The sequence below is a fragment of the Streptomyces sp. NPDC000229 genome (genome assembly GCF_040300825.1).
Lineage (GTDB): Bacteria > Actinomycetota > Actinomycetes > Streptomycetales > Streptomycetaceae > Streptomyces.
This window is the reverse complement of the sequence record NZ_JBEPEL010000002.1, coordinates 56092-109244: the sequence shown is the minus strand read 5'-3', so window position 1 is coordinate 109244 and position 53153 is coordinate 56092. Positions and strand designations below refer to the sequence as shown.

Annotated in this window: 68 protein-coding genes (2 of these 68 only partly in view); 13 read left to right on the top strand and 55 right to left on the bottom strand. The window is 70.6% G+C overall.

The genetic code is table 11. From position 1 onward, the window contains the following. The 7 genes from ABT360_RS02080 to ABT360_RS02050 form a co-directional block, all read left to right on the top strand. Positions 1 to 648, top strand: partial view of an MOSC domain-containing protein gene (locus ABT360_RS02080; RefSeq protein ID WP_351809235.1) — the 3' portion only. The gene continues 21 nt to the left of window position 1, outside the view; 648 of the gene's 669 nt are visible here — the last part of the coding sequence; its start codon lies beyond the left edge, outside the window; its stop codon occupies positions 646 to 648. Between the two features lie 120 nt (positions 649 to 768). Next, positions 769 to 1542 (top strand): SDR family NAD(P)-dependent oxidoreductase, encoded by a 774-nt coding sequence (locus ABT360_RS02075; protein WP_351809232.1) that lies wholly within the window; start codon positions 769 to 771, stop codon positions 1540 to 1542. Between the two features lie 193 nt (positions 1543 to 1735). Continuing rightward, a complete protein-coding gene (locus ABT360_RS02070) occupies positions 1736 to 2890 on the top strand; it encodes a substrate-binding domain-containing protein (RefSeq protein ID WP_351809229.1) in 1155 nt (384 codons plus the stop codon). A gap of 126 nt (positions 2891 to 3016) precedes the next feature. Then, positions 3017 to 4342 carry an ABC transporter substrate-binding protein gene (locus ABT360_RS02065; protein WP_351809506.1) on the top strand — a complete coding sequence of 442 codons (1326 nt, stop codon included), beginning with the start codon at positions 3017 to 3019 and terminating at the stop codon, positions 4340 to 4342. A 5-nt stretch (positions 4343 to 4347) separates the two neighbouring features. Then, positions 4348 to 5304 (top strand): carbohydrate ABC transporter permease, encoded by a 957-nt coding sequence (locus ABT360_RS02060; protein WP_351809226.1) that lies wholly within the window; start codon positions 4348 to 4350, stop codon positions 5302 to 5304. Then, entirely contained in the window at positions 5301 to 6218 is a 918-nt protein-coding gene (locus ABT360_RS02055) for a carbohydrate ABC transporter permease (RefSeq protein ID WP_351809223.1), read from the top strand. The genes ABT360_RS02060 and ABT360_RS02055 overlap by 4 nt, the downstream gene beginning before the upstream one ends. 41 nt (positions 6219 to 6259) lie before the next feature. Continuing rightward, the gene (locus tag ABT360_RS02050; protein ID WP_351809220.1) at positions 6260 to 7288 is read left to right on the top strand and encodes a hydroxyacid dehydrogenase; all 1029 of its coding nucleotides are present in this window, start codon (positions 6260 to 6262) and stop codon (positions 7286 to 7288) included. A 70-nt stretch (positions 7289 to 7358) separates the two neighbouring features. Here the strand turns inward: ABT360_RS02050 and groL are convergent, their stop codons facing one another. The 3 genes from groL to ABT360_RS02035 form a co-directional block, all read right to left on the bottom strand. Then, the gene (gene groL / locus ABT360_RS02045) at positions 7359 to 8987 is read right to left on the bottom strand and encodes a chaperonin GroEL (protein WP_351809217.1); all 1629 of its coding nucleotides are present in this window, start codon (positions 8985 to 8987) and stop codon (positions 7359 to 7361) included. Positions 8988 to 9105: 118 nt separating this feature from the next. Next, a complete protein-coding gene (groES, locus tag ABT360_RS02040) occupies positions 9106 to 9414 on the bottom strand; it encodes a co-chaperone GroES (RefSeq protein WP_010471835.1) in 309 nt (102 codons plus the stop codon). Positions 9415 to 9629: 215 nt separating this feature from the next. Continuing rightward, on the bottom strand, positions 9630 to 10586 hold the full coding sequence (locus ABT360_RS02035; RefSeq protein WP_351809212.1) for a polysaccharide deacetylase family protein: 957 nt from the start codon (positions 10584 to 10586) through the stop codon (positions 9630 to 9632). Between the two features lie 82 nt (positions 10587 to 10668). Between ABT360_RS02035 and ABT360_RS02030 the strand changes: the two genes are divergently transcribed. After that, complete coding sequence (locus tag ABT360_RS02030; RefSeq protein ID WP_444852162.1) at positions 10669 to 11853, top strand: THUMP-like domain-containing protein; 1185 nt, start codon at positions 10669 to 10671, stop codon at positions 11851 to 11853. A 25-nt stretch (positions 11854 to 11878) separates the two neighbouring features. Here ABT360_RS02030 and ABT360_RS02025 read toward each other — a convergent pair whose 3' ends face one another. The 8 genes from ABT360_RS02025 to tsaB all read right to left on the bottom strand — a co-directional run bounded on the left by ABT360_RS02025 (position 11879) and on the right by tsaB (position 17060). Next, positions 11879 to 12496 carry a hypothetical protein gene (locus ABT360_RS02025; RefSeq protein WP_351809206.1) on the bottom strand — a complete coding sequence of 206 codons (618 nt, stop codon included), beginning with the start codon at positions 12494 to 12496 and terminating at the stop codon, positions 11879 to 11881. Next, positions 12483 to 13724 carry an RNA polymerase sigma factor gene (locus ABT360_RS02020; RefSeq protein ID WP_351809203.1) on the bottom strand — a complete coding sequence of 414 codons (1242 nt, stop codon included), beginning with the start codon at positions 13722 to 13724 and terminating at the stop codon, positions 12483 to 12485. Before ABT360_RS02020 ends, ABT360_RS02025 begins: the two co-directional genes overlap by 14 nt. 43 nt (positions 13725 to 13767) lie before the next feature. Further along, complete coding sequence (locus ABT360_RS02015; RefSeq protein ID WP_351809200.1) at positions 13768 to 14124, bottom strand: YciI family protein; 357 nt, start codon at positions 14122 to 14124, stop codon at positions 13768 to 13770. A 48-nt stretch (positions 14125 to 14172) separates the two neighbouring features. Then, on the bottom strand, positions 14173 to 14499 hold the full coding sequence (locus tag ABT360_RS02010; protein WP_351809503.1) for a hypothetical protein: 327 nt from the start codon (positions 14497 to 14499) through the stop codon (positions 14173 to 14175). Positions 14500 to 14580: 81 nt separating this feature from the next. Further along, positions 14581 to 14838, bottom strand: a complete 258-nt coding sequence (locus tag ABT360_RS02005) for a hypothetical protein (protein ID WP_351809197.1) — start codon at positions 14836 to 14838, stop codon at positions 14581 to 14583. Further along, positions 14835 to 15935, bottom strand: coding sequence for a tRNA (adenosine(37)-N6)-threonylcarbamoyltransferase complex transferase subunit TsaD (gene tsaD / locus ABT360_RS02000; RefSeq protein WP_351809194.1), 1101 nt, complete (start codon positions 15933 to 15935; stop codon positions 14835 to 14837). The genes ABT360_RS02005 and tsaD overlap by 4 nt, the downstream gene beginning before the upstream one ends. Next, positions 15928 to 16386: a ribosomal protein S18-alanine N-acetyltransferase gene (rimI, locus tag ABT360_RS01995; RefSeq protein WP_351809501.1), complete on the bottom strand. Its 459-nt coding sequence runs from the start codon at positions 16384 to 16386 to the stop codon at positions 15928 to 15930. Before rimI ends, tsaD begins: the two co-directional genes overlap by 8 nt. 17 nt (positions 16387 to 16403) lie before the next feature. After that, a complete protein-coding gene (gene tsaB / locus ABT360_RS01990; protein ID WP_351809191.1) occupies positions 16404 to 17060 on the bottom strand; it encodes a tRNA (adenosine(37)-N6)-threonylcarbamoyltransferase complex dimerization subunit type 1 TsaB in 657 nt (218 codons plus the stop codon). A 105-nt stretch (positions 17061 to 17165) separates the two neighbouring features. On the opposite strand from tsaB, the gene ABT360_RS01985 reads away from it, so the two are divergent. After that, positions 17166 to 17729 (top strand): L,D-transpeptidase, encoded by a 564-nt coding sequence (locus ABT360_RS01985; RefSeq protein ID WP_351809189.1) that lies wholly within the window; start codon positions 17166 to 17168, stop codon positions 17727 to 17729. 419 nt (positions 17730 to 18148) lie between these two features. On the opposite strand, the gene ABT360_RS01980 is transcribed toward ABT360_RS01985, so the two are convergent. From ABT360_RS01980 to ABT360_RS01940, 9 genes are all read right to left on the bottom strand, one after another. After that, positions 18149 to 18337 (bottom strand): hypothetical protein, encoded by a 189-nt coding sequence (locus tag ABT360_RS01980; protein WP_351809186.1) that lies wholly within the window; start codon positions 18335 to 18337, stop codon positions 18149 to 18151. Between the two features lie 141 nt (positions 18338 to 18478). Then, complete coding sequence (gene tsaE, locus ABT360_RS01975) at positions 18479 to 18994, bottom strand: tRNA (adenosine(37)-N6)-threonylcarbamoyltransferase complex ATPase subunit type 1 TsaE (RefSeq protein WP_351809183.1); 516 nt, start codon at positions 18992 to 18994, stop codon at positions 18479 to 18481. After that, positions 18966 to 20201 carry an alpha/beta fold hydrolase gene (locus tag ABT360_RS01970; protein WP_351809180.1) on the bottom strand — a complete coding sequence of 412 codons (1236 nt, stop codon included), beginning with the start codon at positions 20199 to 20201 and terminating at the stop codon, positions 18966 to 18968. Before ABT360_RS01970 ends, tsaE begins: the two co-directional genes overlap by 29 nt. A 24-nt stretch (positions 20202 to 20225) precedes the next feature. Continuing rightward, a complete protein-coding gene (alr, locus tag ABT360_RS01965) occupies positions 20226 to 21371 on the bottom strand; it encodes an alanine racemase (RefSeq protein ID WP_351809177.1) in 1146 nt (381 codons plus the stop codon). A gap of 57 nt (positions 21372 to 21428) precedes the next feature. Further along, positions 21429 to 22853 (bottom strand): NAD(P)H-hydrate dehydratase, encoded by a 1425-nt coding sequence (locus ABT360_RS01960; RefSeq protein WP_351809174.1) that lies wholly within the window; start codon positions 22851 to 22853, stop codon positions 21429 to 21431. Between the two features lie 4 nt (positions 22854 to 22857). Beyond that, entirely contained in the window at positions 22858 to 23226 is a 369-nt protein-coding gene (locus ABT360_RS01955) for a holo-ACP synthase (RefSeq protein ID WP_351809172.1), read from the bottom strand. Continuing rightward, positions 23223 to 25070, bottom strand: coding sequence for a glutamine--fructose-6-phosphate transaminase (isomerizing) (glmS, locus tag ABT360_RS01950; RefSeq protein WP_351809169.1), 1848 nt, complete (start codon positions 25068 to 25070; stop codon positions 23223 to 23225). Before glmS ends, ABT360_RS01955 begins: the two co-directional genes overlap by 4 nt. Before the next feature lie 117 nt (positions 25071 to 25187). Further along, on the bottom strand, positions 25188 to 25997 hold the full coding sequence (locus ABT360_RS01945) for an ABC transporter permease (RefSeq protein ID WP_351809166.1): 810 nt from the start codon (positions 25995 to 25997) through the stop codon (positions 25188 to 25190). Further along, positions 25994 to 26995, bottom strand: coding sequence for an ATP-binding cassette domain-containing protein (locus ABT360_RS01940; RefSeq protein WP_351809162.1), 1002 nt, complete (start codon positions 26993 to 26995; stop codon positions 25994 to 25996). Before ABT360_RS01940 ends, ABT360_RS01945 begins: the two co-directional genes overlap by 4 nt. A 168-nt stretch (positions 26996 to 27163) precedes the next feature. On the opposite strand from ABT360_RS01940, the gene coaA reads away from it, so the two are divergent. Then, the gene (gene coaA / locus ABT360_RS01935) at positions 27164 to 28147 is read left to right on the top strand and encodes a type I pantothenate kinase (RefSeq protein WP_351809159.1); all 984 of its coding nucleotides are present in this window, start codon (positions 27164 to 27166) and stop codon (positions 28145 to 28147) included. Between the two features lie 37 nt (positions 28148 to 28184). Continuing rightward, on the top strand, positions 28185 to 29123 hold the full coding sequence (locus ABT360_RS01930; RefSeq protein ID WP_351809156.1) for a DUF389 domain-containing protein: 939 nt from the start codon (positions 28185 to 28187) through the stop codon (positions 29121 to 29123). Between the two features lie 69 nt (positions 29124 to 29192). On the opposite strand, the gene glmM is transcribed toward ABT360_RS01930, so the two are convergent. The 4 genes from glmM to ABT360_RS01910 all read right to left on the bottom strand — a co-directional run bounded on the left by glmM (position 29193) and on the right by ABT360_RS01910 (position 33667). Continuing rightward, positions 29193 to 30551 carry a phosphoglucosamine mutase gene (gene glmM / locus ABT360_RS01925; RefSeq protein ID WP_351809153.1) on the bottom strand — a complete coding sequence of 453 codons (1359 nt, stop codon included), beginning with the start codon at positions 30549 to 30551 and terminating at the stop codon, positions 29193 to 29195. A gap of 109 nt (positions 30552 to 30660) precedes the next feature. Next, the gene (rpsI, locus tag ABT360_RS01920) at positions 30661 to 31179 is read right to left on the bottom strand and encodes a 30S ribosomal protein S9 (protein ID WP_351809149.1); all 519 of its coding nucleotides are present in this window, start codon (positions 31177 to 31179) and stop codon (positions 30661 to 30663) included. Positions 31180 to 31220: 41 nt separating this feature from the next. Next, positions 31221 to 31664 (bottom strand): 50S ribosomal protein L13, encoded by a 444-nt coding sequence (gene rplM / locus ABT360_RS01915; protein ID WP_105868316.1) that lies wholly within the window; start codon positions 31662 to 31664, stop codon positions 31221 to 31223. 383 nt (positions 31665 to 32047) lie between these two features. Beyond that, entirely contained in the window at positions 32048 to 33667 is a 1620-nt protein-coding gene (locus ABT360_RS01910) for an ABC-F family ATP-binding cassette domain-containing protein (protein WP_351809147.1), read from the bottom strand. Positions 33668 to 33722: 55 nt separating this feature from the next. Here ABT360_RS01910 and ABT360_RS01905 point away from each other — a divergent pair, with 55 nt between their 5' ends. After that, entirely contained in the window at positions 33723 to 34631 is a 909-nt protein-coding gene (locus ABT360_RS01905; RefSeq protein ID WP_351809144.1) for a hypothetical protein, read from the top strand. Here ABT360_RS01905 and truA read toward each other — a convergent pair. The 31 genes from truA to rpsJ all read right to left on the bottom strand — a co-directional run bounded on the left by truA (position 34596) and on the right by rpsJ (position 52074). After that, positions 34596 to 35459, bottom strand: coding sequence for a tRNA pseudouridine(38-40) synthase TruA (truA, locus tag ABT360_RS01900; protein ID WP_351809141.1), 864 nt, complete (start codon positions 35457 to 35459; stop codon positions 34596 to 34598). The genes ABT360_RS01905 and truA overlap by 36 nt on opposite strands. Before the next feature lie 74 nt (positions 35460 to 35533). Then, positions 35534 to 36046, bottom strand: a complete 513-nt coding sequence (gene rplQ / locus ABT360_RS01895) for a 50S ribosomal protein L17 (RefSeq protein WP_351809138.1) — start codon at positions 36044 to 36046, stop codon at positions 35534 to 35536. Between the two features lie 89 nt (positions 36047 to 36135). After that, a complete protein-coding gene (locus ABT360_RS01890) occupies positions 36136 to 37158 on the bottom strand; it encodes a DNA-directed RNA polymerase subunit alpha (protein ID WP_003956430.1) in 1023 nt (340 codons plus the stop codon). Positions 37159 to 37383: 225 nt separating this feature from the next. Then, positions 37384 to 37788 (bottom strand): 30S ribosomal protein S11, encoded by a 405-nt coding sequence (rpsK, locus tag ABT360_RS01885; protein WP_003956432.1) that lies wholly within the window; start codon positions 37786 to 37788, stop codon positions 37384 to 37386. Positions 37789 to 37852: 64 nt separating this feature from the next. Beyond that, the gene (gene rpsM, locus ABT360_RS01880) at positions 37853 to 38233 is read right to left on the bottom strand and encodes a 30S ribosomal protein S13 (protein ID WP_064069941.1); all 381 of its coding nucleotides are present in this window, start codon (positions 38231 to 38233) and stop codon (positions 37853 to 37855) included. A gap of 185 nt (positions 38234 to 38418) precedes the next feature. Further along, the gene (gene rpmJ, locus ABT360_RS01875) at positions 38419 to 38532 is read right to left on the bottom strand and encodes a 50S ribosomal protein L36 (RefSeq protein WP_003956441.1); all 114 of its coding nucleotides are present in this window, start codon (positions 38530 to 38532) and stop codon (positions 38419 to 38421) included. A gap of 57 nt (positions 38533 to 38589) precedes the next feature. Beyond that, entirely contained in the window at positions 38590 to 38811 is a 222-nt protein-coding gene (infA, locus tag ABT360_RS01870) for a translation initiation factor IF-1 (RefSeq protein WP_003956442.1), read from the bottom strand. Between the two features lie 220 nt (positions 38812 to 39031). Further along, the gene (gene map, locus ABT360_RS01865; RefSeq protein ID WP_351809134.1) at positions 39032 to 39883 is read right to left on the bottom strand and encodes a type I methionyl aminopeptidase; all 852 of its coding nucleotides are present in this window, start codon (positions 39881 to 39883) and stop codon (positions 39032 to 39034) included. A gap of 116 nt (positions 39884 to 39999) precedes the next feature. After that, positions 40000 to 40659, bottom strand: coding sequence for an adenylate kinase (locus ABT360_RS01860; protein WP_351809131.1), 660 nt, complete (start codon positions 40657 to 40659; stop codon positions 40000 to 40002). Continuing rightward, complete coding sequence (gene secY, locus ABT360_RS01855; protein WP_351809128.1) at positions 40659 to 41978, bottom strand: preprotein translocase subunit SecY; 1320 nt, start codon at positions 41976 to 41978, stop codon at positions 40659 to 40661. The genes ABT360_RS01860 and secY overlap by 1 nt, the downstream gene beginning before the upstream one ends. 430 nt (positions 41979 to 42408) lie before the next feature. Then, positions 42409 to 42864 carry a 50S ribosomal protein L15 gene (rplO, locus tag ABT360_RS01850; protein ID WP_344363065.1) on the bottom strand — a complete coding sequence of 152 codons (456 nt, stop codon included), beginning with the start codon at positions 42862 to 42864 and terminating at the stop codon, positions 42409 to 42411. Position 42865: 1 nt separating this feature from the next. Then, complete coding sequence (gene rpmD / locus ABT360_RS01845; RefSeq protein WP_041130781.1) at positions 42866 to 43048, bottom strand: 50S ribosomal protein L30; 183 nt, start codon at positions 43046 to 43048, stop codon at positions 42866 to 42868. Continuing rightward, positions 43048 to 43653, bottom strand: a complete 606-nt coding sequence (gene rpsE / locus ABT360_RS01840; RefSeq protein ID WP_006376045.1) for a 30S ribosomal protein S5 — start codon at positions 43651 to 43653, stop codon at positions 43048 to 43050. The genes rpmD and rpsE overlap by 1 nt, the downstream gene beginning before the upstream one ends. Positions 43654 to 43696: 43 nt before the next feature. Continuing rightward, a complete protein-coding gene (rplR, locus tag ABT360_RS01835; protein WP_031076680.1) occupies positions 43697 to 44080 on the bottom strand; it encodes a 50S ribosomal protein L18 in 384 nt (127 codons plus the stop codon). A 3-nt stretch (positions 44081 to 44083) separates the two neighbouring features. Further along, the gene (gene rplF, locus ABT360_RS01830) at positions 44084 to 44623 is read right to left on the bottom strand and encodes a 50S ribosomal protein L6 (RefSeq protein WP_064069946.1); all 540 of its coding nucleotides are present in this window, start codon (positions 44621 to 44623) and stop codon (positions 44084 to 44086) included. Positions 44624 to 44644: 21 nt separating this feature from the next. Further along, positions 44645 to 45043: a 30S ribosomal protein S8 gene (rpsH, locus tag ABT360_RS01825; protein WP_084897853.1), complete on the bottom strand. Its 399-nt coding sequence runs from the start codon at positions 45041 to 45043 to the stop codon at positions 44645 to 44647. A gap of 208 nt (positions 45044 to 45251) precedes the next feature. Continuing rightward, positions 45252 to 45437, bottom strand: a complete 186-nt coding sequence (locus tag ABT360_RS01820; RefSeq protein WP_003956452.1) for a type Z 30S ribosomal protein S14 — start codon at positions 45435 to 45437, stop codon at positions 45252 to 45254. A gap of 5 nt (positions 45438 to 45442) precedes the next feature. Next, on the bottom strand, positions 45443 to 46000 hold the full coding sequence (gene rplE / locus ABT360_RS01815) for a 50S ribosomal protein L5 (RefSeq protein WP_073753487.1): 558 nt from the start codon (positions 45998 to 46000) through the stop codon (positions 45443 to 45445). Next, on the bottom strand, positions 46000 to 46323 hold the full coding sequence (rplX, locus tag ABT360_RS01810) for a 50S ribosomal protein L24 (RefSeq protein WP_019888758.1): 324 nt from the start codon (positions 46321 to 46323) through the stop codon (positions 46000 to 46002). The genes rplE and rplX overlap by 1 nt, the downstream gene beginning before the upstream one ends. A gap of 2 nt (positions 46324 to 46325) precedes the next feature. Then, positions 46326 to 46694 carry a 50S ribosomal protein L14 gene (gene rplN / locus ABT360_RS01805; protein WP_003956455.1) on the bottom strand — a complete coding sequence of 123 codons (369 nt, stop codon included), beginning with the start codon at positions 46692 to 46694 and terminating at the stop codon, positions 46326 to 46328. 103 nt (positions 46695 to 46797) lie between these two features. Continuing rightward, entirely contained in the window at positions 46798 to 47082 is a 285-nt protein-coding gene (rpsQ, locus tag ABT360_RS01800) for a 30S ribosomal protein S17 (RefSeq protein WP_039656223.1), read from the bottom strand. After that, on the bottom strand, positions 47082 to 47306 hold the full coding sequence (gene rpmC / locus ABT360_RS01795; protein WP_015035581.1) for a 50S ribosomal protein L29: 225 nt from the start codon (positions 47304 to 47306) through the stop codon (positions 47082 to 47084). Before rpmC ends, rpsQ begins: the two co-directional genes overlap by 1 nt. Next, positions 47306 to 47725 carry a 50S ribosomal protein L16 gene (rplP, locus tag ABT360_RS01790; RefSeq protein WP_073753483.1) on the bottom strand — a complete coding sequence of 140 codons (420 nt, stop codon included), beginning with the start codon at positions 47723 to 47725 and terminating at the stop codon, positions 47306 to 47308. Before rplP ends, rpmC begins: the two co-directional genes overlap by 1 nt. Positions 47726 to 47730: 5 nt before the next feature. Then, complete coding sequence (rpsC, locus tag ABT360_RS01785; RefSeq protein ID WP_073753481.1) at positions 47731 to 48564, bottom strand: 30S ribosomal protein S3; 834 nt, start codon at positions 48562 to 48564, stop codon at positions 47731 to 47733. After that, the gene (gene rplV / locus ABT360_RS01780; RefSeq protein ID WP_030685471.1) at positions 48564 to 48911 is read right to left on the bottom strand and encodes a 50S ribosomal protein L22; all 348 of its coding nucleotides are present in this window, start codon (positions 48909 to 48911) and stop codon (positions 48564 to 48566) included. The genes rpsC and rplV overlap by 1 nt, the downstream gene beginning before the upstream one ends. A 49-nt stretch (positions 48912 to 48960) precedes the next feature. Then, a complete protein-coding gene (gene rpsS / locus ABT360_RS01775; RefSeq protein WP_003948639.1) occupies positions 48961 to 49242 on the bottom strand; it encodes a 30S ribosomal protein S19 in 282 nt (93 codons plus the stop codon). Positions 49243 to 49254: 12 nt separating this feature from the next. Continuing rightward, a complete protein-coding gene (gene rplB / locus ABT360_RS01770; protein ID WP_018847502.1) occupies positions 49255 to 50091 on the bottom strand; it encodes a 50S ribosomal protein L2 in 837 nt (278 codons plus the stop codon). A 41-nt stretch (positions 50092 to 50132) separates the two neighbouring features. Beyond that, on the bottom strand, positions 50133 to 50450 hold the full coding sequence (gene rplW, locus ABT360_RS01765) for a 50S ribosomal protein L23 (protein WP_351809114.1): 318 nt from the start codon (positions 50448 to 50450) through the stop codon (positions 50133 to 50135). Further along, positions 50450 to 51100 carry a 50S ribosomal protein L4 gene (gene rplD, locus ABT360_RS01760; RefSeq protein ID WP_189550648.1) on the bottom strand — a complete coding sequence of 217 codons (651 nt, stop codon included), beginning with the start codon at positions 51098 to 51100 and terminating at the stop codon, positions 50450 to 50452. The genes rplW and rplD overlap by 1 nt, the downstream gene beginning before the upstream one ends. 7 nt (positions 51101 to 51107) lie before the next feature. Further along, positions 51108 to 51752: a 50S ribosomal protein L3 gene (rplC, locus tag ABT360_RS01755; protein ID WP_315876824.1), complete on the bottom strand. Its 645-nt coding sequence runs from the start codon at positions 51750 to 51752 to the stop codon at positions 51108 to 51110. Positions 51753 to 51765: 13 nt separating this feature from the next. Next, on the bottom strand, positions 51766 to 52074 hold the full coding sequence (rpsJ, locus tag ABT360_RS01750) for a 30S ribosomal protein S10 (protein ID WP_003948644.1): 309 nt from the start codon (positions 52072 to 52074) through the stop codon (positions 51766 to 51768). A 1018-nt stretch (positions 52075 to 53092) separates the two neighbouring features. Here rpsJ and ABT360_RS01745 point away from each other — a divergent pair. Further along, positions 53093 to 53153: the start of a hypothetical protein gene (locus ABT360_RS01745; RefSeq protein WP_351809110.1), read on the top strand. It continues 257 nt past the right edge of the window; only the first 61 of its 318 coding nucleotides appear in the window; its start codon is at positions 53093 to 53095; its stop codon lies off the right edge, out of view.

The following is a 53153-nucleotide window of genomic DNA, read 5'->3' as shown; positions in this document are numbered from 1 at the left end:
GTGGGGCGGCCCAAGGCCGTGGAGTACACCGACGCGCCGAGCGGCATGACCGGCATCGACAAACGTCCGGCCGACGGGCCCGTACGGGTGGCGGATCCGGGCCCGAAGGGCGAGGGGGCGAGCGGCGTGGCCGGGGACACGGTCTGCGACCTCCGCTTCCACGGCGGGACCCATCAGGCGGTGTACGCGTTCGCGCGCGAGGACCTGGACCACTGGCAGGGCGAGTTGGGGCACCCCATAGCCAACGGCGCGTTCGGGGAGAACCTCACCACCGCGGGGTTCGACGTCAACGCCGCGCTGATCGGCGAGCGTTGGCGGATCGGCGGCTCGGCGGTCCTGGAGGTGGCGTCCGGTCGGGTTCCCTGCCGTACGTTCGCGGGGTGGCTGGGCGAGAAGGGCTGGGTCAAGCGGTTCACCCGGCGCGCCGCGCCGGGCGCGTACCTCAGGGTCGTCGAGCCGGGGGAGGTCCGGGCGGGCGATGTGATCGAGGTCGTGCACCGGCCGGACCACGACGTGACGGTGGAGCTGGCCTTCCGGGCGTTCACCCTCCAGCGGGAGCTGCTGCCGCGCACGCTGGCGGCGGGCGGGGCGATGGACCCGGAGGTGCGCGAGGCGGCACTCAGGTACGTGGCCAAACACCTCTCTTAGCGGCTGGGCGGGGTGGTTCACGGGCGCGGATCCTGACACTCCGTATATGTACGGCGCTTCGTCCACAGCCCCGCGGGACCGAGGACACCGGTGTCCGCGCGGGGCACTAACGTGCCGCGTATGACGACTGCACTGATTACGGGCGCGACGGCGGGAATCGGGGCCGCCTTCGCGCGGCGGCTGGCGGCGGACGGCCGCGACGTGGTGCTGGTGGCCCGGGATGTGAAGCGGCTCCGGGAGCAGGCGACCGAGTTGCACGACCGGCACGGGATCGAGGCGGAGGTGCTGGCGGCCGACCTGGCCGAGGAGGACGGCATCGCGGCCGTGGAGGCCCGGCTGTCCGACCCCAAGCGGCCGGTGGACCTGCTGATCAACAATGCCGGGTTCGGCAACAAGGGCCGGTTCCTGGACGTGTCGATGGCCGACGAACTGAAGATGCTGAAGGTGCACTGCGAGGCGGTGCTGCGGCTGACGTCGGCCGCGTCGGCGTCGATGCGGGACCGGGGCCGGGGTGGCGTGGTGAACGTCGCGTCCGTGGCCGCGTTCGTCCCGCGCGGCACGTACGGGGCGTCCAAGGCGTGGGTCGTGCAGTTCACGCAGGGCGCGGCGCGCGACCTGGCGGGCAGCGGGGTGCGGCTGATGGCGCTGTGCCCGGGCTTCGTGCGTACGGAGTTCCACGAGCGGGCCGGGATGCGCACGGACAACATCCCCGGCTGGATGTGGCTGGACGCCGACAAGCTGGTGGCCGCGGCGCTGGCGGACCTGGCGCGGGGCAGGACGCTGTCGATTCCGGACCCGCGCTACAAGGCCTTGATGGGTGTGGTGAAGCTGGCGCCGCGCGGCCTGCTCGGAGGCGTGAGCTCCCGAGCGGGCCGCAAGTACGGGCCGCAGTAGTCCCCCCGGGCCACTGCGGCCCGCCGCAACGGCGTTCCGGAATCATGAAGGCGAGAGCGATCGAACGTCAACAGGTTCGGATCGAATGATCGAAATTCCCCGCGGTTCGATCATCCGGGCTTCCGGAGTGGAATAGGGTCTGACGACGGGCACCGCTCGACCGAGCCACCACACCTCGAGGGGGACTTCCGCCGTGCGCGAGAGTGCTGTTGAACGTCACGACCGACTGCTGGCCCTGGTGCGGGAGCGCGGCACGGCGCGGGTCTCGGACCTCGCCGCCCAGTTGGGCGTGTCCCCCGTGACCGCGCGCCGGGACGTCGAGGCGCTGGCCGGCAGGGGACTGCTGGACCGGGTGCACGGCCAGGTCTCGTGGCCCGGGGCGCAGGGCGGTGCCGAGCGGCGCCAGGGCGGCGAGGCGGCAGCCGCGGCGCCGGGCAGCGGTCCGGTGCTGGGCCTGCTCGCGCCCTCGGCGACGTACTACTTCGCCGAGGTGATCCGCGGTGCCCGCGAGGCGGCGGCCAGGGCCGGAGCGCGGCTGATCCTGCGGATCTCCGACTACCGCCCGGAGGACGACCGGGCCCGTACCGAGGGCTTGCTGGCCGCGGGGGCGGAGGGGCTGCTGGTGGCGCCGGGCTGGCGGGCGCCGGGCGACCCGGCCGAGCACAGCGACTGGATCGCCGAGCTGCCGGTGCCGGCCGTGCTCCTGGAGCGGCGTGCCGCGCCCGGTTCGGCGCTGGACGGGCTGGACCGGGTGTCCTCCGACCACCGGCACGGGGTCGTCCTGGCCGTGCGCCACCTGGTGGGGCTGGGCCACCGGGCGCCGCTGCTGGTGGCCCGCGCGGACAGCCCGACCGCACTGGCGGTGCGGTCCGGGTACACGGAGGCACTCGGCGCGCTGGGGCTGGGCGAGCCGGGCCCGGTGATCGACTCGGTGCCGTCCGAGCTGGACCCGGACGGGTTCGAGGAGGCCGTCCGGGCACTGCGCTCGGCGGTCGCGACGGGCGGGGCGACCGCGGCGCTGGTGCACAACGACGTGGACGCCATCCAGATCGTGCAGCGCCTCGCCGAGCTGGGCGTGCGCGTACCGGAGGACCTGGCGCTGATCGCGTACGACGACGAGGTGGCCGCCCTGGCCGACACCCCGCTGACGGCGGTCGCCCCGCCGAAGCGGCAGGTGGGCCGGCTGGCCACGGAGTTGCTGGTCGAACGGCTCGCCCAGGCCGCGGCCGGGGGCCGGGCCGACGAGGCCGGGGGGCCGGGCGGGGAGGATCCCCGGCGGCATGTGACGCTGCTGCCGCGGCTGCGGGTGCGGGCCTCCTGCGGAGCGGACCGCTCGAAACCAAACTGATCTTTTTTCGATCAATCAATCTTTCGCTCTTGACTTCGCTCATGGGTGGCTCAATCATCACGGCCACACCTTCCGTGTCGCCGTTCGTTCAGGAGCCCCGCCATGAGTCGCAGCAAGAGCAGCAGCCTGAGCCGCCGTTGGAGCAGAACGTCCCCCGCCATAGCCGCCACCGCCGCCGCTCTCGCCCTGCTCACCGGGTGCGGCGGCGGCAGCGGTGACGACCCGTCGGGCCCCGCCGCCGACGGCAAGCCGGTGACCATCACCTTCTGGGGCTGGGCCAAGGGCTCCAAGGAAGTCGTCGACGCGTTCAACGCCTCGCACAAGGACATCCAGGTCACGTTCGAGGAGATCCCCTCCGGCAACGCCGGTGGGTACGCCAAGATCTCCAACGCCGTGAAGGCGGGCAACGCCCCCGACCTCGTCTCCATCGAGTACCCGTCCCTCCCCGAGTTCGTCAGCCAGGGCGCGCTCCAGGACATCGGTGCCCACCTGCCCGACGACGTCAGGAGCGAGCTGCTGCCGCAGGCCCTCGAACTCACCACGCTCGGCGGCAAGAACTGGGCCGTCCCCTTCGACGCCGCGCCGCAGGCCTTCTACTACCGCAAGGACCTCTTCGCGAAGTACGGCGTCGGCGTCCCGAAGACCTGGGCCGAGTTCAAGGCGGCGGCCGAGAAGGTGAAGAAGGCCGACGCCAAGGCCCGTATCGCCACCTTCTTCCCCGACGACCCGACCAGCTTCGAAGCGATGGCCTGGCAGGCCGGCGCCCAGTGGTTCAAGGCCGAGGACGACACCTGGAAGGTCGACACCACCGACGCCGCCACCACCAAGGTCACCGCCTACTGGCAGGGCCTGCTCGACGCCGACCTGGTCCGCAACAACGCCTCCTTCAGCCCCGAGTGGACCGGCTCCCTGAAGAACGGCACCACCATCGGCTACCTCGGCGCCTCCTGGGGCGCGGGCGTCCTCAAGGGCACCCTGCCCGAGCAGAGCGGCAAGTGGGCCGTCGCCCCGATGCCCTCCTGGGACGGCAAGCCCGCCAGCGGCATGGTCGGCGGCTCCACCTTCGCCGTGACCAAGGACAGCAAGAAGGCGGAGGCGGCGGTCGAATTCGCCACCTGGATGGCCACCACCGAGGAGGGCATCAAGGCCCGGATAGCCTCCGGCACCTCCAGCGCCTTCCCCGCGGCCACCGCACTGCGCCCGGTCGCCAAGAAGGCCTTCGACGCCGGGTTCTTCGGCGGCCAGGACATCTACCGGCTCTTCGAGCAGGCCGGTGCCTCCATCAACCCGAACTGGGCCTGGGGCCCGACCACCGGTACCACCAACCTCGCCATCAAGGACCAGCTCGGCAAGGTGGCGAACGGCGGCACCACCCTCGCCGACGCCGTGAAGACCGGGCACGACGCCACCGTCGCCGAGCTGAAGAAGCGCGGGCTGAAGGTCGAGGGCTGACACCGATGAAGGCCCGCGCCGTCCTCGCCGCCACCCCCTCTGCCCGCCCCCGGACCGGTGCGCGTGCCCGCACCGGTGCCGCCGCCGTCCTCCTGACCCCCTTCTTCGTCCTGTTCACCGCGGTGATGGTGGTGCCGATCGGATACGCGGTCTGGCTCAGCCTGTTCACCGAGAAGCAGTCGGGGCTGGGGTTCGGCGGCACCGAGACCGTCTTCAGCGGCCTCGACAACTACCTGGCGGCGCTGGGCGACCGGGCCTTCCGCGAGGGCTTCGGCGTCCTGCTCGGCTACTGCCTGTTCTACATTCCGCTGCTGCTCGCCGGCGCCCTCGGCCTCGCTCTGCTGCTCGACTCGGCACTCGCCCGCGCCCGCCGCTTCTTCCAGCTGGCGCTGTTCCTGCCGCACGCCGTGCCCGGCATCATCGCCGCACTGATCTGGGTGTACCTCTACACGCCCCAGCTCAGCCCGGTCGTGAAGGCCATGGAGTCCGGCGGCATCGGCTTCGACTTCTTCTCACCCGAAGGCGCCCTCCCCTCCGTGGTCAACATCGCGCTGTGGGAATGGCTCGGCTACAACATGGTCATCTTCTACGCGGCCCTCCAGGCCATCGACCGCTCCGTCCTCGAAGCGGCGACGGTCGACGGGGCGGGCGCCTGGCGCACCGCGTTCAGCATCAAACTCCCGCTGATCCGCGCCTCCTTGGCGATGGTCGCGCTGTTCACCGTCATCGGCTCGCTCCAGCTGTTCACCGAGCCGCTGATCCTCAACAAGGGCACGGGCTCCGCCGTCACCTCCACCTGGACGCCCAACATGTACGCCTACTCCGCGGCCTTCGACCGCAACGACTACGGACTCGCGGCCGCCGCCTCCGTCCTCCTCGCGCTCACCGCCGCGCTCCTGTCCTTCGCCGTCACCCGCTTCACCGGCCGCCGGAAGCAGAACCGGAAGGAGAAGCACGCATGAGCGCGACCGTCACCACTCCGCCGCCCGCCCGCACCGCCCCCGCGGCCACCGGCGGCACCACAGCCACGCGCCGGCCGCCGAGCCGATGGCTGTCCAGGACCGCCGTCAACGGGGCCCTGCTGCTGTCCGCCGCCTACATGCTCTTCCCCCTCGTCTGGCTCGTCACCGCCGCCACCAAGGACGCGGGCGGGCTGCTGGCCGGGAACGCCTTCTCCTTCGAGGGCTTCGACCTCGCGGGCAACCTCACCCGGCTCGCCGAGTACGGCGACGGGGTGTACTTCCGCTGGTACCTCAACAGCCTCCTGTACGCGGGCGGCGGGGCGCTGGCCTGCTCGCTGATCTGCGTCGCCGCCGGATACGCCTTCGACAAGTACGACTTCCGGGGCAAGGAGAAGCTCTTCGGTGTCGTCCTGATGGGCGTGCTGGTCCCCACCACCGCGCTCGCCCTGCCCATGTACCTGCTCGCCAGCAAGACGGGCATCGTCAACACCTACTGGGCCGTGCTCATCCCCGTCCTGGTCAACCCGTTCGGCGTCTACCTCGCCCGCGTCTTCAGCGCCGGCTACATCCCGGGCGAGGCCCTGGAGGCCGCCCGTATCGACGGGGCCGGCGAGCTGCGCGCCTTCTGGTCGATCGGGCTGCGCATGATCATGCCGGGCTTCGTGACGGTCTTCCTCTTCCAGTTCACCGCCATCTGGAACAACTTCTTCCTCCCCCTGGTGATGCTCTCGGACCAGCGGCTCTTCCCCCTGAGCCTCGGCCTGTACGCATGGAACAGCAACGCCCACGCCGAGCCGGACTTCTACCCCCTCGTCGTCACCGGCTCCCTGCTGGCCGTCCTCCCCCTGGTCGTCGCCTTCGTCTCGCTCCAGCGCCACTGGAAGGCCGGTCTGACCGCCGGGAGCGTCAAGTGAGGCCGCCGCCCATGCCGCCGTTGAGGAGCCCACGGACCACCATGCACGACACCACTGACAACCGGCCCGCCGTCCTGCTGGCCATGGGCCCCGGCATCGCCGGGCGCCTGCTCACCGACGCCCACCGAGCCCGCCTGGCCGCCCTCGCGCGCACCGACCCGCACCTGGTCGCCCACGACCTGACCGCCCCCGTGCCCCACATCGCCTCCGCGCTCGCCGAGGCCGAGGTGCTGTTCACCTGCTGGGGCGCGACACCGCTCACGGCGGCCGTCCTGGACCGGGCCCCCCGCCTGCGTGCCGTCGTCCACGCCGCCGGGTCCGTCAAGCACCATGTCACCGACGCCTGCTGGGAGCGCGGCATCACGGTGACCTCGGCCGCCGCGGCCAACGCCCTGCCGGTCGCCGAGTACACGCTCGCCGCCATCCTGCTGGCCGGCAAGCGCGTCCTGCGCGCCGCTCGGCGGTACGCCGAGCTGCGCGCCGAGCACGACTGGCTGCGGGAGCTCGCCGACAGCGGCAACCACCGCCGTACGGTCGGCATCGTGGGCGCGTCCCGCGTCGGCCGCCGCGTGATCGAGCTGCTGCGCCCCTTCGACGTACAGGTGCTGCTCCACGACCCGTACGTCACCTCCGACGAGGCCGCGGCGCTCGGGGTCGTGCCGGCCGGGCTCGACGAGCTGTGCGCCCGCGCGGACATCGTCTCCGTGCACGCCCCGCAACTGCCGTCCACCCGCCACATGATCGGCGCCACGCAGCTCGCCCTCATGCCGGACGGGGCGACGCTCATCAACACCGCGCGCGGCTCCCTGATCGACGAGCCGGCCCTCCTGGAGCACCTGGTGTCCGGCCGCCTCAGCGCCGTACTCGACGTCACCGACCCCGAACTCCCGCCGCCCGACTCCCCGCTCTACACCCTCCCCAACGTGCTGCTCACCCCGCACCTCGCGGGCTCGCTCGGCAACGAGCTGCACCGCATGGCGGACCAGGCGCTGGACGAGCTGGAGCGGTACGCGAAGGGCGCGCCGTTCCAGGATCCGGTGCGGCCGTGGGAGCTCAGCCGCTCGGCGTGACGGCGCGGAAAACACCGAGGCCCGGTGCCCCCGCGACGGGGGCACCGGGCCTCGAAACGCTCAGCAGGCGTCAGTGGGAGTGGCCGTGACCATGGCCGTGGCCCGCGTCCGCCGGCTCCTCTTCCTTCTTCTCGACGACCAGGGTCTCGGTCGTGAGCAGCAGGGAGGCGATGGAGGCGGCGTTCTCCAGGGCCGAGCGGGTGACCTTGACCGGGTCGATGACGCCGGCCTTGATCAGGTCGCCGTACTCGCCCGTGGCGGCGTTGAAGCCCTGGCCCTTGTCGAGCTCGGAGACCTTCGAGGTGATGACGTAGCCCTCGAGGCCCGCGTTCTCGGCGATCCAGCGCAGCGGCTCGACGGCGGCGCGGCGAACGACCGCGACACCGGTGGCCTCGTCGCCCTCCTTGCCGAGGTTGCCCTCCAGCACCTTGACGGCGTGGACGAGCGCGGAGCCACCACCGGAGACGATGCCCTCCTCGACCGCGGCGCGGGTCGCGGAGATGGCGTCCTCCAGACGGTGCTTCTTCTCCTTCAGCTCCACCTCGGTGGCGGCGCCGACCTTGATCACGCACACGCCGCCGGCCAGCTTCGCGAGGCGCTCCTGGAGCTTCTCGCGGTCCCAGTCGGAGTCCGTGGTCTCGATCTCGGCCTTGATCTGCGCGACGCGGCCCTGCACGTCCTCGGACTTGCCGCCGCCGTCGACGATCGTGGTGTCGTCCTTGGTGACGGTGACGCGGCGGGCGGTGCCCAGCACGTCAAGACCGGCCTGGTCGAGCTTGAGGCCGACCTCCTCGGCGATGACCGTGGCGCCGGTGAGGGCGGCCATGTCGCCGAGCATCGCCTTGCGGCGGTCGCCGAAGCCGGGGGCCTTGACCGCGACGGCGTTGAACGTGCCGCGGATCTTGTTGACGACCAGGGTCGACAGGGCCTCGCCCTCGACGTCCTCGGCGATGATCAGCAGCGGCTTGGAGGAGCCGGCCTGGATGACCTTCTCCAGCAGCGGGAGCAGGTCGGTGATCGCGGAGATCTTGCCCTGGTGGATCAGGATGTACGGGTCGTCGAGGACGGCCTCCATACGCTCCTGGTCGGTGACCATGTACGGGGACAGGTAGCCCTTGTCGAAGGCCATGCCCTCGGTGAAGTCCAGCTCCAGGCCGAAGGTGTTGGACTCCTCGACGGTGATGACACCGTCCTTGCCGACCTTGTCCATCGCCTCGGCGATGAGCTCGCCCACCTGCTGGTCCTGCGCGGAGAGCGCGGCCACGGCGGCGATGTCGGCCTTGTCGTCGATCGGGCGGGCCGAGGCGAGCAGCTCGTCCGAGACGGCCTTGACCGCGGCGTCGATGCCCTTCTTCAGGGCGGCCGGGGAGGCGCCCGCGGCGACGTTGCGCAGACCCTCGCGGACCAGCGCCTGGGCCAGGACGGTGGCGGTGGTGGTGCCGTCACCCGCGATGTCGTTGGTCTTGGTCGCCACCTCCTTCACCAGCTGGGCGCCGAGGTTCTCGTACGGGTCCTCGATCTCGACCTCGCGGGCGATCGTGACACCGTCGTTGGTGATGGTCGGCGCGCCGAACTTCTTGTCGATGACGACGTTGCGGCCCTTGGGGCCGATCGTCACCTTGACCGTGTCGGCAAGCTTGTTGACGCCGCGCTCAAGGGCGCGACGGGCGTCCTCGTCGAACTTCAGGATCTTCGCCATGGGAGCGATTCAGCCCTCTCGAAAACTCTGGTTGACGAACCGCGCCCCTCGCCGCCCGGCAATGTGTCATCAGCGGGGGCCAGGGGCGCAGCTCAAAAGCAAATCTTGCTCAGGTGAATTACTTCTCGACGATCGCGAGCACGTCGCGAGCCGAGAGGACGAGGTACTCCTCGCCGCTGTACTTCACCTCGGTGCCGCCGTACTTGCTGTACAGCACGATGTCGCCGGTCTTGACGTCGAGCGGCAGGCGCTCGCCGTTCTCGAAGCGGCCCGGGCCAACGGCCAGGACGACGCCCTCCTGGGGCTTCTCCTTGGCGGTGTCCGGGATGACCAGGCCAGAGGCGGTGGTCTGCTCGGCGTCGAGCGGCTGGACCACGATGCGGTCCTCGAGCGGCTTGATGGCAACCTTGGAGCTGGTGGTCGTCACGATCCGACCTCCCCCTTCGGAGATCTCACGGGGTTAACTGTCTGAGGTGGCGACCAGGTGGATCCGTCGTCGCGGGTGCCGGACCTGCCCGTCGCTGTGTTGGCACTCTCCGGTGGGGAGTGCCAGACCTGAGACTATGACCGCGGTTAGCACTCGGTCAAGCGGAGTGCCAATTCACCGCCCGGTCGTGGCGTGATCGCGGCCGCAGGGCCGGCTCACACGTAGTCCTCCAGCCTGGCCACCGCGTACCCCTTGGCCGTGACGACGTCCATCACCTGCCTGATCATGTCCGGCATGGTGCCGTTCCAGTCCTCCCGGCCCCGGAAGTGCGTGAGGATGATGTCGCCGGGATGCAGGTCCCGGTCCCATTCGCGCCACTCCATGTGGTCGGGAAAGGCTTCGGCGGCCCACAGGGGGACGGCTTTCACGCCGCACGACCGCGCGGCGCGCAGGGTGTCGGCGTTGTAGTTGCCGTAGGGCGGGCGGAAGAGCGACGGCCGTGTGCCGTACCGCTTCTCGATGGTGTCCTGCTGCCCGCAGATCTCGCGCTTCTGCTCCGCGTACGAAAGGGCGGGCATGTAGCGGTGGTTGAGGGTGTGGTTGTGCAGGGCCACGCCCCGGTCCTGCATCCGCTTGAAGTAGGCGTAGTCCTCCTTGACCAGGTAGTCGCTGAGGAAGGCGCTGTAGGGGATGTCCAGTTCGTCCATCATCCGCAGCAGCTCGGGGTCCTTCTCCGCGCCGTCGTCGATCGTCAGGAAAACGATCCGTTCCTTGGTCGGCACGGTGGTGAAGACGGGCGGCAGGCTGGGGTCGCCGACTCCGAAGCCCTTGCGGAAGGTGATGTGCGGCTTGTCGGTGGCCGCCGGGGGCGGGGGCGCGGCCAGGGGGGTGGCCCTGAGGCCCCACTTCCTGGCGGCGAGGGTACGGGCGGCCTGTGCGCGCCTGACCTTCTCCACGTACGCGGTGAGGGCGGCGGCCGCGTCGGGGGGCTGCTGGGGCTGCTGACCGGCGGCGGGCTCGGCATTGCCGCCGCCCGCTCCGGAACCCGGACCCGCTCCCCCGGTGCCGGTTTCCGCGGCACAGGCGGATCCGAGCGCCGCGATCAGCAGTGCGGCGAGCAGGACCCGCGCACGCTTGCTTACCCTTTGACCTTTTTGTCGTACTAGCTGCATGGCGCCGCATCCTGTCAGCGCGCCGCCCGGACCACCGGCCGACACCGCCGCCTGACGCGCACCATCCCCCGCCTGGCCCACAATGGGCCGGGTGACCGATCTCGCCGCCTTCTCCGCGCTCCTCACCGACGAGGGCCAGACCCTGCTCACCGCCCTGCGCGACCACACCCCCTCCCAGGAGCTGGCGGTCGCCTCCCGGCTGCGCCGCGAGCACCCGGCCGATCTGGTCACGGCGGCGATCGCACAGGCCCGGCTGCGGCAGCGGGCAGTGGCGAAGTTCGGCGAGCAGGACGCGCACCGCATGTACTTCACGCCCGGCGGCGTCGAACAGTCCACCCGCAGAACGGTCGCCGAGCACCGCGCCGCCGCCTTCGCCCGCCTCGGCGTACGCAGCGTTGCGGACCTGTGCAGCGGAATCGGCGGCGACGCGATCGCCCTGGCCCGCGCGGGCATCCGGGTCCTCGCCGTCGACCGCGACCCGCTGACGGCCGAGGCCGCCCGCGCCAACGCCGCCGCACTGGGCCTGGCCGACCTGATCGAGGTGCGCTGCGCCGACGTCACGGAGGTCGACACCTCCCCGTACGACGCGGTCTTCGTCGACCCGGCACGGCGCGGCGGGCGGGGCGGCGGGCGGATCTTCGACCCGGAGGCCTACTCCCCGCCCCTCTCCTGGGCCGTCGACGCGGCTCGCAAGGCCCCGCACGCGGCGCTGAAGATCGCCCCGGGCATCCCGCACGAAACGGTCCCACCGGAGGCCGAGGCCGAGTGGGTCTCCGACGGCGGCGACGTCAAGGAGGCGGTGCTGTGGTTCGGCACCCGCCCCGGCACGATCACCGCGACCCTCCTGCCCGGCCCGCACACCCTCACCGGCCGGGGCCTGCCGGACCCCCCGGCCCGCCCCGTCGGCCGCTTCCTTTACGAGCCGGACGGCGCCGTCATCCGCGCGCACCTGGTCGCGGAGGTCGCCGAGGACCTCGGCGGCGGCCTGCTCGACGAGACGATCGCGTACATCACAACCGACGAGCTGCGCCCCACCCCGTACGCCACCGCCTACGAGATCACCGACGAGCTGCCCTTCAACCTCAAGAAGCTCAAGGCCCTGCTGCGTGAACGGGAAGTGGGCACCCTGACGGTGAAGAAGCGCGGCTCGGCGGTCGAACCGGAGGAGCTGCGCCGCAGGCTCAAGCCGAAGGGTCCGCACGCCGCCACGGTCTTCCTCACCCGGGTCGCCGGGGCGCCGACCATGCTGATCGGGCAGCCGGTCTGAGGCGTCTCTCCGGGATCAGGCCGGGTCAGAGGGCGGCCAGCCGCAGCGCCAGGCGGCGGTGGCCGACCGCCTTGCCGCCGGCGATCAGGCCGTGGATCCACAGGATGATGCCCGCGCCCATGGCGTAGGCGACCTCCCCGTAGGTCGTGCTGCCGGGGCGGGCCAGCGCCGGGACGACGAACGAGAGCCACAGCCCGGCCGCGCACTGCGCGAACGCCAGCAGCAGCCACGCCAGGCTCATCCCCGGCGCCCGGAAGCGGGCGTCACGCACCGGGGCGGGGTCCAGCGCCGCCCACTCCAGCAGCCGGGCACGCAGCGTGCGGTCCCGGCGGAGGCCGAGCGTGACGACGACGACCAGCGGAACCATGACGGCCAGCCCCAGGCAGGCGGCGACGGCGCCGGCCATCGCCATCAGCGGGTCCACCAGGCCGTCGAGCGAGAGGATCCCGGCGCCGATGAAACCCCACCCGAACTGCAGGCCCAGCAGCGTCAGCAGAGAGAGCGTCAGCCGCTTCCCGCCCAGCATCCGCCGGTTCAGCTCGCCGATCGCCATGGTCCGGTCGGCGAGCAGCGCGTCGCGGTCCGGCCAGGTGCGGAGGTGAACGGGCGGCGGAGGCGGGGGCAGGAGGCTACGGCTGGGCATGGTCCGAGGCTAGCGCCCGTGATCGTCCCTGAAGCAGGGCCCTCTCGCGGGCGTTACGGGCCAGCGACGCCGCCCGCTCGAACTCCGCCCGGGCCTCGGCGACGCGCCCCAGCCGGGCCAGCAGGTCACCCCGTACGCTCGGGAGCAAGTGGTAGCCCGCCAGGGACGGTTCACCGGCGAGGGCGTCCACGATTCCGAGCCCCGCCGCCGGGCCCTCGGCCATCGAGACGGCCACCGCGCGGTTCAGCTCGACGACCGGCGAGGGGGCGAGCGCGGCGAGCCGCCCGTAGAGCGTCGCGATGGTCGCCCAGTCGGTCTCCTCGTACCGCGCCGCCCGCGCGTGGCAGGCCGCGATCGCCGCCTGGAGCGCGTACGGCCCCGTGCCGGCCTTCTCCAGTGCCGCGAAGCCCCGCCGGATCAGCAGCCGGTCCCAGCGCGCCCGGTTCTGGTCGGCCAGCAGCACCGGCTCCCCGTCGGGCCCGGTGCGCGCGGCCGTGCGGGAGGCCTGGAGCTCCAGCAGCGCGGCGAGCCCGTGCACCTCGGGCTCCTGGGGCATCAGTCCGGCCAGCACGCGCGCCAGCCGCAGCGCGTCCTCGCACAGGCCGGGGCGGAGCCAGTGGTCGCCGGCGGTCGCCGCGTACCCCTCGTTGAACACGAGGTAGATGACCTCCAGCACGGAGGCGAGCCGGGCCGCCCGGTCCTCCCCGTACGGCACCTCGAAGGGCACGCCCGCCCGGGCCAGGGACCGCTTCGCGCGGACGATCCGCTGGGCGACCGTCGGCTCCGGTACCAGGAAGGCGCGGGCGATCTCCTCCGTCGTCAGCCCGCCGAGCAGCCGCAGCGTGAGCGCCACGCGCGCGTCGGCGGAGAGCACCGGGTGGCAGGCGGTGAAGACCAGCCGCAGCAGGTCGTCGTCGATGTCGTCCGGGTCGTGGGCGGCGTCCGGCGCGTACGAGTCGTCCACGTCGCGTCCGACCTCGGCGAGCTTGCGCGCGTACGTCTCGCGGCGGCGTACGAGGTCGATGGCTCGGTTCCTGGCCGTGGCCATGAGCCAGGCGCCCGGCCTGTCCGGGACGCCCGACTCCGGCCACTGCTCCAGGGCGGCGACCAGAGCGTCCTGCGCCAGCTCCTCCGCGATGCCCACGTCACGGACGATCCGGGCGACGCCCGCGATGATCCGCGCCGATTCGATCCTGAACACCGTCTCCACGGCGTGCGGTGCGCTCACGCCTCCCCATGGTGCCGCATCGGCCGGTGCGGCACGCGGTGTCTCAGGCTTCGGCGATCTCCCGCACCTCGGCGGTGATGGTCCAGTGGTCCTCGTGGAGCGCGAGGAAGCGCTTGGTCCACTCGACCGCTTCGGCCTTGTCCTTGCACTGGCTGATCGAGTACCCGCCGATGACCTCCTTGGACTCGGTGAAGGGGCCGTCGGTGACCGACAGCTGCCCGCCCGACCAGGTCACTCGGGTGCCCTGGGAGGACGGCATGAGCCCGGCGGTCTCCAGCATGACCCCCGCCTTGGTGATCTCCTCCAGCAGCTTGCCCATCCGCTCCTGCAGCTCGGGGCTCGGGCCCTCGGCGGGGGCGTTCTTCTCGTCGATACGGATCATCGTCAGGTAGCGCGGCACGGCCGTCTCCTCGGGTGTGTGCGGCGGGCTGTTCCCCGCCTCTCACCCTTACGTCGAACGGGCGGGACCCGGATCGACACCCGGCGCGAAAAACTTCCGGGCCTTTTTCGCGGGACGCGTCTGCGCGCGGGCGCCCCGCAGCCGGGCCGCCGGACGGGGCTGACGCTGGATCTGCACGTACACGGCCCAGTGGGCGGTGAAGCGCCGCAGCGGGGCGAGATCCGAGCCGAGGCGAGCCTGGTCGGCGGCCTGGTCCACCTCCCGGGTGAACGCCGGCAGCGCGGCCGGGGCGATCTGCGCAACGGCCTGCCGCAGCGCGGTGACGGTCGGCGGGGGCGGCGGGATCAAGGGCTGCTCGGGCGGACCGGCGGTCATGCGTTCTCCCATGGCGGGGATTCTGAGCGATGACCCAGCCTGCCGAGCACGGATTCGAGAGGTGTCAGCCGAACGGGCGGCTCACGTCCCGTGCGACTCGAAACGCCAGCGGTGCACCGGGCGGGTGACCAGGGTGGGGGCGGGCTCCGGGAGTTCGGGGAGGTCCGCGTCGAGGGGGGCGTCCCACCAGGTGAGGACCAGCACCCGGTCGCCGGGGGCGGTGAACGTCTCGCGGCGGACCGGGGCGGTGGCCAGCTCCTGGGCGCGGGTCCACTCGAGGAGCTCCGCGCCGCGGCCGGCCGCCGCGCGGGCTTCCCACATCAGGGTGACCACGGTCATGAGTAGAGGTTGTCCTTGCTGATCTCGTGGACGTGGTCGTGATCGTGGTCGTGGTTCCCCGGCACGTGCGGGTCCGTCACCGGGAGGGACGAGTCCGCCGACAGCTCCAGGTCCGAGGCCGGGCGGTTGCGGGCCACCATCTCGGCGCCCAGGGCCGCGACCATGGCGCCGTTGTCGGTGCACAGCCCGGGGCGCGGCACGCGCAGCCGGATACCGGCGCGCTCGCACCGCTCCTCCGCCAGGGCCCGCAGCCGCGAGTTGGCGGCCACCCCGCCGCCGATCATCAGGTGGTCGACGCCCTGGTCCTTGCAGGCCCGCACCGCCTTGCGGGTCAGGACGTCGACGACCGCCTCCTGGAAGGACGCCGCCACGTCCCGTACCGGCACCTCCTCGCCCGCCGCCCGCTTGGCCTCGATCCAGCGGGCCACGGCCGTCTTCAGGCCCGAGAAGGAGAAGTCGTACGCGGGGTCCCGCGGCCCGCTCAGCCCGCGCGGGAACGCGATCGCGGACGGGTCGCCCTCCTTGGCCAGCCGGTCGATCACGGGCCCGCCCGGGAAACCCAGGTCCAGCACGCGGGCGATCTTGTCGAACGCCTCGCCCGCCGCGTCGTCGATCGTCGAGCCCATGGGGCGGACGTCGGAGGTGATGTCCGGGGCGAGCAGCAGCGACGAGTGGCCGCCGGACACCAGCAGCGCCATCGTCGGCTCGGGCAGCGGCCCGTGCTCCAGCTGGTCGACGCAGATGTGCGAGGCCAGGTGGTTCACCCCGTACAACGGCTTGTCGAGCGCGAACGCGTACGCCTTCGCCGCCGAGACGCCGACGAGGAGCGCGCCCGCGAGGCCGGGGCCGGCGGTGACGGCGATGCCGTCCAGGTCGCGGGCGGAGACACCGGCCTGCTTCAGGGCGCGTTCGATGGTCGGGACCATCGCCTCCAGGTGCGCGCGGGACGCGATCTCGGGCACGACTCCGCCGAACCGGGCATGCGTGTCCACACTCGACGCGACGGCGTCCGCGAGCAGGGTCGTACCGCGGACGATGCCGACACCGGTCTCGTCGCAGGAGGTCTCGATGCCGAGGACGAGGGGTTCGTCAGCCATTGCTTCCAGTTCCTTGTACGGTCAGGCGCATGACGAGCGCGTCGATGTTGCCCGGCTGGTAGTAGCCGCGGCGGAAACCGATCGGTTCGAAGCCGAAGCGCTCGTACAGCTTCTGGGCACGGGTGTTGTCCACCCGCACTTCGAGCAGGACCTCGTCGCACTCGAAGGCGGTGGCGTGCTGGAGAAGGTCGGTCAGCAGCCGGGCGCCGAGCCCGGTGCCCCACTGGTCACGGGCGACGGCGATCGTCTGTACGTCGCCGAGGCCGCCGGCCGCCGCGAGCCCGGCGTACCCCACCAGCCGGCCGCCCGCTTCGGCGACGACATAGCGGCGGGTTGCGTGCGGGCCGCGCGCGTGCGCCAGCTCGGACCAGAACATGCCCTCCGACCAGGCGTCGTCGGGGAACAGCTCCCGCTCCAGCTCCAGCACCGGCGCGATGTCCCACCAGCGCATCTCGCGCAGGACCGAGGTCACTTGGGGGTGACCACCTTGTAGTTCTTGGGCACCTGGGCGTCGGGGCGCCGCAGGTACAGCGGCCGCGGCTCCAGGAAGGCCTCGCCCGCCTTCAGCCGCTCGGCCGCCAGGGCCGCGAGCGCGGCGGCCGACTGGTGCTCGGGGTCGCGGGCGTCCGGGAACACGTCTCCGTACAGCCGCGCGCCGGCGCCGACGGCGGGAAGGCCGGCGACCTGCCCCGCGATGTCGGCGGGCCGGTCGACGGCCGGGTCGGTCGTACGCGTACGGCAGTTGTCGTAGCGCGCCCAGTAGACCTCCTTGCGGCGGGCGTCCGTCGCCACGACGAACGGCTCCTCCATCCCGGAGGCGTACGCGAGCCCGTCCAGCGTGCACAGTCCGTGCACCGGTACGCCGCCGAGCGCGGAGGCGAAGGTCGCGGCGGTCACCAGCCCGACCCTGAGCCCGGTGTACGGGCCGGGGCCGACACCGACGACGATGCCGGTCACGGCGTCGAGCTTCAGTCCGGCTTCGCGGAGCACCCGGTGGACGGCGGGCAGCAGCAGTTCTCCGTGGCGGCGCGCGTCGACCTGGCTCGACCGGGCGACGACGGAGTCCCCGTCGTGGAGGGCGACGGTGACGGCGGGTGTGGCGGTATCCATGGCGAGCAAGAGCACGCAAACAGCCTACGGCTCCGTGGCGGCGGGCACGGAGCCCCGGGTCGCGGGCGTGATCCTGCTACGGTCACACCGCATACGTACGTGGGAGAGGTGGGCAGCAACGTGGCAAGGAGCAGCTCGGGATTCGTGGCCGGGCTCACCGCGGCGGCTCTGGCCGCGGTCGCCTTCCTCGCCTACCAGGCGTCGGCCAGCGTCCCCGCCGACCTGTCGGCCGGGTCCCCTGCCCCGGCCGCCTCGCCGTCGGCCCCCGCGGCGGGCGCCCCGAAACAGCCCGCCGACCCCGCGCTGGCGCTGCCGAAGCAGTCGGGCTCGGGCGTGCGGGTGGTGTACTCGCTCGGCGAGCGGCGGGTGTGGCTGGTGGGTGAGAAGGACGTGGTCACGCGGACGTTCGCGGTCGTGCCGAGCACGGTGAGCCCGGCCCCGGGGACGTACGCGGTGACCTCCCGCTCGGGCACCGTGCCCGGCTCGGACGGCGTCCAGATCGAGCACGTCGTGCGGTTCACCAGCGTCGACGGCGTGACGATCGGCTTCAGCGCGGCCGTCGACGGCTCGCTTCCCAGCCCGGACCCGACGCGCCGGACGGGCGGCATCCGGATGAAGCGGGCGGACGGCAACGCGATGTGGACGTTCGCGACGATCAACTCGAAGATCGTCGTCGTCCCCTGACCGGCTGACCGGAGTGGTTGTGCGCCCCGCCCGGCCGGGCCACGGCGCGACGCGCGCGCATGGGGCGGCCTTGACGGCGCGCACGCCCGGGTGGTGCGCCGCCCGACGTACCCGCGCGGCGCGCGGCCTCAAACGCACGCCGACCCGCGGTCTCCTGTACGCCCACGCCGGCCCGCGGCCTCACGTACCCGCACGGCGCCCGGTCTCACGTACACGCACGGCGCCCGGTCTCACGCACCCGCACGCCGACCCGCGGCCTCACGTACCCGCAGGCCGGCCCGCCGTCTCACATACACCCACGCTCGCACGCGGCTTCACGTACACCCTGCGCGTACGCGTCGGCGCGGTCACGTGCTGCACGCGCTCGCGCGCGGCGCGCGGGTCTCGCTGTGTCGCGTCGGCGCGCGCCGACGCGCTCCCTACGCCGCCCGGCGCCGTTCGTCCGCCGTCCGGGGCTCGGCGGCGACGGTGACGTCCCGGGCGTCGTCCGCAGGGGCCGTGTCCTCGGGGTCGGCGTCGTCGGCCCTGGGCGGCGTGGAGACGGCGTTCGCCGCCGCGCACGACGCCAGCAGATCGCGCATCGGGACATCCTGCTTCGACGTCGGCATGGTCGCCTCCTCGGGCTGCGGGGCAGGCACAGTTAGGTAGACCTAACCAGGTCCTGGTACCCATGTGACCACGCCTCGGAGGTACGGCGCAACATTATGCCGACGTCTTGTCGGAAAGTACGGCGTGCGGTCGGCGTCCGGTCACCCCAGCGCCAGGTCCACGCCCGACCAGCGCGCCCCGTACCCGGTCAGCGTCACGACCCGCCGCTCGTCGTCCGTGGAGCCGACGACCCGGTGGATGACGACGTGCAGCCGGTCCTCCGTGAGGTCCTCCACCTTGCCCTCGCCCCACTCCACGACCACCACCGACTCGGGCAGCGAGACGTCCAGGTCGAGGTCCTCCATCTCGTCGAGCCCGCCGCCCAGGCGGTAGGCGTCGACGTGCACGAGGGCGGGGCCACCCACCAGGGACGGGTGGACACGGGCGATGACGAACGTCGGGGACGTCACCGCGCCGCGCACCCCCAGACCTTCGCCGATCCCGCGCGTGAGGGTCGTCTTGCCGGCGCCGAGCTCGCCGGTGAGCATGACGAGGTCGCCGGGGCGCAGCAGCTTGGCGAGCGTACGGCCCAGCTCCTGGGTCTGCTCGGGTGCGTGGAGGGTGAGACGGGCGGTGGCCGTGGCCCCCTCAGGGGCCGGGCTGTGCGGTGCTTCCATACGTGCCAACGTTAGTCGCTGCCGGTACGGCTCCGACCCGTACCAGCAGGTCCGCGAGCCGGTCGGTGACCGCCTCCGGGTGCTCCAGCATCACCAGGTGCCCGCCGTCCGGCACTATGACCAGCTCGGCGTCCGGCAGCAGGCCGGCGATCGCCTCCGTGTGGGAGCACGGTGTGACCAGGTCCTGGTCGCCGGCGAGCGCCAGCACCGGCACCTCGGCGAAGATGCTCAGCGCCTCCGCCTTGTCGTGCTCGGTGAACGCCGGGTAGAACTCGGCGACCACGTCGATGGGCGTGCCCTCGATCATCCTCTCGGCGAACCGGGAGACCGCCGGGTCCACGTCCTTCGACGAGAACGAGTAGCGCTTGATGAGCCCCGCGAACAGGTCCGCGGTGGCCCGCCGCCCCCGCTCCACCAGCTCCGCCTGTGAGCCCAGCGCCCGCAGCACCCCGGGGAGCACCCGGCGTACGGCGTTCACGCCCGCGACCGGCAGCCCGTAGTTGACCTCGCCCAGGTTGCCGCACGACGTACCGACGAAGGCGACGCCGACGACCCGTTCCCGGATGAGCTCCGGGTACTGCTCGGCCAGTGCCATCACCGTCATGCCGCCCATCGAGTGCCCCACCAGCACCAGGGGCCCCTCGGGGGCGGCGGCGTCGATGACCGCCTTCAGGTCGCGGCCGAGCTGGTCGATGGAGACCGGCACCCGGTCCGGGCCCTGCTGGGCGGCGCCCCGGCCGGAACGGCCGTGGCTGCGCTGGTCCCAGTGGACCGTGCGGACCAGGCCCCGCAGGGCGGCGCGCTGGAAGTGCCAGGAGTCCTGGTTGAGGCAGTACCCGTGGCTGAAGACGACGGTGACGGGGACGGGCGTCTTCCGCCCGAAGAGCCGGCGGCGGCGCGGCGCGCTGCTGTCCGCCTCCACCTCGTCGACCTCGTAGTACAGCTCGGTGCCGTCGTCGGCCTCGGCCCGGCCGGGAGTGCCGCGCAGCGCGCCGTACGGGCCGGCGGTGTCCAGCGCGAGGCGCGCCTTGCGGCGCATGCCGCGCCCGACGGTGAGCCGCTCGAGGGCGACACCGGCCGCCGCGCCCGCCGCGATCACTCCTATCGCGGCACCGGCGAAACCGGCGCGGCGCCAATTGCCGGCCGCGGCGGCGGAGGCGGCCGTCGCCGCTTCCACCGCCGCGTCCACCGAACTGGTCTCACTCACTACGGCTGCTCCTCAAGGCTCCCGCTACGCGTTCAGGTAGACGCGTGGTACCCGCGAACCGATGCGCGTCACGATCTCGTACGCGATCGTGTCCGCGGCGCGCGCCCAGTCCTCGGCGGTCGGCTCACCCTCATCGCCTGCCCCGAACAGCACCGCTTGTGCACCCGGCTCGACGGCGTCCCCCTGAAGGTCGACGACGAACTGGTCCATCGCGACCCGCCCGGCCACCGTCCGCACCTTGCCGCCGACCAGTACGGGGCCCCGGCCGGAGGCGTGGCGCGGGATGCCGTCGGCGTACCCGAGGGGGACGAGACCGAGGGTGGTGGCCGCCTCGGTGACGTAATGGTGCCCGTAGCTGACGCCGTGCCCGGCCGGCACGTCCTTGACGAGGGCGACGCTCCCCAGCAGCCGCATGACCGGACGCAGCCCGAAGTCGGCGGGGGCGCCGATCTCCGGACTCGGCGAGACGCCGTACATCGCGATCCCGGGCCGTACGAGGTCGAAGTGCGTCTCGGGAAGGGTGAGCGTGGCCGGGGAGTTCGCCATGTGGCGCACCTCGGGCTCGACGCCCGCCTTCTCGGCGTCCTCCAGCATCTCGCGGAACGTCTCCAGCTGGGCGCCGATGGAGGGGTGCCCCGGCTCGTCGGCACACGCGAAGTGCGACCAGACGCCGGTGACCTTCACGAGGCCCTCGGCCTGGGCGGTGAGGGCCTCGCCGACGAGGCGGGGCCAGTCGGCGGGCTGGCAGCCGTTGCGCCCGAGCCCGGTGTCGGCCTTGAGCTGCACACGCGCCGGCTGTGCGGTCCGGCGCGCCGCCTCGATGACCTCGTCCAGGGCCCACATCCCGCTCACGGACATGTCCAGCCCGGCCCGGATGCCCTCGTCCCAGGGGTCGCCGGGCGTCCACAGCCAGCACAGGACGGGCGCGTCGATCCCGGCCGCCCGCAGCGCGAGCGCCTCGTGCGGGGTGGCGGTGCCGAGCCAGGTGGCACCTGCCTCCAGCGCCGCGCGCGCACAGGGCACGGCCCCGTGCCCGTACGCGTCGGCCTTCACGACGCCCATGACCTGAACGTCCGTCCCCACGCGCCCCCGCAGGGCACGCACATTGGCGCGCAACGCCCCGAGGTCGATCTCGGCACGGGCGCGAAGGGTCTGCGGTGTCTCACTCATCGCGCCCAGTCTCTCAGGTGCGCGCCCCGGCCCGGCCGACCCCGGCTGTCGCCCCGATCACGCCCGCGCGTCCGCCACGTCCCGCCACGCCCCGGGCAGCGCCTCCGCCACGTCGTACGCGGCGACGGGGGCGTCCCGGGAGGCGCGGCGGGCCGCCAGGCCGTGGAGGTAGGCGGCGGCCGAGGCGGCGTCGCGGGGGGCGAGGCCCGCCGCCAGCAGCGAGCCCGCGAGGCCCGACAGGACGTCGCCGCTCCCGGCGGTGGCCAGCCAGGGCGTACCGGTGGGGTTGACGCGAACCGGACCGTCGGCGGAGGCCACCAGGGTCGTCGAGCCCTTGAGCAGCACCGTCGCGCCGTACCGGCCCGCCAGTTCCCGTACCGCCTCCAGGCGCCGGGACTCCACGTCCTCCCGGGCGGTTCCCAGGAGCGCCGCGGCCTCACCGGCGTGCGGGGTGAGCACCGTGGGCGCCGGGCGGGAGCGCACCGCCCTCGGGTCCAGGTTCCGCAGCCCGTCGGCGTCCACCAGCACCGGGACGTCCGAGCCGAGGACGTCGTCCACGCCCGGCGTGTCGCCCAGGCCCGGCCCGATCACCCACGCCTGCACGCGCCCCGCCTTGGCGGGCGGCCCCGCGTGCACCAGGGTCTCCGGGTGGCGCGCGAGCACCGCGTCGCCGGCCGGCCCGACGTACCGCACCGCCCCGGCGCCGCCCCGCAGCGCGCCCGACACCGCGAGGACGGCCGCGCCGGGGTAGCGCGCCGACCCGGCGACGACCCCGACGACGCCCCGCCGGTACTTGTCGCTCTCCCCCACCGGGACGGGCAGCAGCCGCGCCACGTCCTCGCGTTGCAGCGCCTCGGCGTCCGGCACCGGAGGCAGGGCGAGCCCGATGTCGACGAGCCGCAGGGCCCCCGCGTACTCCCGCGCCGGGTCGATCAACAGCCCCGGCTTGTACGTCCCGAACGTCACCGTGGCGTCCGCCCGTACCGCCTCCCCGTGCACCTCGCCGGTGTCGGCGTCCACGCCGCTCGGCAGGTCGACGGACACCAGCACGGCGCCGCAGTCGCGTGCGGCCCTGGCGACGGGCACCGCATCGGGCCGAAGCCCTCCGCGGCCGCCGATCCCGGTGATGCCGTCCACCACGAGGTCGGCCCGGTCCAGCGCGTCGTACGGGTCGTCGGTGACCCGGCCCCCGGCGCCCCGCAGCGCGTCCAGCCCGCCGGCGTGCGCCCGCGAGCCCAGCAGCACCGCCGACACGCCCGCGCCCCGGCGCGCCAGCCGGGCGCCCGCGTACAGCGCGTCGCCCCCGTTGTCGCCGCTGCCGACGAGCAGCACCACCCGGGCGCCGTACACCCGGCGAAGCAGCCCGGCGCACGCGGCGGCCAGCCCCGCAGCCGCCCGCTGCATCAGCGCGCCGTCCGGCAGCTTCGCCATCACCTCGGCCTCGGCGGCCCGTACGGTCTCCACACGGTAAGCGGTACGCATGGGCTCAACCCTCCGCGATCACCACGGCCGACGCCACCCCCGCGTCATGGCTGAGCGACACATGCCACTGCCGTACGCCCAGCTCGGCGGCGCGCGCGGCGACCGTGCCGCGCACCCGCAGCCGGGGCTGCCCGCTGTCCTCGACGTACACCTCGGCATCCGTCCACTGGAGCCCGGCCGGTGCGCCCAGCGCCTTCGCGATCGCCTCCTTGGCCGCGAACCGCGCCGCGAGCGAGGCGATCCCGCGCCGCTCCCCGCTCGGCAGCAGCAACTCCCGCTCCAGGAACAGCCGCTGCGCCATGTGCGGCGTACGCTCCATCGCCGCCGCGAACCGGTCGATCTCCGCCACGTCGATCCCCACCCCGATGATCATTCGACGGTGACCGACTTCGCCAGGTTGCGCGGCTGGTCCACCTCGTTGCCGCGGGCCGTGGCCAGCTCGCAGGCGAACACCTGCAACGGCACCGTCGACACCATCGGCTGGAGCAGCACCGGCGTCGCCGGGACGCGGATCAGGTGGTCCGCGTAGGGCGTGACCGCCTCGTCCCCCTCCTCCGCGATCACGATGGTGCGGGCGCCCCGCGCCCGGATCTCCTGGATGTTCGACACGATCTTGTCGTGGAGGACCGACCGGCCACGCGGGGAGGGGACCACGACCACGACCGGCAGGTCCTTCTCGATCAGAGCGATCGGCCCGTGCTTCAGCTCACCGGCGGCGAAGCCCTCCGCGTGCATGTACGCGAGCTCCTTGAGCTTCAACGCGCCCTCCAGGGCCACCGGATAGCCCACGTGCCGGCCCAGGAACAGCACCGTGTTCTTGTCCGCCAGCGACCGCGCCAGCTCCCGCACCGGCTCCATGGTCTCCAGCACCCGCTCGACGTCCTCGGCGATCCGCGCGAGGTCCCTGACGACCGCCCGGATCTCGTCGCCCCACTTCGTCCCCCGCACCTGCCCCAGGTACAGCGCCAGCAGGTACACCGCCACGAGCTGCGTCAGGAACGCCTTGGTGGACGCGACCGCCACCTCCGGGCCGGCGTGCGTGTAGAGCACGCCGTCCGACTCGCGCGGGATCGTCGAGCCGTTGGTGTTGCAGATGGCGAGCACGCGCGCGCCCTGCGCCCGGGCGTGCCGCAGCGCCATCAGGGTGTCCATGGTCTCGCCGGACTGCGAGATCGCGATCACCAGCGTCCGCTCGTCCAGGATCGGGTCACGGTAGCGGAACTCGCTGGCCAGCTCCACCTCGCACGGGATGCGCGTCCAGTGCTCGATGGCGTACTTGGCGATCAGCCCGGCGTGGAACGCCGTCCCGCACGCCACGACGACCACCTTGTGCGCCTCGCGCAGCACCGCGTCGGGGATCCGCAGCTCGTCCAGCGTCAGCGAACCGCCCTCGTCGATACGGCCCAGGAGGGTGTCGGCGACCGCCTTCGGCTGCTCGGCGATCTCCTTCAGCATGAAGTAGTCGTATCCCCCCTTCTCGGCAGCCGAGGTGTCCCAGTCGACGTGGTACGCGCGCACATCGGCGGGCGCGCCGTCGAAGTCGGTGACGGTCACCCCGTCCCGGCGCAGCTCCACCACCTGGTCCTGGCCGAGCTCGATCGCGGAGCGCGTGTGGGCGATGAACGCGGCCACGTCGGAGGCGAGGAACGCCTCGCCCTGGCCGACCCCCACCACCAGCGGCGAGTTGCGCCGGGCGCCGACGACCACGTCCGGCTGGTCGGCGTGCACGGCGACCAGGGTGAAGGCGCCCTCCAGCCGCCGGCACACCAGCCGCATCGCCTCCGCCAGGTCGCCGCACGACGAGAACGACTCGGCCAGCAGGTGCGAGACGACCTCGGTGTCCGTCTCGGACTCCAGGGTGTGCCCCCGGTCGGTCAGTTCGGCGCGCAGCGACGCGAAGTTCTCGATGATGCCGTTGTGGACGACGGCGACCCGCCCGGCGTTGTCGAGGTGCGGGTGCGCGTTGGCGTCGGTGGGCCCGCCGTGCGTGGCCCACCGGGTGTGCCCGATCCCCGCGTTGCCGGTCGGCAGCGGCCGGCTCTTGAGCTCCTTCTCCAGGTTGACGAGCTTGCCCGCCTTCTTCGCCGCGGCCATCGAGCCGTCGGCGAGCACCGCGACACCGGCCGAGTCGTAGCCCCGGTACTCGAGCCGCTTGAGGCCCGCGATCACCACATCAAGCGCCGACTGCCCGCCGACGTAACCCACGATTCCGCACATGCCGAGCAGCCTAAAGCCGCCCGCCCCCGCACGTCCTCCGACGCCACCCGCCCGGGCACCGGGCCGGGCCGCCCGGCCCACCCGCACCGGTGTCCGGCCCCCACCCGCGCCCCCGGGTCAGGCCTTCGCCCGGTAGGCGCGCATGGCCAGCGGGTAGAACACGACGGCTATGCCCGCCGCCCAGACCAGTGACCACAGCAGGGGCCGGCCCACCTCGCCGCCGAGCAGCAGGCCTCGGAACGCGTCCGACAGGTGCGTCACCGGATTGACGTTCACCCAGGCCTGGAGCCAGCCGGGCATCGTGTCGACCACGACGAACGCGCTGCTGGTGAAGGTGATCGGGAAGATCAGCGTGAAACCGAACGCCTGCACCTTCTCCGCGTCACCCGCCAGCATCCCGATGAGCACCGCGCACCAGGACACGGCCGCCGCGAAGGCGATCACCAGCAGGACGCCCGCCAGGAATCCCCCGAAGCCGCCGGTCACGCGGAAGCCCAGCGCCAGGCCGAGGCCGAGCATCAGCAGCACCGCCCACAGGTGCTTGGCCAGGTCGGCGGTGATCCGGCCGATCAGGGGCGCGGACCGGGCTATCGGCAGGCTCCGCAGCCGGTCGAACACCCCCTTGGTGAGGTCGGTGTTGAGGGCCATGGCCGTGTAGATCGTCATGAACAGCGTGTTCTGGACGATGATGCCCGGCAGCGCGTACTTCAGGTACGCGTCGGGCGACCCGGCCATCTGCCCGCCCATCACGTACGTGAAGAGGAACACGAACATGATCGGCGTGATGCTGTAGTCGACGAGCTCCAGTGGGTTGTGCTTGACGGCCACCAGGCTCCGCCACGCCATCGTGGCGGTCTGCCGGAGGCTCGCGCCGGCCCGCACCCGGCCGCTCGCGGTCAGGGGCGTGCCCATCGCCGTGGCGGTCATGCCGAACTCACCGCCTGCTCGATGTCGCTGTCGTCCGGTGCGGGCGCCGCCCCGTCGCCGGTACCGTCCTCCGCCCGGTGCCCGGTGAGCGCCAGGAAGACCTCGTCCAGCGACGAGCGGCGCAGGGTCAGCTCGCCCACCGCGATCCCCGCGCCGTCCAGCCGCCGCACGACGGCGGGCATCAGCTCCGGGTCGTTCACCGGGGCGGTGATCACGTCACCCTCGATCTGCGTCTGGTGCCCCGCCGCCTCGGCCACCAGCGCGTGGGCGCCCGCCAGGTCGTGCGCCCGCACCGGCCGCACCTGGAGGACCTGGCCGCCGACCTGGGACTTCAGCTCGTCGGGGGTGCCCTCGGCGATGACCCGGCCCTTGTCGATCACCACGATCTCGTCGGCGAGCATGTCCGCCTCGTTCAGATACTGGGTGGTCAGCAGGGCGGTGACGCCCTCGGCGACCAGGCCGCGCAGCATGTCCCACAGCTCGCCGCGGCTGCGCGGGTCCAGGCCGGTGGTCGGCTCGTCCAGGAACAGGATCCGCGGCCGGCCCACCAGGCTCGCCGCCAGGTCCAGCCTGCGCCGCATGCCGCCGGAGTACGTCTTCACCGCGCGCCCCGCCGCATCGGCCAGCCCGAAGCGGTCCAGCAGCTCCGCCGCCCTCGCCCTGGCCTCCCGCCGCGGCATCCCCAGCAGGCGTCCGATCAGCAGCAGGTTCTCCGTGCCCGTCAGGTTCTCGTCGACCGCCGCGTACTGCCCGGTGAGGCCCACGAGGGAACGCACCACCCCCGCCTCCCGCACCACGTCGTGCCCGGCGACCAGCGCCCGGCCGGCGTCGGGCTCCAGCAGGGTGGCGAAGATCCGGACGGCCGTGGTCTTCCCCGCCCCGTTCGGCCCCAGCAGCCCCAGCACCGTCCCGGTACGGGCGGCCAGGTCCACGCCGTCCAGCGCCTGGGTCTCCTTGAACCGTTTGGCCAGGCCTTCCGCCTGGATCGCGTACGTCATGGGACTGATCCCCTCGGCTCGAGGTCGTGCCGCGCGGACGCCGGAGCCCCGACGCCCACCTTCCCCACAACTGTGACGCACGCCACTGACATTCCAGCCGCCACGCGGGTGGGCCAGGGTGACCGAGCACACGGCCCACAACACCTCCGCAAGCACGACAATGGCCGTGTGATCACTTCGCCGCCACGCAGCGCCGCCGCCCACCGCCGTGCGGAGGCCACTCCGTACGTCGACCTCACCCGCGAGGAGTGGAGCGCACTGCGTGACAAGACGCCGCTGCCCCTCACCGCGGAGGAGGTCGAGCAGCTGCGCGGTCTCGGCGACGTCATCGACCTCGACGAGGTCCGCGACATCTACCTCCCGCTCTCCCGCCTCCTCAACCTGTACGTCGGCGCCACCGCCAATCTCCGCGGCGCCCTCAACACGTTCCTCGGCGAGAAGAGCGCCCAGCGCGGCACCCCGTTCGTCATAGGGGTCGCCGGCTCCGTCGCCGTCGGCAAGTCCACCGTCGCCCGGCTCCTCCAGGCGCTCCTCGCCCGCTGGCCCGAGCACCCGCGTGTGGAGCGGGTCACCACCGACGGGTTCCTCCTGCCCATGAAGGAGCTCCAGGAGCGCGGCCTGATGTCCAGGAAGGGCTTCCCCGAGTCGTACGACCGGCGCGCCCTGACCCGGTTCGTCGCCGACATCAAGGCGGGCAAGGACGAGGTCACCGCCCCCGTCTACTCCCACCTGATCTACGACATCGTCCCCGGCGAGCGCCTCACGGTCCGGCGCCCCGACATCCTGATCGTCGAGGGGCTGAACGTCCTGCAGCCCGCGCTGCCCGGCAAGGACGGCCGCACGCGCGTCGGCCTCGCCGACTACTTCGACTTCTCGGTGTACGTCGACGCGCGCCCCGAGGACATCGAGGCCTGGTACCTGAATCGTTTCCGCAAGCTGCGCGCGACCGCGTTCCAGAACCCGTCCTCGTACTTCCAGAAGTACACGCAGGTCAGCGAGGAGGAGGCGCTGGACTACGCCCGTACCATGTGGCGGACCATCAACAAGGTGAATCTGCTGGAGAACGTGGCGCCGACGCGCGGGCGTGCCACCCTCGTCGTACGCAAGGGCCCGGACCACAAGGTCCAGCGGCTCTCCCTCCGAAAGCTCTGACCTCTGACGACCACGACGACCCCGAAGGACCGCGGCCGTGCTGCACCTGCGCCTGATCGTCCCGGCCGACCGCACCGACGAGGTGGTCGGCACCATCGAGAAGACGGTCGGCACGACCCATCTCGCCGTCATCCCCGGCGCCGCCCGCGACCCGGCCGGCGACCTCGTGCTGTGCGACGTGGCCCGTGAGGCGGGCGACGAGCTGATCTCCGACCTGTGCGCCCTGGGGCTGGACAGGTCCGGTTCGATCGCGGTCGAGGACATCGGCCTGTCGCTGTCGAAGCACGCGGAGAGGGCGGAGAGGAACGCGCCCGGCGAGGGCGCCGACGCGGTGCTGTGGGAACAGCTCCAGGAAGCCACGCACGAGGAGTCGACGCTCAGCGTGACGTACGTGGCGTTCCTGACGCTGGCCACGATGATCGCGGCCTGCGGCGTGGTGCTGGACAACGCCATCCTGATCGTGGGCGCGATGGCGGTGGGCCCGGAGTTCGGCCCACTGGCCGGTATCTGTACGGCGCTGGTGCAGCGCCGGCCGCGCCTGGCCGTACGGTCGCTGGTCGCCCTGCTGGTGGGCTTCGCGGCCGCCATGGCGCTGACGGTGCTGTTCAGCCTGGCCATGGACGCGACGGGCCTGTTCACCGAGACCATGCTGCACGGCGACCGGCCCAACACCGCCTTCATCTGGGCACCGGACTGGTTCTCGTTCGTCGTCGGCCTCCTCGCGGGCGCAGCCGGAATGCTGTCGCTGACGTCGGCGAAGTCGGGCGCGCTGGTCGGGGTGGCCATCTCCGTCACCACCGTCCCGGCGGCGGCGAACGCCGCCGTGGCGCTGGGTTACGGCGACCTCGTCCAGACGAAGGGCTCGGTCGAGCAGCTGCTGCTGAACCTGGTGGCGATCATCGTCGCCGGCACGCTGACGCTGCTGACGCAGAAGTACTTCTGGGCGCGCCAGCGCCGCCGTGCGCAGCGGGCCTGACCGTACGTACGCGAAAGGGGCGCCCCACCGGCGAGGTGGGGCGCCCCTTCACATCAGTCACATCAGTGGTCAGCCCAGCGCGGACTTCACCACGTCGGCGAGCTCGCCGGCGACCGCGCGGGCCTGCTCGATGTCGGCGGCCTCGACCATGACGCGGACCAGCGGCTCGGTGCCCGAGGGGCGCAGCAGTACGCGGCCGGTGCTGCCCAGCCGGCGCTCGGCGTCCGCGACGGCGGTGCCCAGTTCGGCGGAGGTCTTCACCCGCGTCTTGTCGACGTCCTTGACGTTGATGAGCACCTGCGGCAGCCGCTCCATGACCCCGGCCAGCTCGGCCAGCGACCGCCCGGTCGCCGCGACGCGCGCGGCCAGCATCAGACCGGTCAGGGTGCCGTCGCCGGTGGTGGCGTGGTCGAGGACGATGACGTGCCCGGACTGCTCGCCGCCCAGGGCGTAGCCGTGCTCCTTCATCGACTCCAGGACGTAGCGGTCGCCGACCGCCGTCTGGACGAGCTGGAGGCCCTCGCGCTCCATGGCGAGCTTGAAGCCCAGGTTCGACATGACGGTGGCGACGACGGTGTCGCCGCGCAGGGTCCCGGCCTCGCGCATCGCCAGCGCGAGCACCGCCAGGATCTGGTCGCCGTCGACCTCGGCGCCCGTGTGGTCCACGGCCAGGCAGCGGTCGGCGTCGCCGTCGTGGGCGATGCCGAGGTCCGCGCCGTGCTCGACGACGGCGGCCTTCAGCATCTCCAGGTGGGTGGAGCCGCAGCCGTCGTTGATGTTGAGCCCGTCGGGGGTGGCGCCGATGGTGATGACCTCGGCCCCGGCCTGCTGGAAGGCGGCGGGCGACACGCCGGACGCGGCGCCGTGCGCCTCGTCGAGGACGATCTTGAGCCCGTCGAGCCGGTTCGGCAGGACGCTCAGCAGGTGGGCGACGTACTGGTCAAAGCCCTCGAGGTAGTCGGCGACACGGCCGACACCGGCGCCGGTCGGCCGGTCCCACGGCTCACCGGTGCGGTGCTGCTCGTACACCGCCTCGATGCGGTCCTCCAGCTCGTCGGCCAGCTTGTGGCCGCCGCGCGCGAAGAACTTGATGCCGTTGTCCGGCATGGCGTTGTGGCTGGCGGAGAGCATCACGCCCAGGTCGGCACCGAGCGCGCCCGTCAGGTACGCGACGGCCGGCGTCGGCAGCACGCCGACCCGCATGACGTCCACGCCCGCACTCGCGAGGCCCGCCACGACGGCGGCCTCCAGGAACTCTCCCGACGCACGCGGGTCACGCCCGACCACGGCGGTCGGCCGGTGTCCTTCAAAGGTCCCCGCTTCGGCGAGCACGTGCGCCGCCGCGACCGACAGGCCGAGCGCGAGCTCCGCCGTCAGATCCGCGTTGGCGACACCGCGCACACCGTCCGTGCCGAAGAGTCGTCCCACAGCTGTCCTCCGAGTTACTCCGAAAAAGCAAGGTGAAGCGTATAGACGTACGCCCCGGCAGCACGAAGGTGCCGCCGGGGCGTACGTTGAGCAGACCGAGCAGGCGTGATTAGCGCTTGCTGTACTGCGGGGCCTTACGGGCCTTCTTGAGACCGGCCTTCTTGCGCTCGACCGCACGGTCGTCGCGGCTCAGGAAGCCGGCCTTCTTCAGCGCGCCGCGGTTGTTGTCCACGTCCGCCTCGTTCAGCGCGCGGGCCACGCCGAGGCGCAGGGCGCCGGCCTGGCCGGAGACGCCGCCACCCGAGATGCGGGCGATGACGTCGTAGCGGTTGTCGAGCTCGAGCACCTTGAAGGGCTCGTTGACTTCCTGCTGGTGCACCTTGTTCGGGAAGTAGTCCTCGAGGGTGCGACCGTTGATCTTCCACTTGCCGGTGCCCGGGACGATCCGGACGCGGGCGATGGCGTTCTTGCGGCGGCCCAGGCCGGCGGCCGGCTGCGGCTCGCCGAAGCGGGACGCGAGGGACTCCGAGGTGTACTCGCCCTCGACGGGGACCTCGGACTCGAAGGTGGTGACCTCGGCGTAGGTCTCCTCGCCCTCGATGGGGTTCTCAACAGTGGTCTCGGCCACGATGCTCCTCAGATTCTTTTCGTCTTAGGGGGTGGCCGGACTTACTGCGCGACCTGGGTGATCTCGAACGGGACCGGCTGCTGAGCAGCGTGCGGGTGGTTCTCGCCCGCGTAGACCTTCAGCTTCGAGAGCATCTGACGGCCAAGGGTGTTCTTCGGGAGCATGCCCTTGACGGCCTTCTCAACGGCCTTCTCGGGGTTCTTCTCGAGCAGCTCGTCGTAGCGGACGGAACGCAGACCACCCGGGTAACCGGAGTGGCGGTACGCCATCTTCTGGGTCCGCTTGTTGCCGGACAGGTGCACCTTGTCGGCGTTGATGATGATGACGAAGTCACCAGCGTCAACGTGCGGCGCATAGATCGGCTTGTGCTTGCCCCGCAGAAGGGTGGCGGCGGTGGTCGCCAGACGGCCCAGGACGATGTCCTGCGCGTCGATGATGTGCCACTGGCGCGTCACATCGCCGGGCTTGGGGCTGTACGTACGCACGGTCGTAGCCTTCGCTTCTTCAGTGAGTGGGTCCTGACAAGGCCACCCGGACGATCACGACAGCCTAGACGGCACGTCGGGGACGCAACCCGAGTGCCAGTCGCTGGTCATCGGCCCGGTGGACCGGCGTAACGGCCTCTCACGTGAGAACGAGCAAGCCAATACGCATAACGAACCAGAAGAATACGCGCCGTCCCCCACCCGGGTCAAAACCGGCCCGTCCCGCACGGCGCGCGCACGGGGCCGGATCCGGCCAGGGGGCGCCCAGCGCCCGGGCGAGGGCCGCGGACATTTCCCGGTCGAACGCCCCGGTGATCTCGCCTCGCCCGGCCTCCGGCGGACGGCCGGCCGCCGTCCACCGGGGTCGGCCGCGCCGCGCGCGGTTATCGCGCGCGCTCCACCCGCCGCTCGTCCCACACCGGCTCCGGGGTCTCCCGGACCACGCCGTCCGAGCCGAAGACCAGGTACCGGTCGAAGGAGCGGGCGAACCAGCGGTCGTGCGTGACCGCCAGCACCGTGCCCTCGTACGCCTCCAGGCCCACCTGGAGGGCCTCGGCCGACTCCAGGTCCAGGTTGTCCGTCGGCTCGTCCAGCAGCAGCGCGGTGGTCCCCGCCAGCTCCAGCAGCAGGATCTGGAACCGCGCCTGCTGCCCGCCCGACAGCCGGTCGAACACCTGGTCGCCCTGCTGCTCCAGCTCGTACCGCCGCAGCACCGACATCGCCCCGCCCCGGTCCTTGGCGTGCTCGGTCCACAGGATGTCGACCAGCGTGCGGCCCATCAGCTCGGGGTGCGCATGGGTCTGGGCGAAGTGCCCGGGCACCACCCGCGCACCCAGCTTCCACGACCCGCTGTGCGCGACGTCCTCCCCCGCCAGCAGCCGCAGGAAGTGGGACTTGCCGGAGCCGTTCGAGCCGAGCACGGCCACCCGCTCCCCGTAGAAGACCTCCAGCGAGAAGGGCTTCATCAGGCCCGTGAGCTCCAGCTCCTGGCACGTCACGGCCCGCACGCCCGTGCGCCCGCCCCGCAGCCGCATCCGGATGTCCTGCTCCCGCGGCGGCTCCGGCGGCGGACCGGCCTCCTCGAACTTCCGCAGCCGCGTCTGAGCGGCCGCGTACCGCGACGCCATCTCATGGCTGACCGACGCCGCCTGCCGCAGGTTCACCACCAGCCGCTTCAGCTGGGCGTGCTTCTCCTCCCACCGGCGCTTCAGTTCCTCGAACCGGGCGAACCGCTCCCGCCGCGCCTCGTGGAACGTCCCGAAGCCGCCTCCGTGCACCCACACGTCCGACCCCGCCGGCCCGGGCTCCACGGCCACGATCTTCTCGGCGGCCCGCGCCAGCAGCTCCCGGTCGTGCGAGACGAACAGGACGGTCTTGCGGGTCTCGGCCAGCCGCTCCTCCAGCCAGCGCTTGCCGGGGACGTCCAGATAGTTGTCCGGCTCGTCGAGGAGCAGCACCTCCTCGGGGCCACGCAGCAGCGCCTCCAGCACCAGCCGCTTCTGCTCACCGCCGCTGAGCGTGCGCACCTCACGGAACTGGGCCTTGTCGTACGGCACGCCCAGCGCCGCCGTGGTGCACATGTCCCAGACGGTCTCGGCCTCGTACCCGCGCGCCTCCGCCCAGTCGCTCAGCGCCTGGGCGTACGCCATCTGCGCGGCCTCGTCGTCCACCGTCAGGATCCGGTGCTCGGCGGCGTCCACCGCGGCCGCGGCCTCCCGGATCCGCGCCGGGGCGACCGACACCAGCAGGTCCCGCACGCTCCGCCCGTCCCGTACCGACCCCACGAACTGCGGCATCACGCCCAGCCCGCCCGACACGGTCACCGTGCCGCCGTGCGGCTGGAGGTCCCCCGCGATCAGCCGCAGCAGCGTCGTCTTGCCGGCCCCGTTCGCGCCGACGAGCGCCACGACCGCGCCCTCGCCCACCCGGAACGACACGTCGCCGAGCAGCACCCGCCCGTCCGGCAGGCAGTACTCCAGATGCGCGACCTCTACATGTCCCATGGCCGCATTGTCTCCGGGGGCCGACCCCCGGCCCAACCGGTTTAGGATGCGCGGCATGAGCTTTGGGGGACCGCAGTGGCCGCAGCAGCCGCAAGACCCGTACCGGCCGGACCCGTACCAGGATCCGTACCAGCAGAACCAGCCGTACACGGCGCAGACGCCGGACTGGAGCGCGCTGGCGGAGGCCTCGGCCGCCCGTACGCGCCGTAAGCGCCTGCTGCTCGTCGGCGGCGCCGCGCTCGCCACCGCGCTCGTGGGCACCGTGATCGCGGCGGCCATCGTCTCCACCGGCAAGAAGGACGACGACGGCGCCAACCTCGCGGACACCACCAGCGGCGCCCCCGAGCTCCCCACCGACACCGCCAAGCCGCAACCGTCCTTCTCCTCGGTCGCTCCCCCGCCCCCGCCGAACCCGATGGACTTCATCTCCAGCGCCCAGAAGGACAAGGCCCCGCTCAGCGCGGAGTCCCTCTTCCCCGGCCAGAAGCTCACCGTGGGCGACCGCGTCTACAAGAAGGGCGCCACCGCCTCCACCACCACCTGTGCGGCAGCCGCGGAGGACGGCCTCGGCGGGGTCCTGGAGCGGAACGGCTGCGAGCGCGTGATCCGCGCCACGTACGAGAGGGACGGCGTCGCCATCACGGTCGGCGTCGCGCTCTTCGACACCAAGGCGGCCGCGCTCAAGGCCAAGGAGCAGGCGGTGGGCGGCGTCACCCCGCTCGCCGGCTCGGGCGTCAACGGCTTCTGCCAGGCCCAGACGGTGTGCCTGCGCCGCGCGAACTCGATCGGCCGGTACGCCTACTTCACGCAGGCGGGCTTCACCAGCGGCAAGAAGGTCACCAAGAGCGACGGCGCGGTCTTCAAGGCCAGCGACGACCTCGGGACGTTCGCCTTCAACCAGATCTACGCCCGCGGCCGCGCCCAGGCCTCAGCAGCAGCCACCGCTCCCGCGGGCGGCCAGTGACCGCTTGTTGCGGGCCTCCAGGTTCCTGGCGGCCAGCAGTTCGTCGGCCGGGTAACCGACCTCCTCCAGCGTGAGCCCGTGCGGCCGTACGACATGGACGGCCGAGTCGCGCACGCCCGCGGCCAGCACCTTCCCCGGCCAGTCCACCGGCCGGTGCCCGTCGCCGACGAACAGCAGCGCGCCGACCAGCGAGCGGACCATGTTGTGGCAGAAGGCGTCCGCCTTCACCGTGGCCTCCAGGACCCCGGACGGCAGCCGCTCCCAGCGCAGCTCCTGGAGCGTACGGATGGTCGTCGCCCCGTCCCGCTTCTTGCAGTACGCGGCGAAGTCGTGCTCGCCCACCAGGGGCTCGGCGGCCGCGTTCATGGCGTCGACGTCCAGCGGCCAGTCGTGCCACAGGATGTGCCCGCGCAGCAGCGGGTCGACCCCGCCCGGCCGGTCGGTCACCCGGTAGGCGTACCGCCGCCAGATCGCCGAGAACCGCGCGTTGAACCCGCTCGGCGCCTCCTCGACCTTCCAGACCCGTACGTCGTGCCCCAGCCGCCCGGCCAGCCGCCGCAGCAGCTTGTCCCGGTGCTCGGCCCACACGGCCTCCGGGAGGTCGACGTGGGCGACCTGCCCGCGCGCGTGGACGCCCGCGTCCGTGCGGCCCGCGACGGTCAGCTCGTACGTCTCGGGCGACCGCGTCACGGTACGCAGCGCGTCCTCGATCTCACCCTGCACGGTCCGCTGCCCACCGGCCTGCTTGGCCCAGCCGTGGAAGTCCTTGCCGTCGTACGAAAGGTCCAGCCGTACCCGTACGAAGCCGGGCTTCACGTCATCGCTCACGCGTCAATCCTCTCAAGCCGAACGGGCCCGCCCCCGAGGGGGGCGGGCCCGTCCGTCAGCCTTCAGAACGCGGTTCAGGCGTCCTTGGACTCTTCGGCCTTGGCCTCGTCAGCCTTGGCCTCCGCCTCGTCGGCCTTCGCCTCGTCGACCTTGGCGTTGGCCTCGTCGGCCTCCTTGACCGCGCGCTTCGTCGCAGCCTCGGCCTCGGCGACGGTCGCCTTCTTGGCGATCTCGCCCTCGACCAGCTCGATGACCGCCATCGGGGCGTTGTCGCCACGACGGTTACCGATCTTGGTGATGCGGGTGTAGCCACCCGGGCGCTCGGCGTAGCGCGGAGCGATCTCGGTGAAGAGCGTGTGCACGATGCCCTTGTCCGTGATCGTCTGCAGCACCAGGCGACGGTTGTGGATGTCGCCCTTCTTCGCCTTGGTGATCAGGCGCTCGGCGACCGGACGCAGGCGGCGGGCCTTGGCCTCGGTCGTGGTGATGCGGCCGTGCTCGAAGAGCGACTTCGCGAGGTTCGCGAGGAGCAGCTTCTCGTGCGCGGCGCTGCCGCCCAGACGGGCACCCTTGGCGGGCTTCGGCATGGTGTTTCTCCTTGTGATCTGCCCCGGCCGTATCAGGTACCGGGGTCAGGGCCCCGCAGGCGGTCGCCTGCGGGCAGCAATCGCAGCTACTAGTACTGCTCGGTCTCGACGAAGCCCGCGTCCGCGTCGTCGTCGGCGCCGAAGGCGTCGGCGGCGGCGGTCGGGTCGAATCCGGGCGGGCTGTCCTTGAGGGCCAGGCCCATGCCGGCCAGCTTCGCCTTGACCTCGTCGATCGACTTCGCACCGAAGTTGCGGATGTCGAGCAGGTCGGCCTCGGAACGCGCCACGAGCTCACCCACGGAGTGAATGCCCTCGCGCTTGAGGCAGTTGTACGAACGAACGGTGAGCTCGAGCTCCTCGATCGGCAGCGCCAGGTCGGCGGCGAGGGCGGCGTCCGTCGGGGACGGGCCCATGTCGATGCCCTCGGCGTCGATGTTGAGCTCGCGCGCCAGACCGAACAGCTCGACCAGGGTCTTACCGGCCGACGCCATGGCGTCACGCGGACGCATGGCCTGCTTGGTCTCGACGTCGACGATCAGCTTGTCGAAGTCGGTGCGCTGCTCGACACGCGTCGCCTCGACCTTGTACGTGACCTTCAGGACCGGCGAGTAGATCGAGTCGACCGGGATGCGGCCGATCTCCTGACCCACCTGCTTGTTCTGGACGGCGGAGACGTAGCCGCGACCGCGCTCGACGGTCAGCTCCATCTCCAGCTTGCCCTTGCCGTTCAGCGTGGCGAGCACCAGGTCGGGGTTGTGCACCTCGACACCGGCCGGCGGGGCGATGTCGGCCGCGGTCACGAGGCCCGGGCCCTGCTTGCGCAGGTACATCACGACCGGCTCGTCGTGCTCGCTGGACACGACCAGCTGCTTGATGTTGAGGATGAGGTCGGTGACGTCCTCCTTGACGCCCGGCACGGTGGTGAACTCGTGCAGGACACCGTCGATGCGGATGGACGTGACCGCCGCACCCGGGATCGAGGAGAGGAGCGTACGGCGAAGCGAGTTGCCGAGCGTGTAGCCGAAGCCCGGCTCCAGCGGCTCGATGACGAACCGCGAGCGGTACTCGTCAACAACCTCTTCGGTCAGCGAGGGACGCTGAGCGATAAGCATGGTGTGTTTCCTTCAGTCGTGGACGCCCGCTATTTGACGTCCTCTGATACTGCAAGGGTACGGGCGGCACGCCCCCGAAGAGCCGTACCGCCCGGAACCTCACAAAACAAGCAGCAGCCGTGCGTCAGACGCGGCGGCGCTTCGGCGGACGGCAGCCGTGCTGCGCATTCCCGGGGGATAACCCCCGGACCCCCAGCAGACCACCGTCCTGTCCGCAGCCGTGCGTCAGACGCGGCGGCGCTTCGGCGGACGGCAGCCGTTGTGCGGCGTGGGGGTGACGTCCTGGATGGAGCCGACCTCGAGACCGGTCGCCTGGAGCGAACGGATGGCCGTCTCACGACCCGAGCCCGGGCCCTTGACGAAGACGTCGACCTTGCGCATGCCGTGCTCCTGCGCGCGGCGGGCGGCCGACTCGGCGGCCATCTGCGCGGCGAAGGGGGTGGACTTGCGCGAGCCCTTGAAGCCGACGTGGCCGGCGGAGGCCCAGGAGATCACGTTGCCCGAGGGGTCGGTGATCGAAACGATGGTGTTGTTGAACGTGCTCTTGATGTGGGCGTGCCCGTGAGCGACGTTCTTCTTTTCCTTGCGGCGCACCTTCTTGGCAGCGCCCTGACGACCCTTGGGGGGCATGTCTTACTCCTACGGGAGGTGGTCGGTCCTACAGCGAAGACCGTGGACAGTCGTCCGCTGCGGACTACTTCTTGCCCGGCTTCTTCTTACCGGCGATGGCGCGACGCGGGCCCTTGCGGGTACGAGCGTTCGTGCTGGTGCGCTGGCCGTGGACCGGCAGACCGCGACGGTGGCGCAGACCCTGGTAGCAGCCGATCTCGACCTTGCGGCGGATGTCGGCCTGGATCTCGCGACGGAGGTCACCCTCGGTCTTGAGGTTGGCGTCCACGTACTCGCGGATCTTGACCAGGTCCTCTTCGGACAGGTCACGAACGCGGGTGTTCGGGTTCACACCGGTGGAGGCGAGGGTCTCCTTCGCCAGGGTGCGGCCGATACCGAAGACGTAGGTGAGTGCGACCTCCACGCGCTTGTCGCGCGGGATGTCAACACCGGAAACGCGTGCCATTCAATGGCTCCTGTGTGTTCGGGGGTCTTCCGCAGTGCCGCTCCGTGGCCGCCGTACGAGGTACGGACCAGGTCCCCGGCCCCCGCCGGAGGTGTCGCCGACCCTGTGAGGGCTTGGCGGGCACTGCGTATGTACGAATTTGCTCGCGTCGCGCGAAGAACTGCGGAGGTGCAGGTCGGCGTGCGTCAGCCCTGGCGCTGCTTGTGGCGCAGGTTGTCGCAGATGACCATGACCCGACCGTGACGGCGGATCACCTTGCACTTGTCGCAGATCTTCTTGACGCTCGGCTTGACCTTCATGGGATGTGAGGTTCTCCGGGTCAGTGCCACCGCCCCACACGTGGGGCGCGACAAGATCTACTTGTATCGGTAGACGATCCGCCCACGCGTCAGGTCGTACGGAGACAGCTCCACGACGACCCGGTCGTCCGGGAGGATACGGATGTAGTGCATCCGCATCTTGCCGGAGATGTGCGCGAGGACCTTGTGACCGTTCTGGAGCTCCACCTTGAACATGGCGTTCGGCAGGGACTCGATCACGGTGCCCTCAATTTCGATGGCACCTTGCTTCTTGGCCACGCTTCGCCCTTCGAATCGGCTACCTTGATCGACTCTCGTCGCCGTGTGTGGACACACGGGTACACGAGAGCCGACGCATCAGTCTACGTCAGGCCATTCGAAAAGACGAATTCAGAAGTGTGCCCACGGCGGAAGATCCTTACTCGACCGCCACCGGGCGGACGGTCCGGCCCGCCGCGCCCCCGCACGGGGCGGTCGCCGAGCCGGGCCGGGAGAGCCGTCAGGCCAGGGGGTCCGGGGCGGCGGTGACGCCCAGCTCCGCGAGTTTGGCCTTGCCGCCGTCCGGGGCCGTGAGGACCAGGGGGCCCTCCTCCGTGAGGGCCACCGAGTGCTCCCAGTGGGAGGACCAGGTGCCGTCCGTCGTGATGACGGTCCAGTCGTCCTCCAGGACCTCCGTGCGGGGGGTACCGAGCGACACCATCGGCTCGATCGCCAGGCAGAAGCCGGGCACCAGCTTGGGGCCCTTGCCGCGCTTGCGGGTGACGTAGTTCAGCAGGTGCGGGTCCATGTGCATCTCGGTGCCGATGCCGTGGCCGCCGTAGTCCTCGATGATCCCGAACTTGCCCAGGCTGTGCTCGCCGGTCGCCGGGCGCGGCTGGCGGCGGATGTAGGACTCGATCGCCTTGGAGATGTCCACCAGCCGGTTGCCGTTCTTCATGGCGGCGATGCCGGCCCACATCGACTCCTCGGTCACCCGGGAGAGCTCGATCAGCTCCGGGGCGTGGCCCGAACCCACGAAGGCCGTGTAGGCGGCGTCACCGTGCCAGCCGTCGACGATCGCGCCGCAGTCGATGGAGATGATGTCGCCGTCCTTCAGGACGACGTCGTCGCTCGGGATGCCGTGGACGACGACCTCGTTCACGGACGTGCAGATCGTGGCGGGGAACCCGCCGTACCCCAGGAAGTTCGACTTCGCCCCGTGGTCGGCGATCACCTTCCGCGCGACCTCGTCCAGGTCCTTCGTCGTCGCGCCCGGCACCGCCGCCTCGCGCGTCGCCGCGTGGATGGCGGCGACGACAAGTCCCGCCTCGCGCATCTTCGCGATCTGCTCGGGAGTCTTGATCTGCACCATGACGGCTGACGCCTTTCCAAACGGAGAACGGGGTGACCTCACCACGATACGGCCGTACGACAGCGGCCGCGGCGCCCCGAAGGGCACCGCGGCCGAAGCACAGCAGCAACGTCGTACTACGCGGCCTTCTCGCCCCGCAACGCCGCCATCGCCCGCCCGGTGACCTCGTCGACCTTGCCGAGCGCGGAGATGGTGACCACCAGGCCCTGGGCCTTGTAGTAGTCGATGATCGGCTCGGTCTGCGTGTGGTAGACCTCCAGTCGCTTGCGGACGGTCTCCTCGGAGTCGTCGTCGCGCTGGTACAGCTCGCCACCGCAGTGGTCGCAGACACCTTCCGCCCTCGGCGGCGCGTACGTCACGTGGAAGACGTGGGCGCTGTCGTTGCGGCAGATGCGGCGGCCCGCGATCCGCTTGACGACCTCGTCCTCCTCGACCTCCAGGTCGAGGACGGCGTCCAGCTTCATGCCCTCGCCGACGAGCATGGCGTCCAGCGCCTCGGCCTGGGCCACGTTCCGCGGGAAGCCGTCGAGCAGGAAGCCGTTCACGGCGTCCGGCTGCTCCATGCGGTCCTTGGCCATGCCGATGGTGACCTCGTCGGGTACGAGGTTGCCGGCGTCCATGTACGCCTTGGCCTTCTTGCCCAGCTCCGTGCCCTGACTGATGTTGGCGCGGAACAGGTCGCCCGTGGAGATGTGCGGAATCGACAGGTTCTTGGCAAGGAACGCGGCCTGCGTTCCCTTGCCCGCACCGGGCGGTCCGACGAGGACGATTCGCATCAGCGGAGGAACCCTTCGTAATTGCGCTGCTGGAGCTGGCTCTCGATCTGCTTCACGGTCTCCAGCCCCACACCCACGATGATGAGGATGCTCGTCCCGCCGAACGGGAAGTTGGCATTGGCCCCGCCGAAGCCTGCCAACGCCATCGTCGGCACAAGAGCGATCAGACCCAGATACAGCGAGCCCGGCCAGGTGATCCGGTTGAGCACGTAGCTCAGGTACTCGGCAGTAGGTCGACCAGCCCGGATACCCGGGATGAAGCCACCATACTTCTTCATGTTGTCCGCGACTTCCTCGGGGTTGAACGAGATCGCCACATAGAAGAAGGCGAAGAACACGATCAACAGGAAGTACACGGTGATGTAGTAGGGGTGGTCACCCTTGACGAAGTGGGCTTCGATCCAGGTCTTCCAGCCGGAGGTCGAGGTGGAGAACTGAGCGATCAAGGCCGGAATGTAGAGCAGCGACGAAGCGAAGATGACAGGAATCACACCTGCCTGGTTCACCTTGAGCGGGATGTACGTGGACGTACCGCCGTAGGACCTGCGGCCGATCATGCGCTTCGCGTACTGCACCGGGATGCGGCGCTGGGCCTGCTCGACGAAGACGACCAGGGCCACCATCACGAAGCCGATCAGGATGACGGTGCCGAACTCGATCCAGCCCTGGGCGAGCTTGCCGCTCACCTTGATGGCCCACAGGGCGCCGGGGAAGCCGGCGGCGATCGAGATGAACATCAGGATCGACATGCCGTTGCCGATGCCGCGGTCGGTGACGAGCTCACCGAGCCACATCACGACGGCGGTGCCCGCGGTCATGGTGATGACCATCAGGATGGTCACGAAGATCGACCGGTCCGGGACGACCTGGCCGGCCACCGTGCAGCCGCTGAACAGCGCGCCGGTGCGGGCCGTGGCCACCAGGCCGGTGCCCTGGAGGATCGCCAGGGCGATCGTCAGATAACGCGTGTACTGCGTGATCTTGGCGGTACCGGCCTGTCCCTCCTTCTTGAGGGCCTCGAGGCGCGGGATGACGACGGTCAGCAGCTGCAGGATGATGCTCGCCGTGATGTACGGCATGATGCCGAGCGCGAAGATGGTGATCTGCAGAAGCGCCCCGCCGCTGAACAGGTTCACCAGGCCGAGCAGGCTGTTGCCGCCCTTGCTGGCCTCGTCCACGCACTGCTGGACGGACTGGTAGTCGACGCCCGGGACGGGGATGTGGGCCCCGAGCCGGTAGATCACGATGATGCCCAGCGTGAAGAGCAGCTTCTTGCGCAGGTCGGGCGTCTTGAACGCCCGGGCGAACGCGGTGAGCACGGTGCCTCCTGCGACCCCCGCGTTACGCGCGTGAGGGTGACGGTTTGGTAAGTGAGTAGATACAAACACGGCAGCCTTACGCCACGGGGGCAGACTGCCGGGACACTAACAGCGGCTACCATACCCGGCCGCCACGCCCGCGTGAAACGTCGCTGAGGCACGTCAACCGCGGGTAAGGCCAATCCCCTCGGGCAACCGGTCGACCGGCCCCTCCCGGGCCAACGACCGAGCGGCCCCGATCGACACCCGGCACAGGGCACCTACGGCCAACATGTCCGAAACCCGCCCCCCGCCGCCGCTCGGCGCGGCCGCACCCAGGCGGCCGCCGGGGCCCCGGCGCCGGGACGGGCCCGTACGGAAAAGAGCCTGGCCGACACCCACGAGGGGTGCCGGCCAGGCTCTTTTCCGTCAGTGTCCGTCAGGACGAAGCTCAGACGAGCTCGGTGACGGTACCGCCGGCGGCGGTGATCTTCTCCTTGGCGGAGCCGGAGACGGCGTCAACCGAAACCTGCAGCGCCACGGAGATCTCGCCCTGGCCCAGGACCTTGACGAGGCTGTTCTTGCGCACCGCGCCCTTGGCGACCAGGTCGGCCACCGTGACCTCGCCACCCTCGGGGTAGAGGGAGGCGAGCTTGTCCAGGTTCACGACCTGGTACTCGGTGCGGAAGGGGTTCTTGAAGCCCTTCAGCTTCGGGAGACGCATGTGGAGGGGCATCTGCCCACCCTCGAAGCGCTCCGGAACCTGGTAACGGGCCTTGGTGCCCTTGGTACCACGACCGGCCGTCTTACCCTTCGACGCCTCACCACGACCGACACGGGTCTTCGCGGTCTTGGCACCGGGGGCGGGACGGAGGTTGTGGACCTTCAGCGGGTTCTGCTCCGCCATGTCAGTCGACCTCCTCGACCGTCACGAGGTGGCGGACGGTGTGCACCATTCCGCGGAACTCGGGGCGGTCCTCCTTGACAACCACGTCGCCCAGGCGCTTGAGGCCCAGGGAACGCAGGGTGTCGCGGTGGTTCTGCTTGCTGCCGATGTACGACTTCGTCTGCGTGACCTTGAGGCGAGCCATTACGCACCCGCCCCTGCACGCGCACGGAGGAGAGCCGCGGGGGCGACGTCCTCGAGGGGCAGACCACGGCGAGCCGCGATCTCCTCGGGACGCTGCAGGCCCTTGAGGGCCGCCACGGTCGCGTGCACGATGTTGATCGCGTTGGACGAGCCGAGCGACTTCGACAGGATGTCGTGAACGCCGGCGCACTCGAGCACCGCACGCACCGGGCCACCGGCGATAACACCGGTACCGGGGGAAGCAGGCTTGAGCAGGACGACGCCCGCGGCCTTCTCGCCCGTGATCGGGTGCGGGATGGTGCCCTGGATACGGGGGACCTTGAAGAAGTGCTTCTTGGCCTCCTCAACACCCTTGGCGATGGCGGCCGGCACCTCCTTGGCCTTGCCGTAACCGACACCCACGGTGCCGTCACCGTCGCCCACCACGACCAGCGCGGTGAAGCTGAAGCGACGACCACCCTTCACAACCTTGGCGACGCGGTTGATCGCGACGACGCGCTCAACGTACGCGGTCTTCTCGGCGGCAGCAGCGCCGCCGTCACGGCCCTTCCGGTCCCGCCGCTCGCCGCCACCGGCACCGCTTCCGCGGCGCTGGGGTCCAGCCATTGGAATTACCTCTCTTCGTTTTCCGCTGAGCTACGGAACCGGCTCAGAACTTGAGCCCGGCTTCGCGGGCGGCGTCCGCCAGGGCGGCGATGCGCCCGGCGTACTGGTTGCCGCCACGGTCGAACACGACAGCCTCGATGCCGGCGGCCTTGGCACGCTCGGCCACGAGCTGGCCGACCTGCTTCGCCTTCGCCGACTTGTCGCCTTCGCCGCCGCGGATGGACGCGTCCAGGGTGGACGCCGACGCGAGGGTGTGACCCGCGATGTCGTCGATGACCTGAGCGGTGATCCCGCGGTTGGAACGCGTGACGACCAGGCGCGGACGCTCGGTCGTACCCGCGATCTTCTTGCGGATGCGGATGTGGCGACGCTTCAGAGCAGCGCCCTTGTAGGCCTTGCCCTTGGCAATCTTTACGCCGTATGCCATGGCTTACTTACCAGCCTTTCCGACCTTGCGGCGGATGACCTCACCCGCGTACTTCACGCCCTTGGCCTTGTAAGGGTCGGGCTTGCGAAGCTTGCGGATGTTCGCGGCGACCTCGCCGACCTTCTGCTTGTCGATGCCCTCGACCGAGAACTTGGTCGGCGACTCGACCTTGAAGGAGATCCCCTCGGGGGCCTCCACCAGGATCGGGTGGCTGTAGCCGAGCTGGAACTCCAGGTTGGAGCCCTTCGCGGCCACGCGGTAACCGACACCGCTGATCTCGAGCGCCTTCGTGTACCCCTGGGTCACACCGGTGATCATGTTGGCCACCAGCGTGCGGGACAGGCCGTGGAGGGCCTTGTTCTGACGCTCGTCGTTCGGGCGGGTGACGTTGAGAACGCCGTCCTCGCCCTTAACGATCTCGATCGGCGCGGCGACGGTGTGGCTCAGGGTGCCCTTGGAACCCTTCACCGTGACCGTGCGGCCCTCGATGGTGACGTCCACGCCGGCGGGAACCGTGATGGGGAGCTTGCCAATACGCGACATTAGCTTTTCCTCCGTTCCCGACTACCAGACGTAGGCGAGGACTTCCCCACCCACGCCCTTCTTCTGCGCCTGCTGGCCGGTCAGGAGGCCGTGGGACGTGGAGATGATCGCCACGCCCAGACCGCCGAGGACCTTCGGCAGGTTGGTGGACTTCGCGTAAACCCGCAGGCCGGGCTTCGAGATCCGCTTGATGCCCGCGATGGAGCGCTCACGGTTCGGACCGAACTTGAGCTCGAGGACGAGGTTCTTGCCAACCTCGGCGTCCTCGACGCGCCAGCCCGTGATGAAGCCCTCCTGCTGGAGGATTTCCGCGATGTGAGACTTGATCTTGCTGTGCGGCATCGTCACGGAGTCGTGGTACGCCGAGTTCGCGTTCCGCAGACGCGTAAGCATGTCTGCGATCGGATCAGTCATGGTCATGAATTGGCCTTCGGCCTCTCTCGCCGGGGTTTCCTGTATGCGCCATCCCTCTCCCCGCTCATGGGCGGGACGGGTGCGGTGCGGGGACCTACGGCGTAGTAAGTCGTACGGGCGGCAGGCGCCCAACCCCACAAGCCTACGACATGTGGAGAAGGGCTCCTGCCGACCAGATGCTTACCGAGAGTCCTGGATCAACCCGAAAGGGCTGTTACCAGGAGCTCTTGGTCACGCCCGGCAGCTCGCCACGGTGAGCCATCTCACGGAGGCACACGCGGCACAGGCCGAACTTGCGGTAGACGGAGTGCGGACGACCGCAGCGCTGGCAGCGGGTGTACGCGCGCACGCCGAACTTGGGCTTGCGAGCAGCCTTCGCGATGAGAGCCTTCTTCGCCATCTCGCTTACGCCTCCTTGAAGGGGAAGCCGAGGTGACGGAGGAGCGCACGGCCCTCTTCGTCGTTGGTCGCCGTGGTCACCACGGTGATGTCCATACCCCGGACACGGTCGATCTTGTCCTGGTCGATCTCGTGGAACATGACCTGCTCCGTGAGACCGAAGGTGTAGTTGCCACGGCCGTCGAACTGCTTGGGGGACAGGCCGCGGAAGTCGCGGATGCGCGGGAGCGCGAGCGACAGGGTGCGGTCCAGGAACTCCCACATGCGGTCGCCACGGAGCGTGACGTGGGCACCGATCGGCTGGCCCTCACGCAGCTTGAACTGCGCGATGGACTTGCGGGCCTTGGTGACGGCCGGCTTCTGACCGGTGATCGTGGTGAGGTCCTTGATGGCACCCTCGATCAGCTTGGAGTCGCGGGCGGCGTCGCCCACACCCATGTTGACCACGATCTTCACGAGGCCGGGAACCTGCATGACGTTCTCGTACGAGAACTCCTCACGCAGCTTGCCCGCGATCTCCTCGCGGTACTTCGTCTTGAGACGCGGAGTGGTGGTGGTAGCCATCAGATGTCCTCACCCGTCCGCTTGGCAACGCGGATCTTGTTGCCCTCGTCGTCGAAGCGGTAACCGACACGCGTGACGACCTTGTTGCCGTCCTTCTCCACGACGAGCTGAACGTTGCTCACGTGGATGGGGGCCTCGGTCGTGACGATGCCACCGGTCTGGGAACCGCGAGCGGTCTGACCGGCCTTGGTGTGCTTCTTGACCCGGTTGACACCCTCGACCAGGACGCGGTCCTCGCGGGGGAAGGCCGCGATGACCTTGCCCTGCTTGCCCTTGTCCTTACCGGTGATGACCTGGACCAGGTCGCCCTTCTTGATCTTCATGCTTACAGCACCTCCGGCGCGAGCGAGATGATCTTCATGAACTTCTTCTCGCGCAGCTCACGGCCGACGGGGCCGAAGATACGGGTGCCGCGAGGGTCGCCGTCGTTCTTCAGAATGACGGCGGCGTTCTCGTCGAAGCGGATGTACGAGCCGTCCTGGCGGCGGCGCTCCTTGACGGTGCGAACGATGACCGCCTTGACGACGTCACCCTTCTTCACGTTGCCACCGGGGATCGCGTCCTTGACGGTGGCGACGATGACGTCACCGATGCCCGCGTAGCGGCGACCGGAACCACCGAGAACACGGATGCAAAGGATCTCCTTGGCACCAGTGTTGTCGGCGACACGCAGTCGCGACTCCTGCTGGATCACGTCTATCTCCTGATTGTCTGCCGGTTCCCGGCAGGGGCCCCTCTGACGAGGTCAGCCCCTGCCGAGCCTGGCGGAACGAACTCGGGGGAAACCCCCCGAGCGATTACTTGGCCTTCTCGAGGATCTCGACGACGCGCCAGCGCTTGGTCGCGGACAGCGGCCGGGTCTCCATGAGGAGGACACGGTCGCCGACACCCGCGGCGTTCTGCTCGTCGTGCGCCTTGAGCTTGTTCGTACGGCGGATGACCTTGCCGTACAGCGCGTGCTTGACGCGGTCCTCGACGGCGACGACGACGGTCTTGTCCATCTTGTCGCTGACGACCAGACCCTCACGGGTCTTGCGGAAACCGCGCGCTTCCTTGTTCTCAGTCACGTTGCTCTCGCTCATCAGGCGCTCTCCACCGTCTCGATGCCCAGCTCGCGCTCACGCATCAGGGTGTAGATCCGGGCGATGTCCTTACGGACGGACTTGAGCCGACCGTGGTTCTCGAGCTGACCCGTCGCCGCCTGGAAGCGGAGGTTGAACAGCTCTTCCTTGGCCTCGCGGAGCTTGTTGAGAAGCTCCTCGTTGCCCAGCTCGCGCAGCTCGGACGCCTTGGTACCGGCCGACATCACAGCTCACCTGCCTCGCGCTTGACGATCTTGCACTTCATCGGCAGCTTGTGGGCGGCACGAGTCAGGGCCTCACGCGCGATCTTCTCGTTCGGGTAGGACAGCTCGAACATCACCCGACCGGGCTTGACGTTCGCGACCCACCACTCCGGCGAACCCTTACCGGAACCCATGCGGGTCTCGGCAGGCTTCTTGGTCAGCGGACGGTCCGGGTAGATGTTGATCCAGACCTTGCCGCCACGCTTGATGTGGCGGGTCATCGCGATACGGGCCGCCTCGATCTGGCGGTTGGTCACGTACGCCGGAGTGAGGGCCTGAATGCCGTACTCGCCGAACGCAACCTGCGTACCACCCTTGGACATACCGCTGCGCTTCGGGTGGTGCTGCTTGCGGTGCTTGACCCTACGGGGGATCAGCATTTCGGTCAGGCCTCCGTTCCGGTGCTCTCAGCCGGAGCAGCGGCAGCGGCCTCGGCCTTGGGGGCCTCGGCAGCGGAACCGGTCTGCTGCGGCTTGCGACCGCGACCGCCACGCTCGCCACCGCGGCCACCACGGCCGGCGGGGCGCTCAGCGCCACCACGGGCCGGGCGGTTGCCGGCGCGGGCAGCAGCGTTCTCGGCGCGAACCTCGGCGATGTTCTTGACGTCGCCCTTGTAGATCCAGACCTTCACGCCGATGCGGCCGAAGGTGGTCTTGGCCTCGAAGAAGCCGTACTCGACGTTCGCGCGGAGCGTGTGCAGCGGCACACGGCCCTCGCGGTAGAACTCCGAGCGGGACATCTCGGCGCCGCCGAGACGGCCACCACACTGGATCTTGATGCCCTTGGCGCCCGCCTTCATGGCCGACTGCATGCTCTTACGCATGGCGCGGCGGAAGGAGACGCGGGAGGACAGCTGCTCGGCAACGGCCTGGGCCACGAGCTGAGCGTCGACCTCGGGGTTCTTGACCTCGAGGATGTTCAGCTGGACCTGCTTGCCCGTGAGCTTCTCGAGGTCGCCGCGGATGCGGTCGGCCTCGGCGCCACGGCGGCCGATGACGATGCCGGGACGCGCGGTGTGGATGTCCACCCGCACGCGGTCACGGGTGCGCTCGATCTCAACCTTCGAGATGCCGGCGCGCTCCATGCCGGACGTCATCATCCGACGGATGGCGACGTCTTCCTTGACGTAGTCCTTGTACAGCTTGTCGGCGTACCAACGCGACTTGAAGTCGGTGGTGATGCCGAGCCGGAACCCGTGCGGGTTTACCTTCTGGCCCATTACCGGGTTCCTTCCTTGCTGCTGACGACCACGGTGATGTGGCTGGTCCGCTTGCGGATCCGGTAGGCACGGCCCTGAGCACGCGGACGGAACCGCTTCAGGGTCGGGCCCTCGTCGACGTACGCCTCGCTGATGTACAGCGAAGAGGCGTCCGTGTGGTCGTAGTTGTGCGCGGCGTTGGCAATGGCGCTGTCCAGCACCTTGCCCACCGGCACGCTCGCGGCCTGCGGGGCGAAACGCAGGACCGCCTGAGCCTCCGTGGCGTCCATGCCACGGATGAGGTCCACCACGCGGCGGGCCTTCATGGGCGTGACGCGGATGTACCGCGCCTGGGCCCTGGCTTCCATGGTTGTCCCTTCAGTGTCTGACACGTTCGTCATGGTCTTTCACCCCGCGTTAGCGGCGCTTCGACTTCCGGTCGTCCTTGACGTGGCCGCGGAAGGTGCGAGTCGGCGAGAACTCGCCGAGCTTGTGGCCGACCATCGACTCGGTGACGAACACCGGGATGTGGGTCTTGCCGTTGTGCACCGCGATCGTGTGGCCGAGCATGGCCGGGACGATCATCGAGCGACGGGACCAGGTCTTGATGACGTTCTTGGTGCCTGCTTCGTTCTGTACGTCCACCTTCTTGATCAGGTGGTCGTCGACGAAGGGCCCCTTCTTGAGACTACGCGGCATCTAAACCCGCTCCTAGCGCTTCTTGTTCGTCTTGCGGCGGCGGACGATGTACTTGTTGCTCGCCTTCTTGGGAGAACGAGTACGACCCTCCTTCTGACCCCAGGGGGAGACCGGGTGGCGACCACCGGAGGTCTTGCCCTCACCACCACCGTGCGGGTGGTCAACCGGGTTCATCGCCACACCGCGGACGGTCGGGCGAACGCCCAGCCAGCGCTTGCGGCCGGCCTTGCCCCAGTTGATGTTCGACTGCTCGGCGTTGCCGACCTCGCCGATGGTGGCGCGGCAGCGGACGTCGACCAGGCGGATCTCACCGGACGGCATGCGCAGGTGGGCCATCTGGCCCTCCTTCGCGAGCAGCTGCACGGAGGCACCCGCGGAGCGGGCGAACTTGGCGCCACCACCGGGACGGAGCTCGATCGCGTGGATCGTGGTACCGACCGGGATGTTGCGGAGGGCCAGGTTGTTGCCGGGCTTGATGTCGGCGCCGGGGCCGTTCTCGACCCGGTCGCCCTGGTTCAGGCCACGCGGGGCGATGATGTAGCGCTTCTCGCCGTCCACGTAGTGGAGGAGCGCGATGCGCGCGGTGCGGTTGGGGTCGTACTCGATGTGAGCGACCTTGGCCGGCACGCCGTCCTTGTCGTGACGACGGAAGTCGATCACGCGGTAGGCGCGCTTGTGGCCACCGCCCTGGTGACGGACGGTCACACGACCGGTGTTGTTACGGCCGCCCTTGCTGTGCAGGGGGCGGACCAGCGACTTCTCCGGCGTGGACCGCGTGATCTCGACAAAGTCGGCGACGCTGGAGCCACGACGGCCCGGAGTCGTCGGCTTGTACTTGCGGATACCCATTTCTCAGTCCTCGTCCGATATTCGGACGATCCAGACCGCCGTTAGGCGGTCGGACCGCCGAAGATGTCGATACGGTTGCCCTCAGCAAGGGTCACGATGGCGCGCTTGGTGTTCGCGCGCTTACCGAAACCGGTGCGGGTGCGCTTGCGCTTGCCCTGACGGTTGATCGTGTTCACCGACGCGACCTTGACCGAGAAGACCGCCTCGACGGCCTGCTTGATCTGGGTCTTGTTCGCGGTGGGCGCCACGATGAACGTGTACTTGTTCTCGTCGAGCAGCGCGTAGCTCTTCTCGGAGACAACCGGCTTGACGAGAACGTCGCGCGGGTCGGAGAAGGTCTTGCTGGTGATCTCGGCCATCAGGCCTCGCTCCCCTCGTTGTCATCGGCCTTGGGGCCAGACACGAAGGACTCGAAGGCGGCCTTGGTGAAGACCACGTCGTCGGAGACGATCACGTCGTACGTGTTCAGCTGGCCCGGCTCCAGGATGTGCACCTGGGGCAGGTTGCGGGCGGACAGCCACGCGGCCTCGTCCGAGCGCTCGGCGACCAGGAGCAGGTTCTTGCGCTCCGAGATCTTGCCGAACAGCGTCTTGGCGGCCTTGGTGGACACCGCGCCCTCGACCACGCCGGAGACGACGTGGATACGGGAGTGACGCGCCCGGTCCGAGAGGGCACCGCGCAGGGCGGCGGCCTTCATCTTCTTCGGGGTGCGCTGCGAGTAGTCACGCGGCACGGGGCCGTGGACGACGCCACCGCCGGCGAACTGCGGGGCGCGGGTCGAACCCTGACGGGCGCGGCCGGTGCCCTTCTGGCGGTACGGCTTCTTGCCACCACCGCGGACTTCGCCACGGGTCTTGGTCTTGTGCGTGCCCTGACGGGCAGCGGCCAGCTGGGCGACGACGACCTGGTGGATCAGCGGAACGCTGGTCTTCGCGTCGAAGATCTCCGCGGGGAGCTCGACGGTACCGGCCTTGTCGCCTGCCGGCGAAAGGATGTCAATGGTGCTCATCGTTACCTCAGGCCCCCTTGGCCGCGGTACGGACCAGGACGAGGCCGCCGTTCGGACCGGGGACCGCACCCTTGATCAGGAGCAGACCCTTCTCCGCGTCAACGGCGTGGACGGTCAGGTTCTGGGTGGTGACCCGCTCGTTGCCCATGCGGCCCGCCATGCGGAGGCCCTTGAACACACGGCCCGGGGTGGCGCAGCCACCGATGGAACCGGGCGAGCGGTGCTTGCGCTGGGTGCCGTGTCCGGCGCCCAGGCCACGGAAGTTGTGGCGCTTCATGACACCGGCGAAGCCCTTGCCCTTGCTCTTGCCGGTGACGTCGACCTTGACGCCCGCCTCGAAGACCTCAGCGGTGATCTCCTGGCCGAGCGTGTACTCGGAGGCGTCAGCGGTGCGGATCTCCACCAGGTGGCGGCGCGGGGTGACGTCGGCCTTGGCGAAGTGACCCTTGAGGGGCTTGTTCACCTTGCGCGGGTCGATCTCGCCGAAGGCGATCTGGACCGACTCGTAGCCGTCAGTGTCGTTCGTGCGGACCTGGGTGACGACGCAGGGCCCGGCCTTGACGACGGTCACCGGGACGACCCGGTTGTTCTCGTCCCAGACCTGGGTCATGCCGAGCTTCTCGCCCAGGACGCCCTTAATGTTCTTAGCCATCTCGCGCGTCACCTCAGAGCTTGATCTCGATGTCGACGCCGGCCGGCAGGTCGAGACGCATCAGCGAGTCAACCGTCTTCGGCGTGGGGTCGAGGATGTCGATGAGGCGCTTGTGCGTGCGCATCTCGAAGTGCTCGCGCGAGTCCTTGTACTTGTGCGGCGACTTGATGACGCAGTACACGTTCTTCTCAGTGGGCAGCGGCACCGGGCCCGCGACCGACGCACCAGTGCGCGTCACCGTCTCGACGATCTTCTTCGCCGACGAGTCGATGACCTCGTGGTCGTAGGCCTTGAGCCGGATGCGGATCTTCTGTCCCGCCATGGCTACTCAGTAGTCCTGTCTCTCGTAACGCTCTGGAACCTGGTGGGCCGCTTCTCCCTGGCCTCGCGGCCTGGGAATCACAGCCCCTCCTCCGACCCACGCGGTCGGGCGTGTCGCATCCCCTCTACGCAGATCTCCCGAAGGATTTCCCAACCGAGGGGGTGCGGGCCCTGAGACCGCGCTGTGCTCAATGAAGAGCGTCGGGGGCGGAACACCCACCGGGTGCCTGGTCGGCGCCCCGCTGACACTTCCCGGAAGATTCCCGTACGTCCGCCCCTGATCAGGGGCGACGAGTACTGTGGGACTCGCTTCCGGTCCTCCCGGCGGGAGGCGCGCAGCATCGGCACTCAACCGAGCAACCCCGACAGTCTGCCATACGGGTCGCTGCCGACGCCAATCGAGCCGAAGAGATTACCCCGCGGGGGTCGCGTGTCAAACCGCGGCACGCGCCGAGCCACCACCAGCGCGCGTCATCACAGACCCGCCGACCCGCCGCTCACCATGACGGGGGGGCGCTACTCACCGCGGCGCACCACAGACTCCCGGTGCGAAGTCTGCCTGGCGCCGGAAGCCCCACCGGGCGGCGGTCTCGCCGATGCTCCGGTGCGCGAGCCGCACGTCGGCGAGACCGGCCCGGCTGCGCTCCCGGCGGCGCGGGCGGATCATGGCGCCGACCCGTATCCGACTGCTGCTGTGAAGAACCGGTGCAGCAGGCGTACGGGGATGTGGCGGCGCCCGCCATGACGGTGGATCTGCCCCGTGGACCTGGCCCGCCCCGGCGGCCCGGGCCCGCACGCCCGGCCCGAGAACCCGGCTGCGGGGCCTCCGGCGGCCGGCGTGCCGTTCCGAGTCGTGGGCCCTGCTGGTCGGCTCGCCGAGGGTCGGAGTGGGCACCGCGTGGATCACTCGGGGAGCTTCTGTGCACGCCCGCGCCGACCGGCAGGACAGTCCCTTTCGTGCCGTTTTCCTCGTGCAAAAATCTGCGGATCGGCAATATTTTCGGGGGTGCACAACGGCGATGGCTGGCTATAGCAAGGTCGAGTTCAAGGCCCTGTCCCGGCTCGTCACCGATCTCAGCG

What these genes read in the sequence shown, in the direction of transcription:
- ABT360_RS02075 (WP_351809232.1), top strand. Translation starts at nt 769, where the DNA reads ATGACGACTGCACTGATTACGGGCGCGACGGCGGGAATCGGGGCCGCC.
- ABT360_RS02060 (WP_351809226.1), top strand. Translation starts at nt 4,348, where the DNA reads ATGAAGGCCCGCGCCGTCCTCGCCGCCACCCCCTCTGCCCGCCCCCGG.
- ABT360_RS02055 (WP_351809223.1), top strand. Translation starts at nt 5,301, where the DNA reads ATGAGCGCGACCGTCACCACTCCGCCGCCCGCCCGCACCGCCCCCGCG.
- ABT360_RS02050 (WP_351809220.1), top strand. Translation starts at nt 6,260, where the DNA reads ATGCACGACACCACTGACAACCGGCCCGCCGTCCTGCTGGCCATGGGC.
- groL (WP_351809217.1), bottom strand. Translation starts at nt 8,987, where the DNA reads ATGGCGAAGATCCTGAAGTTCGACGAGGACGCCCGTCGCGCCCTTGAG.
- ABT360_RS02035 (WP_351809212.1), bottom strand. Translation starts at nt 10,586, where the DNA reads ATGCAGCTAGTACGACAAAAAGGTCAAAGGGTAAGCAAGCGTGCGCGG.
- ABT360_RS02030 (WP_444852162.1), top strand. Translation starts at nt 10,669, where the DNA reads ATGGGCCGGGTGACCGATCTCGCCGCCTTCTCCGCGCTCCTCACCGAC.
- ABT360_RS02025 (WP_351809206.1), bottom strand. Translation starts at nt 12,496, where the DNA reads ATGCCCAGCCGTAGCCTCCTGCCCCCGCCTCCGCCGCCCGTTCACCTC.
- ABT360_RS02010 (WP_351809503.1), bottom strand. Translation starts at nt 14,499, where the DNA reads ATGACCGCCGGTCCGCCCGAGCAGCCCTTGATCCCGCCGCCCCCGCCG.
- ABT360_RS02005 (WP_351809197.1), bottom strand. Translation starts at nt 14,838, where the DNA reads ATGACCGTGGTCACCCTGATGTGGGAAGCCCGCGCGGCGGCCGGCCGC.
- tsaD (WP_351809194.1), bottom strand. Translation starts at nt 15,935, where the DNA reads ATGGCTGACGAACCCCTCGTCCTCGGCATCGAGACCTCCTGCGACGAG.
- rimI (WP_351809501.1), bottom strand. Translation starts at nt 16,386, where the DNA reads ATGCGCTGGTGGGACATCGCGCCGGTGCTGGAGCTGGAGCGGGAGCTG.
- ABT360_RS01980 (WP_351809186.1), bottom strand. Translation starts at nt 18,337, where the DNA reads ATGCCGACGTCGAAGCAGGATGTCCCGATGCGCGATCTGCTGGCGTCG.
- tsaE (WP_351809183.1), bottom strand. Translation starts at nt 18,994, where the DNA reads ATGGAAGCACCGCACAGCCCGGCCCCTGAGGGGGCCACGGCCACCGCC.
- alr (WP_351809177.1), bottom strand. Translation starts at nt 21,371, where the DNA reads ATGAGTGAGACACCGCAGACCCTTCGCGCCCGTGCCGAGATCGACCTC.
- ABT360_RS01960 (WP_351809174.1), bottom strand. Translation starts at nt 22,853, where the DNA reads ATGCGTACCGCTTACCGTGTGGAGACCGTACGGGCCGCCGAGGCCGAG.
- ABT360_RS01955 (WP_351809172.1), bottom strand. Translation starts at nt 23,226, where the DNA reads ATGATCATCGGGGTGGGGATCGACGTGGCGGAGATCGACCGGTTCGCG.
- glmS (WP_351809169.1), bottom strand. Translation starts at nt 25,070, where the DNA reads ATGTGCGGAATCGTGGGTTACGTCGGCGGGCAGTCGGCGCTTGATGTG.
- ABT360_RS01945 (WP_351809166.1), bottom strand. Translation starts at nt 25,997, where the DNA reads ATGACCGCCACGGCGATGGGCACGCCCCTGACCGCGAGCGGCCGGGTG.
- ABT360_RS01940 (WP_351809162.1), bottom strand. Translation starts at nt 26,995, where the DNA reads ATGACGTACGCGATCCAGGCGGAAGGCCTGGCCAAACGGTTCAAGGAG.
- ABT360_RS01910 (WP_351809147.1), bottom strand. Translation starts at nt 33,667, where the DNA reads ATGGGACATGTAGAGGTCGCGCATCTGGAGTACTGCCTGCCGGACGGG.
- ABT360_RS01905 (WP_351809144.1), top strand. Translation starts at nt 33,723, where the DNA reads ATGAGCTTTGGGGGACCGCAGTGGCCGCAGCAGCCGCAAGACCCGTAC.
- rplQ (WP_351809138.1), bottom strand. Translation starts at nt 36,046, where the DNA reads ATGCCGAAGCCCGCCAAGGGTGCCCGTCTGGGCGGCAGCGCCGCGCAC.
- ABT360_RS01890 (WP_003956430.1), bottom strand. Translation starts at nt 37,158, where the DNA reads ATGCTTATCGCTCAGCGTCCCTCGCTGACCGAAGAGGTTGTTGACGAG.
- rpsK (WP_003956432.1), bottom strand. Translation starts at nt 37,788, where the DNA reads ATGCCCCCCAAGGGTCGTCAGGGCGCTGCCAAGAAGGTGCGCCGCAAG.
- rpsM (WP_064069941.1), bottom strand. Translation starts at nt 38,233, where the DNA reads ATGGCACGCGTTTCCGGTGTTGACATCCCGCGCGACAAGCGCGTGGAG.
- rpmJ (WP_003956441.1), bottom strand. Translation starts at nt 38,532, where the DNA reads ATGAAGGTCAAGCCGAGCGTCAAGAAGATCTGCGACAAGTGCAAGGTG.
- map (WP_351809134.1), bottom strand. Translation starts at nt 39,883, where the DNA reads ATGGTGCAGATCAAGACTCCCGAGCAGATCGCGAAGATGCGCGAGGCG.
- ABT360_RS01860 (WP_351809131.1), bottom strand. Translation starts at nt 40,659, where the DNA reads ATGCGAATCGTCCTCGTCGGACCGCCCGGTGCGGGCAAGGGAACGCAG.
- rplO (WP_344363065.1), bottom strand. Translation starts at nt 42,864, where the DNA reads ATGGCGGAGCAGAACCCGCTGAAGGTCCACAACCTCCGTCCCGCCCCC.
- rpmD (WP_041130781.1), bottom strand. Translation starts at nt 43,048, where the DNA reads ATGGCTCGCCTCAAGGTCACGCAGACGAAGTCGTACATCGGCAGCAAG.
- rpsE (WP_006376045.1), bottom strand. Translation starts at nt 43,653, where the DNA reads ATGGCTGGACCCCAGCGCCGCGGAAGCGGTGCCGGTGGCGGCGAGCGG.
- rplR (WP_031076680.1), bottom strand. Translation starts at nt 44,080, where the DNA reads ATGGCATACGGCGTAAAGATTGCCAAGGGCAAGGCCTACAAGGGCGCT.
- rplF (WP_064069946.1), bottom strand. Translation starts at nt 44,623, where the DNA reads ATGTCGCGTATTGGCAAGCTCCCCATCACGGTTCCCGCCGGCGTGGAC.
- rpsH (WP_084897853.1), bottom strand. Translation starts at nt 45,043, where the DNA reads ATGACCATGACTGATCCGATCGCAGACATGCTTACGCGTCTGCGGAAC.
- ABT360_RS01820 (WP_003956452.1), bottom strand. Translation starts at nt 45,437, where the DNA reads ATGGCGAAGAAGGCTCTCATCGCGAAGGCTGCTCGCAAGCCCAAGTTC.
- rplE (WP_073753487.1), bottom strand. Translation starts at nt 46,000, where the DNA reads ATGGCTACCACCACCACTCCGCGTCTCAAGACGAAGTACCGCGAGGAG.
- rplX (WP_019888758.1), bottom strand. Translation starts at nt 46,323, where the DNA reads ATGAAGATCAAGAAGGGCGACCTGGTCCAGGTCATCACCGGTAAGGAC.
- rpsQ (WP_039656223.1), bottom strand. Translation starts at nt 47,082, where the DNA reads ATGAGCGAGAGCAACGTGACTGAGAACAAGGAAGCGCGCGGTTTCCGC.
- rpmC (WP_015035581.1), bottom strand. Translation starts at nt 47,306, where the DNA reads ATGTCGGCCGGTACCAAGGCGTCCGAGCTGCGCGAGCTGGGCAACGAG.
- rplP (WP_073753483.1), bottom strand. Translation starts at nt 47,725, where the DNA reads ATGCTGATCCCCCGTAGGGTCAAGCACCGCAAGCAGCACCACCCGAAG.
- rpsC (WP_073753481.1), bottom strand. Translation starts at nt 48,564, where the DNA reads ATGGGCCAGAAGGTAAACCCGCACGGGTTCCGGCTCGGCATCACCACC.
- rplV (WP_030685471.1), bottom strand. Translation starts at nt 48,911, where the DNA reads ATGGAAGCCAGGGCCCAGGCGCGGTACATCCGCGTCACGCCCATGAAG.
- rpsS (WP_003948639.1), bottom strand. Translation starts at nt 49,242, where the DNA reads ATGCCGCGTAGTCTCAAGAAGGGGCCCTTCGTCGACGACCACCTGATC.
- rplB (WP_018847502.1), bottom strand. Translation starts at nt 50,091, where the DNA reads ATGGGTATCCGCAAGTACAAGCCGACGACTCCGGGCCGTCGTGGCTCC.
- rplW (WP_351809114.1), bottom strand. Translation starts at nt 50,450, where the DNA reads ATGGCCGAGATCACCAGCAAGACCTTCTCCGACCCGCGCGACGTTCTC.
- rplD (WP_189550648.1), bottom strand. Translation starts at nt 51,100, where the DNA reads ATGAGCACCATTGACATCCTTTCGCCGGCAGGCGACAAGGCCGGTACC.
- rplC (WP_315876824.1), bottom strand. Translation starts at nt 51,752, where the DNA reads ATGGCTAAGAACATTAAGGGCGTCCTGGGCGAGAAGCTCGGCATGACC.
- rpsJ (WP_003948644.1), bottom strand. Translation starts at nt 52,074, where the DNA reads ATGGCGGGACAGAAGATCCGCATCCGGCTCAAGGCCTACGACCACGAG.